The organism is Streptomyces sp. NPDC027672, from assembly GCF_055566335.1.
This window is the reverse complement of sequence record NZ_JBVHSO010000009.1, coordinates 1-55,366: the sequence shown is the minus strand read 5'-3', so window position 1 is coordinate 55,366 and position 55,366 is coordinate 1. Positions and strand designations below refer to the sequence as shown.

54 protein-coding genes and 1 tRNA gene (1 of these 55 cut by a window edge) are annotated in these 55,366 nt (G+C 72.8%); 29 read left to right on the top strand and 26 right to left on the bottom strand.

Annotated features, from left to right (window positions below; translation table 11 throughout):
• On the top strand, nt 1-2,214 hold the 3' portion of the coding sequence (locus ACZ4SV_RS22160) for a beta-glucosidase H (protein ID WP_468006095.1). It extends 228 nt beyond the left edge of the window; 2,214 of the gene's 2,442 nt are visible here — the last part of the coding sequence; its start codon lies off the left edge, out of view; it ends in the stop codon at nt 2,212-2,214.
• Nucleotides 2,215-2,284: 70 nt separating this feature from the next.
• Here ACZ4SV_RS22160 and ACZ4SV_RS22155 read toward each other — a convergent pair whose 3' ends face one another.
• Both ACZ4SV_RS22155 and ACZ4SV_RS22150 read right to left on the bottom strand, forming a co-directional pair.
• Nucleotides 2,285-3,283: an aldose epimerase family protein gene (locus tag ACZ4SV_RS22155; RefSeq protein ID WP_468006094.1), complete on the bottom strand. Its 999-nt coding sequence runs from the start codon at nt 3,281-3,283 to the stop codon at nt 2,285-2,287.
• Between the two features lie 15 nt (nt 3,284-3,298).
• The gene (locus ACZ4SV_RS22150; RefSeq protein WP_468006093.1) at nt 3,299-4,183 is read right to left on the bottom strand and encodes an SGNH/GDSL hydrolase family protein; all 885 of its coding nucleotides are present in this window, start codon (nt 4,181-4,183) and stop codon (nt 3,299-3,301) included.
• Nucleotides 4,184-4,456: 273 nt separating this feature from the next.
• On the opposite strand from ACZ4SV_RS22150, the gene ACZ4SV_RS22145 reads away from it, so the two are divergent.
• The gene (locus ACZ4SV_RS22145; RefSeq protein ID WP_365874269.1) at nt 4,457-4,951 is read left to right on the top strand and encodes a DUF3145 domain-containing protein; all 495 of its coding nucleotides are present in this window, start codon (nt 4,457-4,459) and stop codon (nt 4,949-4,951) included.
• A 63-nt stretch (nt 4,952-5,014) separates the two neighbouring features.
• On the opposite strand, the gene fabF is transcribed toward ACZ4SV_RS22145, so the two are convergent.
• From fabF to ACZ4SV_RS22120, 5 genes are all read right to left on the bottom strand, one after another.
• Nucleotides 5,015-6,277 carry a beta-ketoacyl-ACP synthase II gene (fabF, locus tag ACZ4SV_RS22140; protein ID WP_397942353.1) on the bottom strand — a complete coding sequence of 421 codons (1,263 nt, stop codon included), beginning with the start codon at nt 6,275-6,277 and terminating at the stop codon, nt 5,015-5,017.
• A gap of 107 nt (nt 6,278-6,384) precedes the next feature.
• A complete protein-coding gene (locus tag ACZ4SV_RS22135; RefSeq protein ID WP_365874265.1) occupies nt 6,385-6,633 on the bottom strand; it encodes an acyl carrier protein in 249 nt (82 codons plus the stop codon).
• Between the two features lie 81 nt (nt 6,634-6,714).
• Nucleotides 6,715-7,773, bottom strand: coding sequence for a beta-ketoacyl-ACP synthase 3 (locus ACZ4SV_RS22130; RefSeq protein WP_468006092.1), 1,059 nt, complete (start codon nt 7,771-7,773; stop codon nt 6,715-6,717).
• Between the two features lie 10 nt (nt 7,774-7,783).
• Entirely contained in the window at nt 7,784-8,710 is a 927-nt protein-coding gene (locus ACZ4SV_RS22125; RefSeq protein WP_365874262.1) for an ACP S-malonyltransferase, read from the bottom strand.
• Between the two features lie 89 nt (nt 8,711-8,799).
• Nucleotides 8,800-10,005: a PucR family transcriptional regulator gene (locus ACZ4SV_RS22120; protein WP_365874260.1), complete on the bottom strand. Its 1,206-nt coding sequence runs from the start codon at nt 10,003-10,005 to the stop codon at nt 8,800-8,802.
• 126 nt (nt 10,006-10,131) lie between these two features.
• Between ACZ4SV_RS22120 and ACZ4SV_RS22115 the strand changes: the two genes are divergently transcribed.
• Nucleotides 10,132-10,785 carry a pirin family protein gene (locus tag ACZ4SV_RS22115; RefSeq protein ID WP_468006282.1) on the top strand — a complete coding sequence of 218 codons (654 nt, stop codon included), beginning with the start codon at nt 10,132-10,134 and terminating at the stop codon, nt 10,783-10,785.
• A 98-nt stretch (nt 10,786-10,883) separates the two neighbouring features.
• On the opposite strand, the gene ACZ4SV_RS22110 is transcribed toward ACZ4SV_RS22115, so the two are convergent.
• Complete coding sequence (locus ACZ4SV_RS22110; RefSeq protein WP_397942362.1) at nt 10,884-11,705, bottom strand: serine hydrolase domain-containing protein; 822 nt, start codon at nt 11,703-11,705, stop codon at nt 10,884-10,886.
• Between the two features lie 137 nt (nt 11,706-11,842).
• Here ACZ4SV_RS22110 and ACZ4SV_RS22105 point away from each other — a divergent pair, with 137 nt between their 5' ends.
• Together ACZ4SV_RS22105 and ACZ4SV_RS22100 are read left to right on the top strand one after the other, a co-directional pair.
• A complete protein-coding gene (locus ACZ4SV_RS22105; protein WP_365879458.1) occupies nt 11,843-12,304 on the top strand; it encodes a MerR family transcriptional regulator in 462 nt (153 codons plus the stop codon).
• A complete protein-coding gene (locus ACZ4SV_RS22100; RefSeq protein WP_468006091.1) occupies nt 12,301-13,317 on the top strand; it encodes an aldo/keto reductase in 1,017 nt (338 codons plus the stop codon). Before ACZ4SV_RS22105 ends, ACZ4SV_RS22100 begins: the two co-directional genes overlap by 4 nt.
• 1 nt (nt 13,318) lies before the next feature.
• On the opposite strand, the gene ACZ4SV_RS22095 is transcribed toward ACZ4SV_RS22100, so the two are convergent.
• The 3 genes from ACZ4SV_RS22095 to ACZ4SV_RS22085 all read right to left on the bottom strand — a co-directional run bounded on the left by ACZ4SV_RS22095 (nt 13,319) and on the right by ACZ4SV_RS22085 (nt 16,180).
• Nucleotides 13,319-14,167, bottom strand: a complete 849-nt coding sequence (locus ACZ4SV_RS22095) for a DUF4429 domain-containing protein (RefSeq protein WP_468006090.1) — start codon at nt 14,165-14,167, stop codon at nt 13,319-13,321.
• 66 nt (nt 14,168-14,233) lie between these two features.
• Nucleotides 14,234-15,451, bottom strand: coding sequence for an alpha/beta hydrolase (locus ACZ4SV_RS22090; RefSeq protein ID WP_468006089.1), 1,218 nt, complete (start codon nt 15,449-15,451; stop codon nt 14,234-14,236).
• Nucleotides 15,452-15,553: 102 nt separating this feature from the next.
• Complete coding sequence (locus tag ACZ4SV_RS22085) at nt 15,554-16,180, bottom strand: TetR family transcriptional regulator (protein WP_397942371.1); 627 nt, start codon at nt 16,178-16,180, stop codon at nt 15,554-15,556.
• A gap of 84 nt (nt 16,181-16,264) precedes the next feature.
• Between ACZ4SV_RS22085 and ACZ4SV_RS22080 the strand changes: the two genes are divergently transcribed.
• Complete coding sequence (locus tag ACZ4SV_RS22080) at nt 16,265-17,884, top strand: MFS transporter (RefSeq protein WP_468006088.1); 1,620 nt, start codon at nt 16,265-16,267, stop codon at nt 17,882-17,884.
• A 247-nt stretch (nt 17,885-18,131) separates the two neighbouring features.
• Nucleotides 18,132-18,437: a small hydrophobic protein gene (locus ACZ4SV_RS22075; RefSeq protein WP_365879470.1), complete on the top strand. Its 306-nt coding sequence runs from the start codon at nt 18,132-18,134 to the stop codon at nt 18,435-18,437.
• Between the two features lie 145 nt (nt 18,438-18,582).
• On the opposite strand, the gene ACZ4SV_RS22070 is transcribed toward ACZ4SV_RS22075, so the two are convergent.
• Together ACZ4SV_RS22070 and aceE are read right to left on the bottom strand one after the other, a co-directional pair.
• Nucleotides 18,583-19,326, bottom strand: a complete 744-nt coding sequence (locus ACZ4SV_RS22070; protein WP_468006087.1) for a potassium channel family protein — start codon at nt 19,324-19,326, stop codon at nt 18,583-18,585.
• A 115-nt stretch (nt 19,327-19,441) separates the two neighbouring features.
• A complete protein-coding gene (gene aceE / locus ACZ4SV_RS22065; RefSeq protein ID WP_468006086.1) occupies nt 19,442-22,189 on the bottom strand; it encodes a pyruvate dehydrogenase (acetyl-transferring), homodimeric type in 2,748 nt (915 codons plus the stop codon).
• Nucleotides 22,190-22,597: 408 nt separating this feature from the next.
• Between aceE and ACZ4SV_RS22060 the strand changes: the two genes are divergently transcribed.
• The 6 genes from ACZ4SV_RS22060 to ACZ4SV_RS22035 all read left to right on the top strand — a co-directional run bounded on the left by ACZ4SV_RS22060 (nt 22,598) and on the right by ACZ4SV_RS22035 (nt 27,068).
• On the top strand, nt 22,598-23,035 hold the full coding sequence (locus ACZ4SV_RS22060) for a DUF3052 domain-containing protein (protein ID WP_365879476.1): 438 nt from the start codon (nt 22,598-22,600) through the stop codon (nt 23,033-23,035).
• A gap of 146 nt (nt 23,036-23,181) precedes the next feature.
• A complete protein-coding gene (locus tag ACZ4SV_RS22055) occupies nt 23,182-23,640 on the top strand; it encodes a peroxiredoxin (RefSeq protein ID WP_468006085.1) in 459 nt (152 codons plus the stop codon).
• Nucleotides 23,641-23,779: 139 nt separating this feature from the next.
• Complete coding sequence (locus ACZ4SV_RS22050) at nt 23,780-24,355, top strand: TerD family protein (RefSeq protein ID WP_365878991.1); 576 nt, start codon at nt 23,780-23,782, stop codon at nt 24,353-24,355.
• A gap of 99 nt (nt 24,356-24,454) precedes the next feature.
• Entirely contained in the window at nt 24,455-25,033 is a 579-nt protein-coding gene (locus tag ACZ4SV_RS22045) for a TerD family protein (RefSeq protein WP_397942377.1), read from the top strand.
• Nucleotides 25,034-25,105: 72 nt separating this feature from the next.
• Nucleotides 25,106-26,245, top strand: coding sequence for a DUF475 domain-containing protein (locus ACZ4SV_RS22040; RefSeq protein ID WP_468006084.1), 1,140 nt, complete (start codon nt 25,106-25,108; stop codon nt 26,243-26,245).
• A gap of 88 nt (nt 26,246-26,333) precedes the next feature.
• The gene (locus tag ACZ4SV_RS22035) at nt 26,334-27,068 is read left to right on the top strand and encodes a TerD family protein (RefSeq protein ID WP_468006083.1); all 735 of its coding nucleotides are present in this window, start codon (nt 26,334-26,336) and stop codon (nt 27,066-27,068) included.
• 45 nt (nt 27,069-27,113) lie between these two features.
• On the opposite strand, the gene ACZ4SV_RS22030 is transcribed toward ACZ4SV_RS22035, so the two are convergent.
• Complete coding sequence (locus ACZ4SV_RS22030; protein ID WP_468006082.1) at nt 27,114-27,854, bottom strand: TerD family protein; 741 nt, start codon at nt 27,852-27,854, stop codon at nt 27,114-27,116.
• Nucleotides 27,855-28,028: 174 nt separating this feature from the next.
• Here ACZ4SV_RS22030 and ACZ4SV_RS22025 point away from each other — a divergent pair, with 174 nt between their 5' ends.
• From ACZ4SV_RS22025 to ACZ4SV_RS22015, 3 genes are read left to right on the top strand one after another with little or no spacing between them, the layout of a single operon-like run.
• Complete coding sequence (locus ACZ4SV_RS22025; RefSeq protein WP_468006081.1) at nt 28,029-29,195, top strand: HpcH/HpaI aldolase/citrate lyase family protein; 1,167 nt, start codon at nt 28,029-28,031, stop codon at nt 29,193-29,195.
• Between the two features lie 27 nt (nt 29,196-29,222).
• Nucleotides 29,223-31,697, top strand: a complete 2,475-nt coding sequence (locus tag ACZ4SV_RS22020) for a phosphoribosyltransferase (protein ID WP_468006080.1) — start codon at nt 29,223-29,225, stop codon at nt 31,695-31,697.
• Nucleotides 31,697-32,509: an HAD family hydrolase gene (locus tag ACZ4SV_RS22015; protein WP_468006079.1), complete on the top strand. Its 813-nt coding sequence runs from the start codon at nt 31,697-31,699 to the stop codon at nt 32,507-32,509. Before ACZ4SV_RS22020 ends, ACZ4SV_RS22015 begins: the two co-directional genes overlap by 1 nt.
• A gap of 12 nt (nt 32,510-32,521) precedes the next feature.
• Here ACZ4SV_RS22015 and ACZ4SV_RS22010 read toward each other — a convergent pair whose 3' ends face one another.
• Entirely contained in the window at nt 32,522-32,737 is a 216-nt protein-coding gene (locus ACZ4SV_RS22010; RefSeq protein WP_365879008.1) for an FmdB family zinc ribbon protein, read from the bottom strand.
• 177 nt (nt 32,738-32,914) lie between these two features.
• Between ACZ4SV_RS22010 and ACZ4SV_RS22005 the strand changes: the two genes are divergently transcribed.
• The 3 genes from ACZ4SV_RS22005 (at nt 32,915) to ACZ4SV_RS21995 (ending at nt 37,796) form a co-directional block, all read left to right on the top strand.
• Nucleotides 32,915-35,158 (top strand): transglycosylase domain-containing protein, encoded by a 2,244-nt coding sequence (locus tag ACZ4SV_RS22005; RefSeq protein WP_468006078.1) that lies wholly within the window; start codon nt 32,915-32,917, stop codon nt 35,156-35,158.
• Between the two features lie 42 nt (nt 35,159-35,200).
• Complete coding sequence (locus tag ACZ4SV_RS22000) at nt 35,201-36,505, top strand: polysaccharide deacetylase family protein (RefSeq protein WP_468006077.1); 1,305 nt, start codon at nt 35,201-35,203, stop codon at nt 36,503-36,505.
• Between the two features lie 154 nt (nt 36,506-36,659).
• Nucleotides 36,660-37,796 (top strand): amidase domain-containing protein, encoded by a 1,137-nt coding sequence (locus ACZ4SV_RS21995; protein WP_468006076.1) that lies wholly within the window; start codon nt 36,660-36,662, stop codon nt 37,794-37,796.
• A 7-nt stretch (nt 37,797-37,803) separates the two neighbouring features.
• Here ACZ4SV_RS21995 and ACZ4SV_RS21990 read toward each other — a convergent pair whose 3' ends face one another.
• Both ACZ4SV_RS21990 and ACZ4SV_RS21985 read right to left on the bottom strand, forming a co-directional pair.
• Nucleotides 37,804-38,394 carry a DUF4383 domain-containing protein gene (locus ACZ4SV_RS21990; RefSeq protein WP_468006075.1) on the bottom strand — a complete coding sequence of 197 codons (591 nt, stop codon included), beginning with the start codon at nt 38,392-38,394 and terminating at the stop codon, nt 37,804-37,806.
• A gap of 123 nt (nt 38,395-38,517) precedes the next feature.
• Complete coding sequence (locus ACZ4SV_RS21985) at nt 38,518-39,912, bottom strand: hypothetical protein (RefSeq protein WP_468006074.1); 1,395 nt, start codon at nt 39,910-39,912, stop codon at nt 38,518-38,520.
• Nucleotides 39,913-40,076: 164 nt separating this feature from the next.
• Between ACZ4SV_RS21985 and ACZ4SV_RS21980 the strand changes: the two genes are divergently transcribed.
• A tRNA-Val gene (locus tag ACZ4SV_RS21980) sits at nt 40,077-40,148 on the top strand.
• Nucleotides 40,149-40,222: 74 nt separating this feature from the next.
• Here the strand turns inward: ACZ4SV_RS21980 and ACZ4SV_RS21975 are convergent.
• Nucleotides 40,223-40,564, bottom strand: coding sequence for a hypothetical protein (locus tag ACZ4SV_RS21975; RefSeq protein WP_397967391.1), 342 nt, complete (start codon nt 40,562-40,564; stop codon nt 40,223-40,225).
• A 173-nt stretch (nt 40,565-40,737) separates the two neighbouring features.
• A complete protein-coding gene (locus ACZ4SV_RS21970; RefSeq protein WP_365941825.1) occupies nt 40,738-41,637 on the bottom strand; it encodes a ketopantoate reductase family protein in 900 nt (299 codons plus the stop codon).
• Between the two features lie 93 nt (nt 41,638-41,730).
• On the opposite strand from ACZ4SV_RS21970, the gene ACZ4SV_RS21965 reads away from it, so the two are divergent.
• The 3 genes from ACZ4SV_RS21965 (at nt 41,731) to ACZ4SV_RS21955 (ending at nt 43,289) form a co-directional block, all read left to right on the top strand.
• Entirely contained in the window at nt 41,731-41,967 is a 237-nt protein-coding gene (locus ACZ4SV_RS21965) for a DUF2277 domain-containing protein (RefSeq protein ID WP_468006073.1), read from the top strand.
• Nucleotides 41,968-42,139: 172 nt separating this feature from the next.
• Complete coding sequence (locus ACZ4SV_RS21960; protein WP_365881529.1) at nt 42,140-42,592, top strand: DoxX family protein; 453 nt, start codon at nt 42,140-42,142, stop codon at nt 42,590-42,592.
• Between the two features lie 85 nt (nt 42,593-42,677).
• Entirely contained in the window at nt 42,678-43,289 is a 612-nt protein-coding gene (locus ACZ4SV_RS21955) for a DedA family protein (protein WP_397942429.1), read from the top strand.
• 14 nt (nt 43,290-43,303) lie between these two features.
• Here the strand turns inward: ACZ4SV_RS21955 and ACZ4SV_RS21950 are convergent, their stop codons facing one another.
• On the bottom strand, nt 43,304-43,948 hold the full coding sequence (locus tag ACZ4SV_RS21950) for an HNH endonuclease family protein (protein ID WP_365881531.1): 645 nt from the start codon (nt 43,946-43,948) through the stop codon (nt 43,304-43,306).
• Nucleotides 43,949-44,337: 389 nt separating this feature from the next.
• Between ACZ4SV_RS21950 and ACZ4SV_RS21945 the strand changes: the two genes are divergently transcribed.
• Both ACZ4SV_RS21945 and ACZ4SV_RS21940 read left to right on the top strand, forming a co-directional pair.
• Nucleotides 44,338-44,919, top strand: a complete 582-nt coding sequence (locus ACZ4SV_RS21945) for a TMEM165/GDT1 family protein (protein ID WP_365881533.1) — start codon at nt 44,338-44,340, stop codon at nt 44,917-44,919.
• 197 nt (nt 44,920-45,116) lie between these two features.
• Complete coding sequence (locus tag ACZ4SV_RS21940; protein WP_397967389.1) at nt 45,117-45,785, top strand: HAD-IA family hydrolase; 669 nt, start codon at nt 45,117-45,119, stop codon at nt 45,783-45,785.
• A 359-nt stretch (nt 45,786-46,144) separates the two neighbouring features.
• Here ACZ4SV_RS21940 and ACZ4SV_RS21935 read toward each other — a convergent pair whose 3' ends face one another.
• Entirely contained in the window at nt 46,145-47,029 is an 885-nt protein-coding gene (locus ACZ4SV_RS21935) for a peptidoglycan-binding domain-containing protein (protein WP_468006072.1), read from the bottom strand.
• A gap of 151 nt (nt 47,030-47,180) precedes the next feature.
• On the opposite strand from ACZ4SV_RS21935, the gene ACZ4SV_RS21930 reads away from it, so the two are divergent.
• A complete protein-coding gene (locus tag ACZ4SV_RS21930) occupies nt 47,181-49,220 on the top strand; it encodes an MDR family MFS transporter (RefSeq protein ID WP_365881547.1) in 2,040 nt (679 codons plus the stop codon).
• Here ACZ4SV_RS21930 and ACZ4SV_RS21925 read toward each other — a convergent pair.
• Nucleotides 49,213-49,746: a GNAT family N-acetyltransferase gene (locus ACZ4SV_RS21925; protein ID WP_365881539.1), complete on the bottom strand. Its 534-nt coding sequence runs from the start codon at nt 49,744-49,746 to the stop codon at nt 49,213-49,215. The two genes, ACZ4SV_RS21930 and ACZ4SV_RS21925, sit on opposite strands and share 8 nt — an antisense overlap.
• 143 nt (nt 49,747-49,889) lie before the next feature.
• Here ACZ4SV_RS21925 and ACZ4SV_RS21920 point away from each other — a divergent pair, with 143 nt between their 5' ends.
• Nucleotides 49,890-50,546 carry a hypothetical protein gene (locus ACZ4SV_RS21920; protein ID WP_468006071.1) on the top strand — a complete coding sequence of 219 codons (657 nt, stop codon included), beginning with the start codon at nt 49,890-49,892 and terminating at the stop codon, nt 50,544-50,546.
• Between the two features lie 5 nt (nt 50,547-50,551).
• Complete coding sequence (locus ACZ4SV_RS21915; protein WP_468006070.1) at nt 50,552-51,916, top strand: DNA polymerase III subunit gamma/tau domain-containing protein; 1,365 nt, start codon at nt 50,552-50,554, stop codon at nt 51,914-51,916.
• Here ACZ4SV_RS21915 and ACZ4SV_RS21910 read toward each other — a convergent pair.
• A complete protein-coding gene (locus tag ACZ4SV_RS21910) occupies nt 51,905-52,345 on the bottom strand; it encodes a DnaJ family domain-containing protein (RefSeq protein ID WP_468006069.1) in 441 nt (146 codons plus the stop codon). The genes ACZ4SV_RS21915 and ACZ4SV_RS21910 overlap by 12 nt on opposite strands.
• A gap of 98 nt (nt 52,346-52,443) precedes the next feature.
• On the opposite strand from ACZ4SV_RS21910, the gene ACZ4SV_RS21905 reads away from it, so the two are divergent.
• On the top strand, nt 52,444-52,872 hold the full coding sequence (locus tag ACZ4SV_RS21905) for an FHA domain-containing protein (RefSeq protein WP_468006068.1): 429 nt from the start codon (nt 52,444-52,446) through the stop codon (nt 52,870-52,872).
• Here ACZ4SV_RS21905 and ACZ4SV_RS21900 read toward each other — a convergent pair.
• The 3 genes from ACZ4SV_RS21900 to ACZ4SV_RS21890 all read right to left on the bottom strand — a co-directional run.
• Nucleotides 52,836-53,507 (bottom strand): O-methyltransferase, encoded by a 672-nt coding sequence (locus ACZ4SV_RS21900; protein ID WP_468006067.1) that lies wholly within the window; start codon nt 53,505-53,507, stop codon nt 52,836-52,838. The two genes, ACZ4SV_RS21905 and ACZ4SV_RS21900, sit on opposite strands and share 37 nt — an antisense overlap.
• Before the next feature lie 129 nt (nt 53,508-53,636).
• Entirely contained in the window at nt 53,637-55,010 is a 1,374-nt protein-coding gene (gene proP / locus ACZ4SV_RS21895) for a glycine betaine/L-proline transporter ProP (protein WP_397942425.1), read from the bottom strand.
• Nucleotides 55,011-55,275: 265 nt separating this feature from the next.
• On the bottom strand, nt 55,276-55,366 hold a 91-nt coding region (locus ACZ4SV_RS21890), incomplete at its 5' end, for an aggregation-promoting factor C-terminal-like domain-containing protein (RefSeq protein ID WP_468006281.1).

The following is a 55,366-nucleotide window of genomic DNA, read 5'->3' as shown; positions in this document are numbered from 1 at the left end:
TCGCCGACCGCGCTCGCCGCCACCTGGGACCCGGGCCTCGCCCGCCGCGCCGGTGTGCTGCTGGCCCAGGAGGCCCGCCGCAAGGGCGTCCACGTCCTGCTCGCGCCCACGGTCAACCTGCACCGCTCCCCGCTCGGCGGCCGCCACTTCGAGTGCTACAGCGAGGACCCGTACCTGACCGGAGCCATCGGCACCGGCTATGTGACCGGTGTCCAGTCCGGCGGGGTCGGCACCACGGTCAAGCACTTCGTCGCCAACGACGCCGAGACCGACCGCCTCACCGTGAACAACGTGATCTCCGAACGGGCCCTGCGCGAGCTGTACCTGGCCCCGTTCGAGACCATCGTGGCGCAGGCCCGCCCGTGGGGCGTCATGACCGCCTACAACTCCGTCAACGGCACCACGATGACCGAGCACCACCACCTGGTGAACGAAGTGCTGCGCGGCGAATGGGGCTTCGACGGCTGCAACGTCTCCGACTGGACGGCCGCCCGGGACACCGTGGGGGCCGCCCGCGGCGGCCTGGACCTCGCCATGCCCGGCCCGCGCACCGTCTACGGCCCCGCGCTCGCCCGGGCCGTGCGGGAGGGCGCGGTCCCCGAGGCCACCGTCGACGCGGCCGTCCGCCGGGTGCTGCGCCTGGCCGCCCGCGTCGGCGCCCTGGCCGGCGCCGAACCGGCCGTCACCGAGCCGCCCGCACCGGTCGACGGCCGGGAGCTGGCCCGCGAGATCGCCCGCCGCTCCTTCGTCCTGGTCCGCAACGAGAACCGGGTCCTGCCGCTGAAGCCGCACGGCACCGTGGCCCTGATCGGCGCCGCCGCCCGTGACGCCCGCGTCCTCGGCGGCGGCTCCGCCACCGTCTTCCCGGCCCGGACCGTCTCCCCGCTCGACGGTCTCACCGCCGCCCTGCCCGAGGGCGCCCTCACCTACGCCGTCGGCGCCGACCCGGCCACCGAACTGGCCGTCGACGGCCGGGGCCTCACCCTGCGGGCCGTCTGCCGCGACGCCGCCGGTGACATCATCGGCACCCGCTCCGCGCCCGGCGGCCTCGTCCAGTGGATGGGCTCCGACCTGCCCGACGGCGTCACCCACGACACCCTGCACAGCGTGGAGCTGACAGGCACCTTCACCCCGCGCGAGTCCGGCCCGCACACCTTCGGCATCAAGGGCGTCGGCGCCTTCACCCTCACCGTCGACGGCACGACGTACTACGACGACGTCCAGCTCCCCGCCGAGGGCGACCCCTTCGCGGCGTTCTTCGGCGCCCCCGTCGCCCGCGCCGAGCCCGGACTCACCGCGGGGAAACCGGTGGAGATCTCCCTCACCCACGTCGTCCGGCTCCCCGAGGACCTGGCCATGAAGGTCGTCACCTTCGCGCTCGCCCACCGCGGGCCGCGGCGCGACCCGGACGAGCTGATCGCCGAGGCCGTCGAGGCCGCGCGGAACGCCGACACCGCCGTCGTCGTGGTCGCCACCACCGACCGCGTGGAGTCCGAGGGCTTCGACCGCCGTGACCTGCGGCTGCCCGGCCGTCAGGACGACCTGGTGCACGCGGTCGCCGCCGTCAACCCGCGCACCGTCGTGGTCGTCAACGCCGGTTCCCCGGTGGAACTGCCCTGGCGCGACGAGGTCGCGGCGGTCCTGCTCACCTGGTTCCCGGGCCAGGAGGGCGGAGCCGCCCTCGCCGACGTCCTCACCGGCGCCCACGAGCCCGGCGGCCGGCTGCCCACCACCTGGGGCGCCCTGACCGACGCCCCGGTCACCCAGGTCGTCCCGGTCGACGGCGAACTGCCGTACAGCGAGGACCTGTTCATCGGCTACTCCGCCTGGGAGCGGGCCGGCCGCACCCCGGCCTACCCGTTCGGCCACGGCCTCGGCTACACCGACTGGGCCTACGAGTCCCTGACCGCCGACGGCACCACCGCCCGCGTCCGCGTCCGCAACACCGGCGAGCGCCCCGGCCGCGAGACCGTCCAGCTCTACGTCTCCCCGGCCGGCCCCGGCCCCGCCCGCCCGGCCCGCCGCCTGGCCGCCTTCGCGACCGTCGAGGCCGGTCCCGGCGAGAGCGCCGAGGTCACCGTCGCACTGCCCCGCCGGGCCTTCGAGATCTGGGAGGAGACGGCGAAGACGTGGACATGTGTGAAGGGTTCGTACGACATCACGGCCGCCCGCTCGATCGGCGACCGCGGACTGACCGCGGAGATTAACGTCTGACCGGGCCCCCGCAAACGGCCCCGGTCCGGGACCTGACCCCCGGACCGGGGCAATCACCCTTCACCCGGCGTCAGCCCGCTGAAATGTCTCCGTCCCGCACCCCGAACCCGTACACCGTGCGGGAGCGGTAGGTCTCGCCGGGGCGGAGTGCCGGGCTGGGGAAGTCCGGGCGGTTGGGGGAGTCCGGGAAGTGCTGGGTCTCCAGGGCCAGGCCGGCGCACGGGGCGAACGGGGCGGGGAGGTGGTCGCCGGTGTAGAGCTGGAGGCCCGGCTCGGTCGTGGCCACCGTCAGGGTGCGGCCGGAGACCGGGTCGTGCAGCTCGGCCACCTCCTCGGCCGCCTCGGTCCGCCCCTTGTCCAGCACGAAGTTGTGGTCGTACCCGGAGCCGGTCCGGCGGGCCGTGCGGAAGTCGAGGCGGGAGCCGGTCACGTCCGCCGGCGGGCCGGCCGGGATCAGGTCCGCGTCCACCGGTGTGTACCGGGACGCCGCCAGCCGCAGCTCGTGCCCGCCCGCCGTACCGGAACCGGCGCCGCCCAGGTTCCAGTACGTGTGGTTGGTCAGGTTCACGATCGTCGGCGCGTCGGTGACCGCCTCGTAGGCGATCTCCAGCGCCCCGGACGCCGACAGCGTGTACGTCACCGTCACCGCCAGCCGCCCCGGGAACCCCTCCTCGCCGTGCGGGCTGACCCGGCTCAGCCGCAGCCCGTGCTCCACCGGCGTCACGTCCCACACCCGCCGGTCGAAACCGCGCTCGCCGCCGTGCAGCGAGTTGCGGCCTTCGTTGCGCGCCAGCGCGTACGTGCGGCCGTCCAGCGTGAACCGGCCGCCCGCGATCCGGTTCGCGTACCGGCCGATCACGGCGCCCAAGTACGGCTCCGGGTGCTTCAGATAGCCGTCCAGGTCCGGGAACCCCAGCACCACGTCCGCCGTCCGCCCGGCCCGGTCCGGGACCTCGGCCGACTGCACGATCCCGCCGTACGACAGCACCCGCACCCGCACCCCGGCGCGCTCCAGCGTCCAGCGGTGCACCGGGGTTCCGTCGGAAAGTGTGCCGAAAAGTTCGTTCATGCGGGAAACCCTAGGTCACGGGGTGCGCGCCGTGACCCTCCGGTACGCGATCTCCGCCAGCCGCGCCTGACCGTCCTTGCTGGGGTGGAACCAGTCCCACTGGCTGAGCTGACCGGTGCCGAAGCGGTAGTCGTACACCTCGTTGCCGTCGAAGCGGCAGCGGCGGTCCTCGGCGCAGACCTGTGCCAGCACCTTGTTGTACTCCACCACCCGCCGCTGCACCGTGTCCCGGCGCAGCGTCGCCGCGGTGGTCAGATCGTCCGCGTCGGCCAGCATCGACGGGCAGATGCCCAGCTTCCACACCTGCCGGCCCAGCGCGTTCGTCCGGCCCTCGGCCCACAGCCGCTTCAGGTTCGGCACGCTCGCCACGTACACCTGCGTCTTCGGCAGCTTCGCGCGCAGCGTGCGCATCGCCTTCCCGAAGTCCGCGCGGAAGTCGGCCACCGGCGTCATCGCCGCCGCCGAGGACCGGCAGGCGTCGTTCCCGCCGACCATCACCGTCACCAGCTCCGGGCGCCGGGCCGCCGCCCGCTCCAACTGCGCCGGCAGGTCGGCCACGCGGGCGCCGGTCACCGCGTAGTTCCAGCTGCGCTCCGCCGCGCCCGGCGCGCCGAGCAGCCGCACCGCCAGGCTGTCGACCGCCGCGTCGCCGCCCGTCGCCCAGGACGCCTCCGGGCAGTCCGACAGCACCGTGCAGGCGTCGAAACCGCGCGTGATGGAGTCGCCCACCGCGGCGATCGAGTCGGGGCTGACGTCCCACAGCGGGGCCCGGGCCGCGCCCGCCGCCGTGCCCGCCGGCCGCGGCGCGCCGCCGGCCCCGGCCTGGCATCCGGCCACGGCCAGCACCCCGGCCGTCACGGCCCCGAGAGCGGCCCGCACACGGCTGCTTCGCTTCCGCATCCCTGCTGTTCCCCTCGCTCGACGGCCGGCACTCCCGCGCACGACGCACTCCCTCACCCGAGACAACGCGCGAGGGTTCCCGCCCGGGCGTCCGGGAACGGCAGACCCCCGCACAAGCGTCCCCCCGGGTGAATGGCGGCGGTTTCCTGGCACCGGGACCGACGGTACGTCACACTCCTTGCCCCGCCGCAAGGTAGCCTCGCCATCAGCGCGGCCGTCGTGCCACTGCCGCCAGTCAGTCCGCAAGATGTCCCGCTCTGCCCGGAGGTTCCGGTGACGACACGTGGAGTTCTGTACGTGCACTCCGCGCCGCGCGCGCTGTGCCCGCACGTCGAGTGGGCCGTCGCCGGGGTGCTCGGCACGCGCGTCGGCCTCGACTGGATCCGGCAGCCCGCGGCCCCCGGCACCTGGCGCTCGGAGTTCTCCTGGCAGGGCGCGGCCGGCATCGCCTCCCAGCTCGCCTCCGCCCTGCGCGGCTGGAAGCTGCTGCGCTTCGAGGTCACCGCCGAGCCGTGCCCGACCGCCGAGGGCGAGCGCTATAGCTGCACGCCCGACCTCGGCATCTTCCACGCCGTCACCGGCCTGCACGGCGACATCCTGATCCCGGAGGACCGCCTCCGCGCGGCCCTGGCCCGTGCCCGGCACGGCGAGACCGACCTGGCGGCGGAGATCGCCAAGCTGCTGGGCAAGCCCTGGGACGACGAACTGGAGCCGTTCCGGTACGCCGGCGAGGGCGCCCCGGTGCGCTGGCTGCACCAGGTGGTGTGAGCCGGCGCGCTCCCGGCACGCCGAAGGGCCCTCACCCGCGGGTGAGGGCCCTTCACACGTCGCTCAGAAGGTCCGGAAGGCCAGCACCACGTTGTGCCCGCCGAAGCCGAACGAGTCGTTCAGCGCGGCGATCCGGCCCTCGGGCAGCGCCCGCGCCGCGCCGCGCACGACGTCCGCGTTGACCTCGGGGTCCAGCTCGTCGATGTTGATGGTCGGCGGAGCCGTGCGGTTCACCAGCGCCAGGATCGACGCGACGGTCTCCACCCCGCCGGCGCCGCCGAGCAGGTGCCCGGTCATCGACTTCGTCGCGGAGATCGCCATGTGGTCGACGTCGTCTCCGAAGACCTTCCGCAGCGCCTTGACCTCGGCCACGTCGCCCTGCGGCGTGGACGTGGCGTGCGCGTTGACGTGCAGGATCTCGGCCGGCTTCAGATCCGTGTTGTCCAGCAGGTTCTGCAGCGCGTGCGCGATGCCGTTGCCGGACGGCTCCGGCTGCGTGATGTGGTGGGCGTCGGCGGAGATGCCCTGCCCGACCGCCTCCACGTAGATCCGGGCGCCGCGGGCCTTCGCGTGCTCCTCGGACTCCAGGACGATCACACCGGCGCCCTCGCCGAGCACGAAGCCGTCCCGGCCCGCGTCGTAGGGCCGCGAGGCGCCCTGCGGGTCGTCGTTGTTCTTGGACATCGCCATCATGTTGCCGAACGCGGCGATCGGCAGCGGGTGGATGGCGGCCTCGGTGCCACCGGCCACGACCACGTCCGCACGCCCGGTGCGGATCATCTCGATCGCGTACCCGATGGCCTCCGCGCCCGAGGCGCAGGCCGAGACCGGGGTGTGCACACCGGCGCGGGCACCCAGCTCGATCCCGACGTTGGCCGCCGGGGAGTTGGGCATCAGCATCGGCACGGTGTGCGGGGAGACGCGGCGTACGCCCTTCTCCTTGAGTACGTCGTACTGGTCCAGCAGGGTCGTCACACCGCCGATGCCGGAGGCGATGACCGCACCGAGCCGGTCGGGGTTCACGGACGCGTCCACACCGGCCTTGGCGGTGAAACCGGCGTCCTTCCAGGCCTCCTGAGCGGCGATCAGCGCGAACTGCGCGGACCGGTCCAGCTTGCGGGCCTGCGGCCGGGGGATGATCTCGCCCGGCTCCACGGCGATCTGCGCGGCGATCCGGACCGGCAGCTGAGCCGCCCACTCCTGCTCCAGCAGGCTGACACCGGACTGTCCGGCGACGAGGGCCTCCCAGGTCGAGGCTGCGTCGCCACCCAGCGGTGTGGTTGCGCCGATACCGGTGACGACCACGGTGCGATTGGTCGGGCTCACGGGAATTCTTTCTCCAACGGATACAGGAGGACTACCCCGTGTTCACGGGGATCTACGGCGCCACCGCCGGGTGGCGGGGCCTTGCAGCCTCGGGCCTAGCGCTCGGCTCAGCCCTGGTGCTTGAGGATGTACGAGGTCGCGTCGCCGACGGTCTTGAGGTTCTTGACGTCGTCGTCCGGGATCTTCACGTCGAAGCGCTCCTCGGCGGCGACGACGACCTCGACCATGGACAGCGAGTCGACGTCCAGGTCGTCGGTGAAGGACTTGTCCAGCTGGACGTCCTCGGTGGGGATCCCGGCGATCTCGTTCACGATCTCGGCGAGACCGGCGACGATCTCTTCCTGAGTGGCGGCCATGTCAGGCGCTCCTTCTTCGATATACCAGACGGTTTGTGGCATTTGTATCCGTCCCGGACCGCATGATCCGGCACGGAGTGCCTAGGGGAGGGTAACGACCGTGGCGGCGTAGACGAGACCCGCCCCGAATCCGATGACGAGCGCGGTGTCGCCGCTCTTCGCCTCCCCGGTCGCCAGGAGCCGCTCCATCGCGAGCGGGATCGAGGCGGCCGAGGTGTTGCCGGTGGTGCGGATGTCACGGGCGACCGTGACGTGCTCCGGCAGCTTCAGTGTCTTCACCATCGAGTCGATGATCCGCACATTGGCCTGGTGCGGGATGAAGACGTCCAGGTCGTCCGCGGTGATTCCGGCCGCGTCCAGCGCCTGCTGGGCGACCTTCGCCATCTCGAACACGGCCCAGCGGAACACCGCCTGGCCCTCCTGCGTGATCGCAGGGAACTTGACCGTGCCCGCGCTGTCGACGGGCAGCTCCACCGGGTCGCCGACGGCCCCCGACTGGAGCCGGGACTGCGGGAAGAAACGGTCCCAGGAGACGGTCTGCTTGATCGTCTCCGACTTGTCGCCCTCGGAGCCCCACACGGTCGGACCGATCGCCGGCTCGGCCGAGGGGCCGACGACGACCGCGCCGGCGCCGTCGCCGAACAGGAAGGCCGTGGCCCGGTCCTCCAGGTCGGTGAGGTCGCTCAGCCGCTCCACGCCGATGACGAGCACGTACTCGGCGGAACCTTCCACCACCATGCCCTTGGCCAGGGTGAGGCCGTAGCCGAAGCCCGCGCAGCCGGCCGAGATGTCGAAGGCGGCGGCCTTGTCGGTGCCCAGCTTGTCGGCGATCTCGGTGGCGACGGCCGGGGTCTGGCTGAAGTGCGAGACGGTGGAGACGACCACCGCGCCGATCCGCTCGGCGTCGATTCCGGCGTCCGCGATCGCCTTGCCGGAGGCCTCGATCGCCATCGCGGCCACGGTCTCGTCCGGACCCGCCCAGTGCCGGGTCTCGATGCCGGAACGGGAGCGGATCCACTCGTCGGAGGAGTCGATCTTCTCCAGGATCACCTCGTTGGGCACCACCCGGATCGGCCGGTAGCCGCCGACACCGAGGATGCGTGCGTACGGGGCGCCCTTGCTGGGCTTGATCTTCGCCATGTGCGGCTCCTTAGGCGCCGGCGTGCTCTGCGAGCAGAGCGCGGGCCGCGTCGAGGTCGTCGGGGGTCTTCAGCGCCAGCGTGGCGACGCCGCGCAGGGCCCGCTTGGCCAGGCCGGTCAGGGTGCCGCCCGGGCACACCTCGATGAGCGCGGTGGCGCCCAGCTCCTTGAACGTCTCCATGCACAGGTCCCAGCGGACCGGGCTGGCGACCTGGCCGACCAGCCGCTGCAGCACCTCGGCGCCGGACGCGACGACCGCGCCGTCCTTGTTGGAGACGTACGGCACCTTCGGGTCGGCCGGCGACAGGTCCGCCGCCGCCTTGGCCAGGGTCTCCACCGCGGGCGCCATGTGGGAGGTGTGGAAGGCGCCGGCCACCTTCAGCGCGACGACCTTGCGGACGCCCTCGGGCTTGTCGGCGTCCAGCGCGGCCAGCTGCTCCAGCGTGCCCGCGGCGACGACCTGGCCCGCGCCGTTGATGTTCGCCGGGGTCAGGCCCAGCTTCTGAAGGTGCTCCACGGTGACGTCGGGGTCGCCGCCGAGCAGCGCCGCCATACCGGTCTCGGTGACCGCCGCGGCGTCCGCCATCGCCAGGCCGCGCTTGCGGACCAGGCCGAGGGCGTCCCCGTCGTCCAGGACGCCGGCGAAGGCGGCGGCGGTGATCTCGCCCACACTGTGGCCCGCGACCGCGCCCGGCGCGATCTCGGAGATGTCACCGAGTGCCGCGGCCGACAGCAGTCCGGCGGCGACCAGCAGCGGCTGGGCCACCGCGGTGTCCCGGATGGCGTCGGCGTCGGCCTTGGTGCCGTAGTGGACGAGGTCCAGTCCGATGGCGTCGGACCACGCGGCGACGCGGTCCGCGGCACCGGGGAGGTCGAGCCAGGGAGTCAGGAAGCCGGGCGTCTGGGCGCCCTGGCCGGGAGCGACGAGTACGAGCACTCTCACACTCTCTCTTGGGGACGGCCGGGGCCGCCCGTGGGGACAGGGACGAAGAACACGTAGGGCTTTTGTGGGCCCCCGACAAAACCTTATGTCTGGGGGTCACCGTCGGCCAGACGCCCCAGGATGAGCGCGATCCGCAGTGTGAACGCGGATCTTACATCCGAGGGCGACCAGCCGGTGACGTCAGTCACACGTCGCAGCCGGTAGCGCACGGTGTTCGGGTGAACGAAGAGCATCCTCGCCGCGCCTTCCAGACTGCTGGCCTGCTCCAGGTACACACTCAGGGTTTCCAGCAGCGCCGAGCCGGCCTCCTCCAGCGGTCTGTAGATCTCCTCCACCAACTGCTCGCGCGCGCCGGGATCGCCCGCCATGGCCCGCTCCGGCAGCAGATCGTCCGCGAGCACCGGCCGCGGCGCGTCCGGCCAGGCGGAACACGCCTTCAGCCCGGCGGCGGCGGCCTGCGCGGACCGGGTGGCGGCCAGCAGGTCGGGTACGACGGGACCCGCGACGACCGGACCGGCGGCGAACGGCCCGATCAGCGACCGGGCGACGGCCAGCGGGTTGTCGCTGCCGCCCGCGATGACCACCAGCCGGTCCCCGAGCACCCCGGTCAGCACCTGGACCTTGGCGTGCCGGGAGGCCCGCCGGATCGCCTCCACGGTCAGCTCGCTGTCGCCGTCGGGCGCGGTGCCGAGCACGACGCACACGTGCTCGGGAGAGTTCCAGCCGAGCGCGGCGGCCCGGCTGACCGCGCCCTCGTCGGCCTCCCCGCTCAGCACGGCGTTCACCACCAGCGACTCCAGCCGCGCGTCCCAGGCCCCGCGTGCCTCGGCGGCCTGGGCGTACACCTGGGCGGTGGCGAAGGCGATCTCCCGGGCGTACACCAGCAGCGCCTCGCGCAGCACGCTCTCGTCGCCCGGGGCCGCCACCTCGTCGATGGCCGACTCCATGACCTCGATCGTGGTGCGCACCATCTCCACGGTCTGCCGCAGCGTGATGGCCCGGGTCAGCTCGCGCGGCGCGGTCCCGAAGACGTCCGTGGAGATCGCCTGGGGCGCGTCCGGGCGCCGGAACCACTCGGTGAAGGCCGCGATGCCCGCCTGGGCGACCAGTCCGATCCAGGAACGGTTCTCCGGGGGCATGGCCCGGTACCACGGCAGGGTCTCGTCCATGCGCGCGATGGCCTGCGCGGCGAGGCTCCCGGAGGACTTCTCCAGCCGCTTCAGGGTCGCGGAGTGCGAGTGGACGTCGTGGACTGCGGGGTCGCCGCTGTGGGATTCGGGTTCGGGCACGGGACAAGACTGCCTTATCCGGACGCGGGCCCGCGTCGGCGGGGGGCGGCTTCCCGGTCCGCCCGCCTCCGGTCCCCCGCGGCCCCGCCACCCCGGACGGCCGGTCCGGTTACCGTGGTGCCCGTGATCGACGTACGGCGCGCCGGTGAGCGCTATCGCGGCGGGGACCCGGAGGCCGGGATCGACACCCGGCACTCCTTCTCCTTCGGGCCGCACTACGACCCGGACAACCTCCGCTTCGGCGCGCTGATCGCCTGCAACGAGGAACGGCTCGCCCCCGGCGCCGGTTTCGACGAGCACCCGCACAGCCACACCGAGATCGTCACCTGGGTGACCGAGGGCGAGCTGACCCACCGCGACTCGGCCGGCCACGAGACCCGGGTGCGGGCCGGCGGCCTCCAGCACCTCGGCGCGGGGGCGGGCGTCCGGCACGTCGAGCGCAACGACGGGGACGTCCCGCTGGCCTTCGTCCAGATGTGGCTGACGCCACGTGTGCCGGGCGGCGAGCCCGCCTACACCCTCGTCCCCGGCCTCGCGGACGGCACGGCGTACGCCGTCCCGGCGGCGGGCGCGGTGCTGCGGGTGCGGCGGCTGGGCCCCGGGGAGCGCGCGGCGGTCCCGGCCGCCGCGTACGTGTACGCGCACGTGGTGCGCGGCGAGGTGCTGCTGGCCGGCGAGCGGCTCGGGCCCGGCGACGCGGCGCGGATCACCTCCGCCCAGGGGCTGGCGGCGGTGGGCGTGACCCCGGCCGAGCTGCTGCTGTGGGAGATGGAGCCGTAACCGCCGGCGCCGGCCGCTGCTTCAGCCGAGCGCCTCCGTAACCGCCCCGGCCGCTCCTTCAGCCGCACGCCTCCGCAACCGCGGCCGGGGCCGCTTCTTCAGCCCCGCGCCTCCGCGAGCACCGCGTCCGTGAACGCCGGCCACGCCTCGACGGCCCACGGTCCGAACGCGCGGTCCGTCAGGGCGACCGCCGCCAGCCCGGCGTCCGGGTCGGCCCACAGGAACGTGCCGGACTGCCCGAAGTGCCCGAACGTGCGCGGCGAGGACGAACCGCCCGTCCAGTGCGGGGACTTGCCGTCGCGGATCTCGAAGCCCAGGCCCCAGTCGTTCGGGTTCTGGTGCCCGTACCCCGGCAGCACGCCCTTCGTGCCCGGGTACTGCACGGTCATCGCCGCCGCCACCGTCCGCGGGTCCAGCAGCCGCGGCGCCTGCACCTCCGCCGCGAACCGCAGCAGGTCCGCCACCGTCGACACCCCGTCCTTGGCCGGCGAGCCCTGGAGCGACGTCGACGTCATGCCCAGCGGCTCCAGCACGGCCTGGCGCAGATACTCCGCGAACGGGATGTCCGTGGCCCGGGCGACATGGTCGCCGAGCTGCTCGAACCCGGCGTTGGAGTACAGCCGCCGCTCCCCGGGCGCGGCCGTCACCCGGTGCTCGTCGAAGGCCAGCCCCGAGGTGTGCGCGAGGAGGTGACGGACCGTCGCACCGGGCGGACCGGCCGGCTCGTCCAGCTCGACCGCGCCCTCCTCGTACGCGACGAGCACCGCGTAGGCGGCCAGGGGCTTGGTGACGGAGGCCAGCGGGAAGCGGTGCCCGACCGGGCCGTGCGTCCCGAGGACGCTCCCGTCGGCTCGTACGACACCCGCCGCGGCGGTGGGGACGGGCCAGTTCTCGATCAGCGCCAGGCTCTGCAACGACATGCGTCCGAGCCTATGCGGCGCGCGGCGACGGCCGCACCGACGGGTCCCGGTCCGCCGCCCGCACTCCGGCCGCCCCCGGGGACGTTCTCGCCGGACCGGCTTGCCTGGAGTGCACTCCAACGTCCTAGCGTGGGGGCATGACGGTGATGCAGACCACGCCAGCGGCCACCGAGGCCACACCCGCCGACCTCTGCTCCGCCCCGCCCCGGCGCCCGCCCCGGCCCGACGGCCAGGACCGCTACACCATCAGCGAGGTCGTCGCGTTCACCGGTCTGACCGCGCACACCCTGCGCTGGTACGAGCGGATCGGCCTGATGCCGCACGTCGACCGCTCGCACACCGGGCAGCGCCGCTACAGCAACCGCGACCTGGACTGGCTGGACTTCGTGACCAAGCTCCGGCTGACCGGGATGCCGGTGGCGGACATGGTCCGCTACGCGGAACTGGTGCGGGAGGGCGAGAACACCTACGGGGAGCGGCGGGCCCTGCTGGAGTCGACCCGCCGGGACGTCCTGGACCGGATCGCCGAACTGCGCGACACGCTCGCCGTACTCGACCGCAAGATCAGTTTTTACGCCACGGAGGGGACCACTCGATGACCGACGCCAGGATTCCGACGGCACGGCTCGGCACGGACGGGCCGGAGGTCGGTGTGCAGGGCCTCGGCTGCATGGCCATGAACTTCGGCTACGGCCCGACGGACGCCGGCCAGGCCCGCGCCGCGCTGGACCGGGCGCTGGAGCTGGGCGTGACGCTGTACGACACGGCCGACGCCTACGGCGAGGGGGAGAACGAACGGTTCCTGTCCCCGTTCTTCAAGGCGCACCGGGACGAGGTGGTCATCGCCACCAAGTTCGCCCTGTCCATCCCGCCGGACGACCCGACGCAGCGGATCATCCGCAACGACCCGCCCTACATCCGCGCGGCCGTCGAGGCCAGCCTGAAGCGGCTCGACGTCGACGTGATCGACCTCTACTACATGCACCGCCGCGATGTGAACGTCCCCATCGAGGAGACCGTCGGCACGATGGCCGAGCTGGTCCGCGAGGGCAAGGTCAAGCACCTCGGCCTCAGCGAGGTCACCGCGGACGAACTGCGCGCCGCGCACGCCGTGCACCCGATCGCGGCCGTGCAGTCCGAGTGGTCCCTGTTCAGCCGGGACATCGAGGCGCGGGTCGTACCGGCCGCGCGGGACCTGGGCGTCGCCCTGGTGCCGTACTCGCCGCTCGGCCGCGGCTTCCTCACCGGCTCGTTCACCGACGCCGAACGGGACCTGACCGCCGACGACTTCCGCCGTAGGCACCCGCGCTTCACCGGCGGCAACGCGGCCGCCAACGCGGCGCTGCTGGAGCCGGTCCGCGCCATCGCCGAGGCCCGGGGCGCCGGCCTCGCCCAGATCGCCCTGGCCTGGGTGCAGCAGCGGGCGGCGGTCGACGGCCTGACGGTGGTCCCGATCCCGGGCACCCGCAAGCCGGGCCGGGTGGAGGAGAACGTGGCGGCGACGCGCATCACGCTGACGCAGGAGGAGCTGGACCGGCTGGAGCCGATCGCCGCCCGGGTGGCCGGCGACCGCTACCCGGACATGCGCTTCGCCTCGGCGGGCCGGGAGTAGCTCACAGCTCCGCCAGGAGCTCGGCCTTCTTGCCGGCGAACTCCTCGTCGGTGACGAGCCCGGCCCGGTGCAGGTCCCCGAGGTGCCGGATCCGTTCGGCGATGTCGGCGGGATCGCGCCGGGCCGGGGCCGGTGCCACGGGCACCGGCCCCCGGGTGCGCAGGGCCGCCAGCACCGCCGCGGCGAACGGCAGCGACTCGTGCACCGGCCCGTAGCCCAGCCCGAACACCACCGCCGCCGGATCCTGGTCGGGCGGCACGGGCGCCGCCGCGTCGGCCGACCGCCGGATCAGCCGCAGGTGCCCCTCGAACACCTCCGGCGAGCGCCACTCCACCCCGCCCAGCTCGGCCACCGCGAAGCTCTGGTCGCCGGCCTTCCACTTCGCCGAGGACGCGCCCGTCCAGGACCAGCGGAACTGCACGGCCGTCCCGTCGAAGGACGCCTTCCCGTCGTACGCCTTGAAGTGCAGCGGCGCCCCGGGGGCCGCGACCAGGTGCCGGTCGGCGGGGCCGGACTCGGTGAGCAGCCCGGTCAGCTCCTCGGCGTAGTACTCGGCGAGGGTCTCCCGCTCGGCCGGCAGCACCAGCCGGTACGGGTCGGAGCCCTCCTTAAGCTGGCCGTCGGCCGCCTCCATCAGCGGATCGGCGCCGGGGCGGGGCCGCAGCCGCAGGACGACCGTGCCGCGTCTGCCCGGGGCGAGGGTCACGCCCTCCACCGCGGCCAGCGGGATCCGGCGCTCGCCGAGCGCCTGGAACAGCTTCGGTGTTCGAATCCCCCGTTCGTAACGGATGAGCACGGAGTCGGACTCGAACTCCCATACGGCATGAAAACCCGCCAGTACGTCACCCATGCGGCTCATCGTATGCGGCACGTGCTCCTCCGTCGCCACCCGCGCAGACCGCACTTCCCGCTGTTTCTACGCGCGTCCGGCCGCCGTCGCGCCGGACAGACCGGACCGGCACGCGTCGTCCTCCCGTGCGCACGTCACCTCGTCGTAGGCGCCGACGCCGATCCCGGCGAGGTTGCGCAGGCTGTCCGTGCCGGGCTGGAAGTAACCGCTGTGCCCCTCGGCGTCCCGCGCCGACAGCACCCGCGCCCCGAACCCGGAGGACACCGGGTCGGCGCCGTGGCCGAGGCCGCCCAGCTCCAGGTACGGCACGTCGCGCACCCAGTCGCTGGCGTCCCGCATCGCCCACACCCGGGCCGCCGTGCCCAGCCGGGCGGCGCTGGTGACGCGCATCCCGGGGCTCGCGGCCACCGCTATGTCGGCGACCCGGCGGGGCATATCGCGCGCGGCGACCCCGCAGAGCACCGAGCCGTAGCTGTGGCAGAACATCGACACCGGGGCCCGGCCGGGCAGCGCGCGCAGCAGCGCGTTCAGCCGTACGGCGCCCTCGGCGGCGCGCAGTCCGGTGGCCGCGTCCACGCCCAGCCCGTCGGGGGAGGTGTAGTCGGCCCAGGCGATCACGGCCGTACGGGTCGCGGGGCGTGCCGCGCGCTCGGCGGCGTACAGGGCCTTGGCCATGCCGACCGGGGCGCTGTACGGGCGGTGGGTGCGCTGGAAGGTGAGCAGGTCGGTGTCGACGCCGGGGACGACGACCGAGATCCGCTCCGCCGAGGGCAGCGCGCCGAACACCTCGGCGATCCGGCCCGGGCCCGCGGGATCGAAGGCCAGGATCTGCCGGCCGCGGCCGAGCAGCGACTCGTAGCGGTGCATCCGGCGGCCCGCGTCCTGCTGGCCCGCCGCGCTGAGCCGGCTGTCGTGCATGCGCCCGCGCTCCGCCTTGCGGGCCTGCTCCAGCGCGATGTGGTTGGCCCGGTAGCGCAGCGCGACCGGGGCGCCGTTCATATTGCCCACCGCCAGCGGGAAACGGTGGGCGAGGCGGTCGCGCTCGTGCGGGGCGAGCGCGGCGAAGAAGCGGCCCAGGCGCGCCGGGGCGGCCCCGGGGTCCGGCAGCGGGTGCCCGTGCAGGCGGCCGTGCTGCCACTTGGCGAGCGAGGCCTGGAGCGCCGACGTCTCCCGATGGGCGCGCAGGGCGGTCCAGCCGGTGGTGGCGAGCATCACGAACACCACGGCCAGCGCCAGCAGGGCGCGCCAGATGTTCAGTTGCGGGGAGGTGTCGAAGGAAGTCACTGGGAGGACACACTAGGAGAACGAGCGGGTCGCGGGGTAACGGAGTGACAGGGATCACGGTTTCGACGGCCGCGTGCGGTTGTCGGCGGTCTGCCAACGATCTCAGACGGCCCGCCAGTTCCCCGTGAGCGCCGAACCCACCTGATCGAGGTACGACGCGCTGAGCGCCCGGATCGATTCCAGGCTGAACTCCTCGCTCAGGCACCACTGCCGCTCGCTGACCCGCAGCACCCCGCCGAACACGGCCACCGCCAGCCGGGGCCGCGGATCGGTGTCCACGTCCACGCCCTCCCGCTCGGCCAGCAGCCGCGCGATGGTCTCCTCCGTCGCCGCGGACCGGCGCAGATGGGCGGCGAGCAGCGCGGGCGTGGCCTCGACCGTCCGGCACATGCGCAGGTGCAGTCCGACCGGCACGACCTCCTCGACCGTGTCGCGGATCGCGTCGAAGCTCTCCAGGAACGCCTGCCGCAGGGCCTCCATCGGCGTCTCGTGCGGCGGGCGCCCGCGGACGGCCGCCACGAAGGCCGCCTCCGTCATCTCCTGCACCGCGAAGGCCGCGTCCTCCTTGCCGGCGAAGTAACGGAAGAAGGTGCGCTGCGAGACGTCGACGGCCTCGGCTATCTCGTCGATGGTCGTCCGCTCGTACCCCTGGGTGGTGAACAGTTCGAGAGCGGCCCGCAGCAGCGATTCCCGTGTACGCCGCTTCTTGCGCTCGCGCAGCGTCTCCATGGCCTCTCTCCCGCCGCTTTCGTGTCAGTCACCGACTTCTGAATCCGTTTGTCAACTGTCAGTGGCTGTCATTAACCTGAGTGTATGACTAGTCAGACCACCGTCAATGCGACGGGGCCGGAGGGCAAGGCGTCGGCGGAACCGTCGGGGCCGCGGCCGGCCCCGGGCCTGCGCGGCCACCCGTGGCTCACCCTCGTCACCGTCGCCGTGGGCGTCATGATGGTGGCCCTGGACGGCACCATCGTGGCCATCGCCAACCCGGCCATCGGCAAGGACCTGCACGCAAGCTGGGCCCAGCTCCAGTGGATCACCAACGCCTACTTCCTGGCCCTCGCCGTGTCCCTGATCACCGCGGGCAAGCTGGGCGACCGCTTCGGCCACCGGCAGACCTTCCTGATCGGCGTCACCGGCTTCGCCGCCGCCTCCGGCGCCATCGGCCTGTCCGACAGCATCGCCGCGGTCGTCGCCTTCCGCGTGCTCCAGGGTCTGTTCGGCGCGCTGCTGATGCCGGCCGCGCTCGGGCTGCTGCGGGCCACCTTCCCGGCCGAGAAGCTGAACATGGCGATCGGCATCTGGGGCATGGTGATCGGCGCGTCCACCGCGGGCGGTCCGATCCTCGGCGGCGTCCTCGTCGAGCACGTCAACTGGCAGTCGGTGTTCTTCATCAACGTGCCGGTCGGCGCGCTCGCCCTGCTGCTCGGCTCGCTGATCCTGCTCGACCACCGCGCCGCGAACGCCCCGCGCTCCTTCGACGTGCTCGGCATCGCCCTGCTCTCGGGCGCGATGTTCTGCCTGGTCTGGGCCCTCATCAAGGCGCCCGCGTGGGGCTGGGGCGACGGCAAGACGTGGCTGTTCATCATCGCCTCGGTCGTCGGCTTCGCGCTCTTCTCCTTCTGGGAGACGAAGGTCCGCGAACCGCTGATCCCGCTGGCGCTGTTCCGCTCGGTGGCCCTGTCCGCGGGTGTCGTCCTGATGGTGCTCATGGCCATCGCGTTCATGGGCGGCCTGTTCTTCGTCACCTTCTACCTCCAGAACGTCCACGGCATGAGCCCGATCGACGCCGGCCTGCACCTGCTGCCGCTGACCGGCATGATGATCGTGGGCTCCCCGCTGGCCGGCGCGGTGATCACCAAGCTGGGCCCGCGCATCCCGCTGGCGAGCGGCATGGCCGTCACCGCGATCGCCATGTACGGCATGTCCACGCTGAAGGAGGGCACCGGCAGCGGCACGATGTCCGTCTGGTTCGCCCTGCTCGGCCTCGGCCTCGCCCCCGTCATGGTCGGCGCCACCGAGGTCATCGTCGGCAACGCGCCCATGGAGCTGTCCGGGGTCGCCGGCGGTCTCCAGCAGGCGGCGATGCAGATCGGCGGCAGCCTCGGCACGGCCGTCCTCGGCGCGGTGATGGCCTCCAAGGTCGACCACACCCTGGCGGGCAACTGGGCCGACGCCGGCCTGCCGAAGCTGCCCGAGCAGCAACTGCACCAGGCGGCCGAGGCGGTCCAGCAGGGTGTCGCCCCGGTGACCGCGAACACCCCGGCGCCGATCGCCGAGAAGATCACCGAGGTGGCCCACCACACCTTCATCAGCGGCATGAGCCTCGCCTCCCTCGTGGCGGCGGGCGTGGCGGCGGTCGCCGTCCTGGTCGCGCTGCTCACCAAGCGGGGCGTCAACGCGGAGGCGGGCGCGGGCGTGGGCCACATCTGACGGGCGGCGGGCCGTCACCGGCGGCCCCTCCCGGCGGAGTTCGCCTATCAGGGTGACTCCCCTCAAGATCGCTGGATCCCGGCGCGCGCCGCAGGTCACAGTGGGTCATGCCCTGCGCAGGGCATGGCGGACCACCGGGCCGCGGCGCGCGCTGTCGGAGGGGGACAGCGCGCGCAGGTCTGCCCCGACGGAACCGGGGTACCCGCACCGTGAAGCCGAACTGTCCATATGCCTCAGGGAGTTGATGATGGCAGGCTTCGGAAACGGAACACGCGGATACCCCCGGTCGCGTAGCCGGACGTGGCAACGGACCGGGCCGGACCGCGCGACACTCGGGATCATCGGTGCCGTCTGCGCGGTGGCGGGCTTCTTCGCGCTGGGGATTGTCCTCGGCCCCGTCGCGATGTTCTGCGGCTGGCAGTCGATGGGCCGCAGCTGGGCGGGCGAACGCAACGTGCCGGCGCTGGTGGCCCTGATCCTGGGCGCCATCGACACCTTGCTGGCCGTCATCGCCCTGGCGGGCGCGGCCACCTGGGGCAACGGGCTCCTCTAGGCCGGACACGACCCAGAGGCCGTCCTGGCCGTCGACGCAGGCGGCGCCGGGCGTGGGGAACCGGGTCACCCGGTTCCCCACGCCCCTTCCTTTTCCCGCGTCCCTTCTTCTCCTCACGCCGGCGGGCGCGCCCGGACCGCCGGGTTCAGCGCCGCTGCTCCTCCCGGTCCGCGGTCAGCCGCGCCACCTCCGCGCGCAGCAGCCGGACCTCCTCCGTCAGCGCGGTGAGCGCCTCCGTCTGCCGCCGCTCCTCCACGTCGTCCTTCTCGAAGCGCGCGATGAACCACGCGGCGATGTTCGCGGTGACGACACCGAGCAGCGCGATCCCGGACAGCATCAGCCCGACCGCGATCATCCGGCCGAGCCCGGTCGTGGGCGCGTGATCGCCGTACCCGACGGTCGTCATCGTGGTGAACGACCACCACACCGCGTCACCCAGCGTCCGGATGTTCCCGTGCGGCGACTCCCGCTCCACGGAGAGCACCGCGAGCGAGCCGAACATCAGCAGCCCGATCACCGACCCGACGACATACGTGGTCAGGCGGATCTGCGGGGCCATCCTGGCCCGCCGGCCCACCAGCATCAGCGTCGAGACCAGCCGCAGCAGCCGCAGCGGCTGGAGCATCGGCAGGACGACCGCGCACAGGTCCGGCCAGTGCCGCCGGACGAACTCGACGCGCAGCGGCGCGAGCGCCAGCCGGACCAGGTAGTCGAGGGCGAACGCGCCCCAGACCACCCACTCCACCCCCGTGCACAGGTCCGTCAGGGACCGGCCGGCGGAGGCGTCCACGATGGGCACCGCGTACGCGACGGCGAAGGCCACCGCGAGTGCCAGCAGCGGCCGCTGGCTGTGCCGCTCCCACCGCGCCTGCGCCGACAGCTCCTCCATGACGGCAATCGTAAAGAAAGCGTAAGGCGCGCGCTCCCACAGGGGCACGGGAACCGCGCGCCTGTGGGAGCGCAGCCGGCTCCCCCGCCCTTTCGCGGGGGAGCCGAGCCGGCGGTTACGCGTCGCCGCCCGCCGCCCCCGGGTCCGCCGCCGAGACGTCCAGCAGCCGGTACCGGTCGATGGCCTGCTTCAGCGCGGACCGGTCCACCTTGCCCTCGCGCGCCAGCTCGGTCAGCACCGCCACCACGATCGACTGGGCGTCGATGTGGAAGAAGCGGCGCGCGGCGCCCCGGGTGTCGGCGAAGCCGAAGCCGTCGGCGCCGAGGGACTGGTACGGGCCCGGCACCCAGCGCGCGATCTGGTCCGGGACCGACCGCATCCAGTCGGACACGGCCACGAACGGACCCTCGGCACCGCTGAGCTTCCGGGTCACGAACGGCACCCGCTGCTCCTCCTCCGGGTGCAGCAGGTTGTGCTCCTCGCACGCCACGGCCTCGCGGCGCAGCTCGTTCCAGGAGGTCGCCGACCACACGTCCGCCCGGACGTTCCACTCCTCGGCGAGGATGCGCTGCGCCTCCAGCGCCCACGGCACCGCGACACCGGACGCCATGATCTGCGCCGGGATCGCGCCGCCGGTGCCCGCGCTCAGCCTGTGGACGCCCTTGACGATGCCCTCCACGTCCACGTCCGCCGGCTCGGCCGGGTGCCGGATGGGCTCGTTGTAGACGGTGAGGTAGTAGAAGACGTCCTCGCCGTGCGGGTGCTCGGGCGAGCTGCCGTACATCCGGCGCAGGCCGTCGTGCACGATGTGCGCGATCTCGTAGGCGTACGCCGGGTCGTAGGCCACGCACGCCGGGTTGGTGGACGCCAGGAGCTGGGAGTGGCCGTCCGCGTGCTGCAGACCCTCACCGGTCAGGGTCGTACGGCCGGCGGTCGCGCCCAGGACGAATCCGCGCGCGAGCTGGTCGGCCATCTGCCAGAACTGGTCGCCGGTGCGCTGGAAACCGAACATCGAGTAGAAGACGTACACCGGGATCAGCGGCTCGCCGTGCGTGGCGTAGGCCGAGCCCGCCGCGATCAGCGAGGCCGTACAGCCCGCCTCGGAGATGCCGTCGTGCAGCATCTGGCCGGTCGGCGACTCCTTGTAGGCCAGGAGCAGCTCCCGGTCCACGGACTCGTACTGCTGGCCGAGCGGGTTGTAGATCTTCGCGCTCGGGAAGAAGGAGTCCATGCCGAACGTGCGGTACTCGTCCGGCGCGATCAGCACGAACCGCTTGCCGATCTCCTTGTCCCGCATGAGGTCCTTCAGCAGGCGCACAAAGGCCATGGTCGTCGCGATGGACTGCTGGCCCGTGCCCTTCTTCACGGTCGCGTACGCCTTGTCGTCCGGCAGGGCGAGCGGCTTGGAGCGGACGACGCGGGTCGGGACGTAGCCGCCGAGCCCCTTGCGCCGGTCGTGCATGTACTGGATCTCCTCCGAGGCCGGGCCCGGGTGGTAGTACGGCGGCACGCCGGACTCCAGCTCCCGGTCGGAGATCGGCAGGTGCAGCCGGTCCCGGAAGCGCTTGAGGTCGTCGACCGTCAGCTTCTTCATCTGGTGCGTGGCGTTGCGGCCCTCGAAGTTGGGGCCCAGCGTCCAGCCCTTGATCGTCTTGGCCAGGATGACCGTCGGCTGGCCCCGGTGCTCCTTGGCCGCCTTGAACGCCGCGTAGATCTTGCGGTGGTCGTGACCGCCGCGGCCCAGATGCAGGATCTGGTCGTCGGTCATGTTCTCCACCATCGCGCGCAGCCGGTGGTCCTCGCCGAAGAAGTGCTCGCGGATGTAGGCGCCGGACTCGGTGGCGTAGGTCTGGAACTGGCCGTCCGGCGTCGTGTTCATCTTGTTGACGAGGACGCCGTCCCGGTCCTGCGCGAGCAGCGGGTCCCAGGTGCGGTCCCAGATGAGCTTGATCACGTTCCAGCCGGCGCCCCGGAAGACCGACTCCAGCTCCTGGATGATCTTCCCGTTGCCGCGCACCGGGCCGTCCAGCCGCTGGAGGTTGCAGTTGACCACGAAGGTCAGGTTGTCCAGGCCCTCGCGGGCGGCCAGGGTGAGCTGGCCGAGCGACTCGGGCTCGTCCATCTCGCCGTCGCCGAGGAAGGCCCACACGTGCGAGCGGGAGGTGTCGGCGATGCCGCGGGCCTCCATATAGCGGTTCATCCGCGCCTGGTAGATCGCGCCGAGCGGGCCGAGGCCCATGGAGACCGTCGGGAACTCCCAGAAGTCCGGCATCGAGCGCGGGTGCGGGTAGCTGGACAGCGCGTGCGGGGCCTTCGACTTCTCCTGGCGGAAGCCGTCGAGCTGCTCCTGGGTGAGCCGGTCGAGCAGATACGCGCGGGCGTAGATGCCCGGGGAGGCGTGGCCCTGGAAGAAGACCTGGTCGCCGCCGTCGCCCTCGTCCTTGCCGCGGAAGAAGTGGTTGAAGCCGACGTCGTACAGCGAGGCCGAGGAGGCGAAGGTGGCGATGTGGCCGCCGACGCCGATGCCCGGGCGCTGGGCCCGCGAGACCATCACGGCGGCGTTCCAGCGGGTCGCGTTGAGGATCCTGCGCTCGATCTCCTCGTTACCCGGGAAGAACGGCTCGCTCTTGGTGGGGATCGTGTTGACGTAGTCCGTGCTGCGCATCTCGGGCACGGCCACGCGCCTCTCGCGGGCCCGCTCGATCAGGCGCAGCATGAGATAGCGGGCCCGCTCCCGGCCGCGCTCGTCGACGGCGGCGTCCAGGGAGTCGAGCCACTCCTGGGTCTCTTCGGGATCGAAGTCAGGAACCTGACTCGGAAGGCCGCCAATGATGATCGGATTGCGATCAGATCCGGAAGCCACGCTGTTCCTTACCTGTCAGAGGGCCAGTTGTTTTTGCACCTGCTTACACCGTTCCCCATCGTGTACCTGGGGAAGGCGTACGTCATCCCCGCTGTTCTCCCGACCGGCGCATGACCGGTCAAAACGCAACGATACGCCCGGGGTGTGACGTGTTTGGCAAAGTTGTTCGAGCGGCGTGACCGTGGATGATTCCGACCGGGGCAAACCGGGCACATCCGTGTGATGTGGGTCTCGTGAAAGCGAGATACGGTGCCAGGAGTTGCGGCGGCAGCGCCGGGATCGTCACCGTTTCGGCGGTCCCGGCGGCCGGGTACTTGCGCGATCCGCCCCGCCCGTGTGGACTACGGCCAATGCTTCGCGCACGCGCGTGGCTGAGATACTTACCAAGACATGATCAGGAGGCAACCCGTGAGCGCGACCGCGGACCACGCGGAGGAGCGGACGAACCCTGCCGCCAGGCTGGGGTTCCAGCCCGGGCAGGTGGTCCAGGAGATCGGCTACGACGACGACGTCGATCAGGAGCTCCGCGACACCATCGAGGAAGCCATCCAGGGCGACCTGATGGACGAGGACTACGACGACGTGGCCGACGCCGTCGTGCTGTGGTTCCGTGACGACGACGGCGACCTGACGGATGCGCTGGTGGATGCCACCACGTACATCGAAGAGGGCGGCACCATCCTGCTCCTCACGCCGAAGACCGGCCGTCCGGGGTACGTCGAGCCGAGCGACATCCAGGACGCCGCCACGACGGCCGGCCTGACGGCGACGAAGAGCGTCAGCGTGGGCAAGGACTGGAGTGGCTCCCGGCTGGTGACGCCCAAGGCCGCCAAGTCCAAGAAGTGACCCCGCACAGGTGACGGCCGGGCCGGGGCCGGATGGCCCCGGCCCGGCCGCCGTCATGCCCCCGGTGACCGCTGCGTAGGGTGGACCCGAGCGCGTACCGCGCGCTTCCCGCTCACCCGAACAGCCCACCGAAGGGATGCACGACGATGGCGATCCAGGTCGGCGACAAGGCACCCGACTTCGAGCTCAAGGACAACCACGGCCGCACCGTGAGGCTCTCCGGCTTCCGCGGCGAGAAGAATGTGGTCCTGCTCTTCTACCCCTTCGCCTTCACGGGCGTGTGCACCGGCGAGCTGTGCGAGCTGCGCGACAACCTGCCGAAGTTCGCCGACCGCGACACCCAGCTCCTCGCCGTCTCCAACGACTCCATCCACACCCTGCGCGTCTTCGCCGAGCAGGAGGGCCTGGAGTACCCGCTGCTGAGCGATTTCTGGCCGCACGGCGAGGTCTCGCGCGCGTACGGCGTCTTCGACGAGGACAAGGGCTGCGCCGTCCGGGGCACCTTCGTCATCAACAAGGAGGGCGTCGTGCGGTGGACCGTGGTCAACGGCCTGCCGGACGCCCGTGACCTGAACGAGTACGTGAAGGCGCTCGACTCCCTGTGAACGGGCCGCCCGCCCGACACCTGCGATTCTCCGGGTCCAAGGTCTGCGGGCGCGGGAACCCGTCACTAGGATCGGCACGTTGATCCCATATCCGAAGCACGACGGGGCTTCCCGCCCCTGGACACCACATGGAGGACCCGTGGGAGTCAGCCTCAGCAAGGGCGGCAACGTATCGCTGACGAAGGAGGCCCCGGGCCTGACCGCGGTCATCGTCGGTCTGGGGTGGGACGTGCGCACCACGACCGGCACGGACTTCGACCTCGACGCCAGCGCGCTGCTGCTGAACAACGCCGGCAAGGTCATCAGCGACCAGCACTTCGTCTTCTTCAACAACCTCAAGAGCCCCGACGGCTCGGTCGAGCACACCGGCGACAACATCACCGGTGAGGGCGAGGGCGACGACGAGCAGATCAAGGTGGACCTGGCCGGCGTCCCGGCCGACGTCGACAAGATCGTGTTCCCGGTGTCGATCTACGACGCCGAGAACCGCCAGCAGTCCTTCGGCCAGGTCCGCAACGCCTTCATCCGCGTCGTGAACCAGGCCGGCGGCCAGGAGATCGCTCGCTACGACCTCAGCGAGGACGCCTCCACCGAGACGGCCATGGTCTTCGGCGAGCTGTACCGCAACGGCGCGGAGTGGAAGTTCCGCGCCATCGGGCAGGGTTACGCCTCCGGGCTGCGCGGCATCGCGCAGGACTTCGGCGTGAACGTCTGATCCGGAGCGAACGACATCCCTGTGTCCGGCGCCGCACCGTTTACGGGCGGCGCCGGACGCGCAGGAGAACCAGGCAGGCACCACCAGGGGAGGACCAGCATGGGTGTCACGCTCGCCAAGGGGGGCAACGTCTCCCTGTCCAAGGCGGCACCGAACCTCACCAACGTCATGATCGGGCTCGGCTGGGACGCGCGCTCGACCACCGGCGCCCCCTTCGACCTGGACGCCAGCGCCCTGCTGTGCGGCGCCGGGAGCCGGGTGCTGGGCGACGAGTGGTTCGTCTTCTACAACCAGCTCACCAGCCCGGACGGCTCGGTGGAGCACACCGGTGACAACCTCACCGGTGAGGGCGAGGGGGACGACGAGTCGATCCTGGTGGACCTCGTCAAGGTCCCGCCGCAGTGCGAGAAGATCATCTTTCCGGTCTCCATCCATATGGCGGACGAGCGCGGCCAGACCTTCGGGCAGGTCTCCAACGCCTTCATCCGGGTCGTCGACCAGGCCGACGGCCGGGAACTGGCGCGCTACGACCTCAGCGAGGACGCCTCCACCGAGACCGCGATGATCTTCGGCGAGCTGTACCGGCACCAGGGGGAGTGGAAGTTCCGTGCGGTCGGTCAGGGGTACGCGTCGGGTCTGCGGGGCATCGCTCTAGACTTCGGAGTCAACGTTTCGTAAAGCCGCGTACGGCACGGGGGAGACCCTCCCCCAGATCGGGGAGGGACCCCGCAACAGATGATGGGGTAGCCAGTGCTTCTGAAAACCTTCGGCTGGTCGTTCGCGGTCACCGCGCTCGGTCTGGTGGCGGCGGTGTTCTACGGGGGGTGGACCGCCTTCGGCGTCGTGGCGATCCTGGCCATCCTGGAGATCTCGCTGTCCTTCGACAACGCGGTGGTCAACGCCGGGATCCTGAAGAAGATGAGCCCCTTCTGGCAGAAGATCTTCCTCACGGTCGGCGTGCTGATCGCCGTGTTCGGCATGCGGCTGGTCTTCCCCGTCGTCATCGTCGCGATCAGCGCCAAGATGGGCCCGATCGAAGCGGTCGACCTGGCGCTGAACAACAAGGACCGCTACCAGCAGCTCGTCACCGACGCCCACCCGGCGATCGCCGCCTTCGGTGGCATGTTCCTGCTGATGATCTTCCTCGACTTCATCTTCGAGGACCGGGACATCCAGTGGCTGCGCTGGATCGAGCGGCCCCTGGCCAAGCTGGGCAAGGTCGACATGCTGTCGGTCTGCATCGCCCTGGTCGTCCTGCTGATCACTGCCTTCACCTTCGCCACCCACGCCCACCAGCACGGCGGCGTCCATGCGGACAAGGCACAGACCGTCCTGATCGCCGGCATCGCCGGTCTGATCACCTACATGGTCGTCGGCGGCCTGTCCGGCTACTTCGAGGACAAGCTGGAGGAAGAGGAGGAGCGCGAGCACGAGGAGGAGGAAGAGGCCGGCCGCAGCGGCAAGCGGAAGCCCGCGGTCGTCCTGGCCGGCCAGGCCGCCTTCTTCATGTTCCTCTACCTGGAGGTCCTGGACGCGTCCTTCTCCTTCGACGGCGTGATCGGCGCCTTCGCCGTCACCAACGACATCGTCCTGATGGCCCTCGGCCTCGGCATCGGCGCGATGTACGTCCGTTCGCTGACGGTCTACCTCGTCCGCCAGGGCACCCTGGACGACTACGTCTACCTGGAGCACGGCGCCCACTACGCGATCGGCGCGCTCGCCGTGGTCCTCATGATCACCATCCAGTACGAGATCCACGAGATCATCACCGGTCTCATCGGTGTGGTCCTGATCGCCTGGTCCTTCTTCTCCTCGGTCCGCCGCAACCACGCGCTGGCCGCGGCGGGCGAGGGAACCGGCGAGAAGACCGAGGTCTCCTCCGGGGTGTGACGGCGCGGCCGGTGAGGAACGCTCTGAGCGGGGCGGCCGACGCGGTCGGCCGCCCCGCCGGCGTCACGATCAGTACCTGGGGGCGGGAATGGGTTTCTTCGACGGACTGCGGGGCGGCCGCGCCGCCGACTTCGACTCGGGCAACGCGTCCAGCAACGCCATCGAGCTGACCAGGCGGCACCCGACGGTGTCGCTCACCAAGCAGGGCGCGGCCACCGGCCACCTGCGGGTCAACCTCTCCTGGCGGATGCGGACCTCCGACTTCGGCGCCCGGCGGCCGGGCCTGCTGCGGCATCCGCTGCGGGCGCTGAAGCCGCCGGAGATCCTCGGCCACGGCCAGAGCATGGTCAACGTCGACCTCGACCTCGGCTGTCTGTACGAGCTGGCCGACGGCACCAAGGGCGTCGTCCAGCCGCTGGGCGGCTACCTCGGCGACGTCAACGCGCCGCCGTACATCAAACTCGACGGCGACGACCGGTTCGGCTCGGGGTCCGGCGAGACGATGTACGTGAACCTCGACCACCGGGAAGCCCTGAAGCGGCTGCTGGTCTTCGTCTACATCTACGACCAGACGCCCGCCTTCGACCGCACCCACGCCGTCGTCACCCTCTACCCCGGCAACGGCCCGCGCATAGAGATCGCCCTGGACGAACGCCACCCGCAGGCCCGCTCCTGCGCGGTGGTGCTGATCGAGAACGTCAAGGACGAACTGCTGGTCCGCCGCGAGGTCAAGTTCGTCTACGGCTTCCAGGGCGAACTGGACCGCCTCTACGGCTGGGGCCTGCAGTGGGGCCGGGGCTACAAGGCCAAGGCGGACCGGTAACGGCCCGCAGGGACCGCGAAGCCGCCCGCGCCCGCCCTGGCCGGACTACCGGCGGGCGAGGAACTGCGGGCCCTGCGGCGGCAGCCGGAAGTAGCCGTCCGGTCCGGGCGGGAGCGGCGGCTGCATGGGCTGCGGGTAGCCGTAGGCGGGCGGCTGCGCCGGCACGGCGGCCGTCGGCTGCTCCGGCGGCAGCGGCTGGGCCGGCGCCGGGTCGAACGCGGGCCGCTCCTCCTCCGCCTCGTCCGGCTCGTCCACCGAGATGCCGAAGTCCGTGGCCAGCCCCTCCAGCCCGTTGGAGTAGCCCTCGCCCAGCGCCCGGAACTTCCAGCCCTCGCCGCGCCGGTACAGCTCGCCGCAGATCAGCGCCGTCTCCGCGCCGGTCTCCGGGGTGATCTCGAACCGGGCCAGCGGCTCCCCGCCGGCGACCGAGGCGTCGTACAGCAGGACGCACAGCGCCGGCACCCGGTCGAAGGCGACCCCGTCCGCGGAGGCGACCAGCACGATGCGGGAGACGCCCGGCTCGACACCGGAGAGGTCTGTCCGGATCGTGTCGGTGAGCCCTTCGGCGACCTGTTTCTTGCCCAGCCGCCACACCGTTCCGGAAGGATGGCGGGGCTGGTTGTAGAAGACGAAGTCCTCGTCGGAGCGCACCCGGCCGTCGGGGCCCAGCAGCAGCGCCGACACGTCCACGTCCGGGACCGACCGCCCGGGTGTCCAGCGCAGCACGGCGCGTACCGTGGTGGCCTCCAGCGGGACGTTCGACCCCTTCAGCATGGCGTGCGTCATGCGGCCATCCTGCCCTCTCGGTCCTGCTCACGACAACGCGGTGCGGTGCCGCCGACATGGGCGGGTTACCGGGAATTCACGCCCACGGGGAACCCTCGACACGGGTCCCTACGTACTATTACCGGCCACCCTTTACCGAATCCAAAGGCTTGGCTCGTACCGCAAGGGAGTCCTATGCGTCATTTCGGGCACATCGCCCCCGGGGTGCGGCAGCGCCTCTTCCATCAGGAGCCGTGCGCGTTCACCGCCGACTCCCCGGCCCGGCTGCTCTCCGCGGCCCTGGGCGCCACGCTGTACAGCCCGGCCACCCGGCCGCGGCTCGCCGACGACATCGTCAGACAGGCGGGCAACGGCGTGGTCTCGATGGTGCTGTGCCTGGAGGACTCGATCGGGGACGCGGACGTCGCGGCGGGGGAGGAGAACCTCGTCCGGCAGTTCGCCGACCTCGCCGCCCGGCCCGCAGTGGAGCCGCCGCTGCTGTTCATCCGGGTGCGCACCCCCGAGCAGATACCCGACCTGGTGCACCGCCTCGGCCCGGCCGCGCGCCTGCTGTCCGGGTTCGTGCTGCCCAAGTTCACCGGGGAACGCGGCATGCCGTTCCTGGAGGCGCTGGCCGGGGCCGAGCGGTCCTGCGGCCGGCGGCTGTACGCCATGCCGGTGCTGGAGTCCCCCGAGCTGCTCTACCGCGAGTCACGCGTGGAGACCCTGGAAGGCATCTTCCGCGCGGTGGACAAGTACCGCGACCGGGTCCTCGCGCTCCGCCTCGGCGTCACCGACTTCTGCTCCTCCTACGGCCTGCGCCGCGCCCCCGACATGACCGCCTACGACGTCCAGGTGGTCGCCTCCGTGATCGCCGACGTGGTGAACATGCTGGGCCGCGCCGACGGCACCGGCTTCACGGTCACGGGCCCGGTCTGGGAGTACTTCCGCGCCTCCGAACGCATGTTCAAGCCGCAGCTCAGGCAGAGCCCCTTCCTCCAGGTGCAGGCCGCCGAACTGCGGCAGAAGCTCATCGCGCACGCCATGGACGGGCTGCTCCGGGAGATCACCCTCGACCAGGCCAACGGCCTGCTCGGCAAGACCTGCATCCACCCCTCCCACGTGCTGCCCGTGCACGCGCTCTCCGTGGTCAGCCACGAGGAGTTCAGCGACGCGCAGGACATCCTGCGGCCGGAACGCGGCGGCGGGGGTGTACTCCGGTCGGCCTACACGAACAAGATGAACGAGGTGAAGCCGCACCGCGCCTGGGCCGAGCGGACCCTGCTGCGCGCCGAGGTCTTCGGCGTCGCGCACGAGGACGTCGGCTTCGTGGAACTGCTCGCCGCCGGCATACCCGGCTGAACCGTCCGCACCTCTTCCAAGGAACGCATGAACAACGCAGTCAACGACGAGGTCTGGTCCGGCACCTGGGTCGCCGAGCGGCTCGGGATCGGGCTCGCGGGCGACGAGGAGCTGCGCGCCCTGGTCGGGCTCGCCCTGCGCCGCAACCCCAAGCGGGCCCACCTGCTGGTCTCGAACGTCCTCGGCAAGCACGTCCCGCAGTCGCCGGCCGTGGTCTACGACCATGGTGTCCGGCTGGGCCGGCGGGTCGCCGCGCTGCTCGGCGACGAGGCACAGGGCGCGGTCGTCCTCGGGTACGCGGAGACCGCGACGGGACTCGGGCACGCCGTCGCCGACGGGCTCGGCGCGGTGCCGTACCTGCACTCCACGCGGCGGCCGGTGGCCGGGGTCGCCCGGGCGGGCGGGTTCGAGGAGTCGCACTCCCACGCCACGTCGCACCTGCTGCTCCCGGAGGACCCCGGGCTGCTGTCCGGCCCGGGTCCGCTGGTGCTGGTGGACGACGAGTTCTCCACCGGCAACACCGTGCTGAACACCCTCCGCGACCTGCACGGCCGGTATCCGCGCCGCCGGTACGTGGTGGTGGCGCTGGTCGACCTGCGCGCCGCCGGGGACGCCGCCCGCCTGGACCGGTTCGCCGAGGAGACCGGCACACGGGTGGACCTGGTCGCCACGGCGTCCGGGACGGTGCTCCTGCCGGACGGCGTGCTGGACAAGGGCCGGGAGCTGGTGGCCCGCCACGAGGGCACCGGGTCCGCTCCGGGCGGGTCCGCCGCCGCGGTGCCTCCCGCCGACACCGCGGCGCCGCGGCCGGGCCGTGTCACCGAGGTCGGCCTCGGCTGGCCCGCCGGTCTCCCCGACGGCGGCCGGCACGGCTTCACCCCCGCCCACCGGGCCCGGCTCGACGCGGCGCTGCCCGCCATGGCCGGCCGGATCCGCGCCGCCCTGCCCGCCGGGGCGCGCCGCGTGCTCGTGCTCGGCTCCGAGGAGCTGATGTACGCGCCGCTGCGGCTCGCCCGTGAGCTGGAGCGGGCCACGGACGCCGAGGTGCGCTTCTCCACCACCACCCGCTCGCCCGTCCTCGCCGTGGACGACCCCGGCTACGCGATCCGCACCCGCCTGGTCTTCCCGGCCCACGACGACCCGGCGGACGGCCCCGGCGAGCGCTACGCGTACAACGTGGCCGGCGGCGGCTTCGACGCCGTCGTCGCCGTGGTCGACTCCGTCGCCGACACGCCCGCCCTGCGCGCGCCCGGCGGCCTGCTGGACCGCCTCGCCGCGCACGTCCCGCACGTCCTGCTCGCGGTCGTACCGTCGTACGTCCCGCACCCTGGTGAAAGGCCGGCCATGCTGCCCGAGCCCCTGCGCGGCCCCGCGTTCTCCTCCTACGCGCCCCAGGAGGTCGGCTGGCTGCTCCAGGACCTCTCCGCGGTCGCCCTGGAGGCGCCGACCGAGGAGCGCGAGGAGGCCGTGCAGAGCGGCGGCGCGCACTACGCCGAGTCGCTGCCGGTGGAGTACCAGCCCAGCGAGCAGTACCAGGAGCTGTTCCACGCCGCCCTGGAGACGTCGGCGGCCCGGATCGCGCGGGCGGTCGGCGCGGTCACCGAGACGGTGCTCGCCGAGCGGTCGCCGCGCCCGGTGCTGGTCTCCCTGGCCCGCGCGGGCACCCCGGTCGGCATCCTGATGCGCCGCTGGGCCGGGTTCCGGCACGGTCTGGACCTGCCGCACTACGCCGTGTCGATCGTGCGCGGCCGGGGCATCGACGCCAACGCGCTGCGCTGGCTCGCCGCCCACCACGACCCGCGGGACGTCGTCTTCGTCGACGGCTGGACCGGCAAGGGCGCCATCACCCGCGAACTGGCCGAGGCGATAGCGCGGTTCCAGGAGCAGGAGGGCGTCACCGGCTTCGACCCGGAGATCGCCGTCCTCGCCGACCCCGGCTCCTGCGTGCGCACCTACGGCACCCGCGAGGACTTCCTCATCCCCTCCGCCTGCCTCAACTCCACCGTGTCCGGGCTGGTCTCGCGCACGGTCCTGCGCGCCGACCTGGTCGGCCCGCACGACTACCACGGCGCGAAGTTCTACCGCGAACTGGCCGGCGCCGACCTCTCCGCGGCCTTCCTCGACGCCGTCTCCGCCCGCTTCCCGGAGGTCGCCGGCGCCGTCGACGAGGCGGCCAGGGAACTCCTGGCGGCGGACCGCACCCCGACCTGGGCGGGCTGGTGCGCGGTCGAGCGGATCAGCGAGGAGTACGGCATCCACGACGTGAACCTCGTCAAGCCGGGCGTCGGCGAGACCACCCGGGTGCTGCTGCGCCGGGTGCCGTGGAAGATCCTCGCCCGGGCGGGCGCGGGCGCCGACCTGGACCATGTGCGGCTGCTCGCCGCGCAGCGCGGGGTGCCGGTGGAGGAGACCGGCGAACTGCCGTACTCCTGTGTCGGGCTGATCCACCCCCGGTACACGCGGGGCGCCACCGGCGCCGACGGCAGGGCGGTGACCGTCTGATGCCGGTGCTGGTGGCGAGCGACCTCGACCGTACGCTGATCTACTCCTCGGCGGCCCTCGCGCTGACCATGCCGGACGCGCGGGCGCCCCGGCTGCTGTGCGTGGAGGTGCACGAGGCCAGGCCGCTGTCCTTCATGACGGAGACCGCGGCCGGGCTTCTGGCCGACCTCGGGGACGCGGCCGTCTTCGTGCCGGCCACCACCCGCACCCGCGCCCAGTACCAGCGCATCAGCCTGCCCGGACCGCCGCCGAAGTACGCGATCTGCGCCAACGGCGGGCACCTGCTGGTCGACGGCGTCACCGACGCCGGCTGGCACGCGCGGGTGCTGGCCCGGCTCGCCGGCGAGTGCGCGCCGCTGGCGGAGGTCCGGGAGCACCTGCTGCGCTCCGCCGACCCGGTGTGGGTGCGCAAGCACCGGGCCGCCGAGGACCTGTTCGCCTATCTGGTGGTGGAGCGCGAACTGCTCCCCGCGGACTGGGTGGAGGAGCTGGCGGCGTGGGCGGACGGCCGGGGCTGGACGGTGTCCCTCCAGGGCCGCAAGATCTACGCGGTGCCGAAGCCGCTCACCAAGGGCGCGGCCGTCCGCGAGGTCGCCCGGCGCACCGGCGCGGAACCGACGCTGGCCGCCGGGGACTCCCTGCTCGACACCGACCTGCTGCTGGCCGCCGACCGCGCCTGGCGCCCGGGCCACGGCGAACTCGCCGACAGCGGCTGGACCGCGCCCCAGGTCAGCGCCCTGCCCGAACGGGGCGTGGCGGCAGGGGAGCGGATCCTGCGGGAGTTCCTGACAGCGGCCCGGCAGCCGGCCTGACGGGGCGCGGCCCTACCCGCAGCACCCCCCGCCGCAGCAGCCGCCGCCCCCGCCCCCGGGCGCGGGCGCCGGTGTGCCGGCCACACCGCCCACGGCCACCGTCGACAGCAGCTTCACCGTGTCGTCGTGGCCCGCGGGGCAGCTCGCGGGGGCGGCGGACTCCGCCATCGGACGGTTGAGTTCGAACGTGTCGCCGCAGCTCCGGCAGCGGTACTCGTAGCGAGGCATGGGCCCAGGTTAACCGTCGCGGGGGGACCAGCGGCATCTCAATGTTTCATGAGTGTTGCTTTCCCTCCGGCATATGTGTAGGGCATTCGAAAACGTTACTGATAATTTGTGAACGCCGTTGCGAGGATGCTCAGCTCACCCGCGCGAGCAAGACCGAGTGCGGAGGGAGACGCAGGCGTGACCGATGCGTCGCAGGGGGAGGACGGCCCGGTGGCCGGTGGCCGGGGCGAGGAGCCGTCGAGTGCCGACGAGACCCTGCACCTGAGAGTCGACGCCCTCCGGGCGGACGAGACCATGCAGCTGCGCGTGCCCGCGCCGCCCGAGCCGCCCGCCCCGGGCGGCGGCCGGGCCGAGCGCCGGCGCGGCGCGCGCGCCGGCGGCCGGGAGCGGACCCGGGCCGCGGCCGCCGGCGCGGCCGGGCGGCTGCTCGGCCCGCTGGCCCCGTACGCGCGCCGCGTGGCCCCGTACGCCCGCCGCACAGCCGTCCTCGCGCGCCGTCTGAAGCCCGTCTACCCGCGCCCCGGCCGCACCGGCTGGCGGCGCTGGATGCCCTCCTGGCGCCAGTGGATCGGCGTGGTGCTGTCCTCCTGCGGCCTGCTCGGCGCGTTCCTCGTCACCGCGTACGCGATGACGGACATACCGAGCAACCTGAACGCGTACGCGACCCAGCAGGACAACGTCTACTTCTGGTCCGACGGCACGCCCATGGCCCGCACGGGCTGGGTGCAGCGGCAGGCGATGCCGCTGAAGGACATCCCGCCGGACGTGCGCTGGGCGGTGCTCGCGGCGGAGAACGAGAGCTTCTACTCGGACCCGGGCATATCCGTCAAAGGCATCAGCCGGGCGCTGTTCCGCACGGTGGGCGAGGGGGACACCGAAGGCGGATCCACTATTACCCAGCAGTACGTCAAAAACGTTTATCTCACGCAGAACCAGACGATAAGCCGTAAATTCACCGAGGCGATGATCGCCCTCAAGCTGGACAACAAGATGAGCAAGGACGAGATCCTGGAGGGCTATCTCAACACCAGCTGGTTCGGCCGCGGCACCTACGGCATCCAGCGCGCCGCCCAGGCCTACTACGGCAAGGACGTCGGCAAGCTCAACGCCTCCGAGGCGGCCATGCTCGCCTCGCTGCTCAAGGGCGCCGGCCTGTACGACCCGACCCTCGGCAAGGCCAACCACGCACGGGCCGTGGAGCGCTGGTCGTGGATCCTGGACCGCATGGTCAAGATCGGCAAGCTGTCACCGGAGGAACGGGCCACGTACCGCCACTTCCCCGAGCCGCTGCGGACAAACCCGCTGTACGACACCGGCGAGCAGAGCGACTACCTGGTGGAACTGGCCTCGCAGTACGCCAAGAAGGCCGGGCACCTGACGGCCAAGCAGTTCGACCTGGGCGGCTACCAGATCTACACGACCTTCGACCGCAAGCGGGAGCAGGCCGTCACCGGCGCCGTCACCAAGGCCCGCGAGGCGGCCCGGCAGAACGATCCCAAGGTGGCGGAGAACGGCCACTACGGCGCCGCCTCGGTGGCCGCCGACGGCCGCATCCTCGCCGTCTACGGCGGCCCGGACCACCGCAGGCAGGGCTACAACGAGTCCAACGCGACCACGGTCCCGGCGGGCAGCGCCTTCCTGCCGTTCGTCTACGCCGCCGGACTCGAACACGGCGTGCGCAAGACCCGCGGCGGACCCGCCACTCCCGTCACCCCGGACAGCGTCTACGACGGCGACGACGGCGTGCCCGTCACCACGCCCGAGGGGCCGTACTGGGACCGCAGCGGCAAGAAGGTCGCCGCGCACAACGACGACGGGAGGTCCTACGGGCCCCTCACGCTGCGCGAGGCCCTGGCGAAGTCGGTGAACACGCCGTTCATGCAGCTCGGCATGGACACCGGCCTGGACAAGGTGCGCCAGACCGCAGAGGCGTCCGGACTGCTGTCCTCCAGCATGGGCCCCCAGGTGCCCGCCCTGTCGCTGGGCAACTCCACGCCCAGCGCCATCCGGATGGCCAGCGGCTACGCCACCTTCGCCGCCCAGGGCGACCACACCGAGCCGTACTCGGTGCGCCTGATCACCCGCAACGGCTCCCCGGTCCCGCTGGCCACCCCGCACCCGAAGCGGGCGGTCGGCGCCGGGACGGCCCAGGCGGTCACGGACGCGCTCACCGACTCCTTCCGCGCCGCCCACCCCGAGGCGGCGGCCGGCCGCTCCGGGGTGTCCGGGAAGGCCGGCACCACCGACAAGGACACGGCCGCCTGGTACGTCGGCACCGCCGACTCCGTCTCCACCGCGGTCGTCGTCTACCGGATCGACCTGGCCGAGTCCCTGGAGCCGCTGCCGCTCAAGGGCCTGGCCGGCACCTCCGCCCACAGCGTCCCGTATGCCCTCTGGTCGGCCGCGACGGGCCTCGGCTGAGCCGTGGCCCGCCCACCCTCCCTCCCGCAGAATGAGCCGCGCATGCCTCGCAAGATGTCGTCGTCAGGCCGCCGTCGAGCCCCCCGCCGCCGCGCTGCGCCCCGCGCCACCCGCCCCCAGGTCCTGACCCTGGCCGCCCTCCTCGTCGTGGCCTCGCTGGTGGCCGGCTTCCTCGCGCTGTCCGGCTCGGACGGCAGCGGCACGCCGGCCGCCGCGGCCGGCAAGAAGCCCAGAGCCGTGCCGCCGAAGCCCAGCCCGACGCCCGAGTGGGACGGCAGGACCAAGGTCCTCGGCGACGGTTCCACCTCCTACACCGGCCCGCAGAAAGGGCAGTTGAAGGCCGTACCGCTCAAGCCCGGCGAGAAGCCGCCCCAGTTCGTGGTCTTCTCCTGGGACGGCGCGCTGGAGGGCGGCGACCACCTGTTCTCGCACTACCGGGAGCTGGCCGAGGAGTACAACGCGCACATGACCTTCTTCCTCACCGGCATCTACCTGCTGCCCAAGAGCAAGAAGGCGCTGTACCACGGCCCGATGCACTCCGCGGGCGACGCCGCGATCGACTACGCCACCGACGACCACATCCGCACCACGCTGGAGCAGTTGGGCAAGGCGTACGAGGACGGCAACGAGATCGGCACCCACTTCAACGGCCACTTCTGCGAGGCCAAGGGCGGCGGCGACTGGAGCGTGCAGGAGTGGAAGAGCGAGATCGACCAGTTCTTCGACTTCACGGAGCACTGGAAGACCAACACCGGCTGGACGGACGTGCCGCCGCTGCCGTTCGACTTCAAGAAGGAGGTCGTCGGCGGCCGGGCGCCCTGCCTCGAGGGCCAGCCGAACCTGCTGAAGGCCCTCAAGCGCTACGGCTACGGCTGGCGCTACGACGCCAGTTCGCCCGGCGACTTCCAGATATGGCCCTCGAAGAAGCAGGGCGTATGGGACTTCCCGCTCCAGATGCTGCCGTACGAGGACGGCAAGTACCAGGGACTGTCCATGGACTTCAACTTCCTGTACAACCAGTCCGGTGGTGAGACCCAGGGCGATCCCGCCAAGTTCCCGGGCTGGGAGCAGGCGACCGTCGACTCCTACATGGCGGGCTTCAACCGGGTCTACTACGGCAGCCGGGCACCGCTGTTCGTGGGCAACCACTTCGAGGACTGGAACGGCGGCATCTACATGAAGGCCATCGACCAGGTGGTCAAGAACGTCTGCACCAAGAAGGGCGTCAAGTGCGTGTCCTTCAAGGAGCTGGCCGACTGGCTCGACGCGCAGAAACCGCAGACGCTGGCCGCGCTGCGCAGCCTCGATCCGGCCCAGGCGCCGGACTGGTCGGCGGTCGTCAAGTAACAAGTCAGCAGCGCTGGTTCCACTTGTGCAACCCTCTTCACAACCGGCGTCCGCGTCATGCGAAGATGCCCCTCGCCCGGTAGGTGTACCGGCGTAGAGGGGAACATCATTGAGATCAAGAAAACTGAGCCGTAAGGGGCGCCGTACCGCCATAGTGACCGCCGCGGCCGCCTCGGTGGTCGCCGGTGTGGCCCTGGTGCCCAACTGGAGCGCCGGCGCGGCGGTGACCGACGACCCGACGGTGGACGCGGCCACCAAGGCGACCTTCCAGCGGCTGGCCGACGCGGTCTTCACCGACCGCACGCAGGCTCTCGTGGACGGCGCCGCGAAGACGGAGACCCGGCACACGGCCGGCTTCTCCGGGACCGTGCGCCTGTCCGGCGGGCAGGACCGGCAGCAGCGGACGGCGCTGGACGAGCTGCGCGAGCGCCGCGGCCGGCTGGCCCGGCTGGGCGAGACCTACCGCGCCGGCAGCACCAAGGTGACGCTCGACGCCACCCGGGTGACGGGCCGCCACGCCAAGGTCGCCGTCACCGAGACCACGACGCTGACGTACGACAAGGCCGCCGCCGCCGGCGCGCGGACGACCGGCTTCCAGGCGCACCACGAGCTGACCTTCACGGCCGGCCGGCACGGCGGCTGGCAGCTCACCGGCATCCGCGACACCGACGACGGCTACCTCGCCGTGAACCAGGTCGCCACACCGTCCGTGGCCAAGGCCGGGACCACCGCCGAGGACGACGGCCCGCCGAGCGCGGCCCGCGCGGCCACCGGTTGGCCGGCCCCCGCCAACCGCAAGAACTTCTCCGCGACCGGCTACGACTACAAGGCGATGGTCGCCTACGCGCAGAAGTACTGGAAGAACTACAACCCCGCCTACCCGGACTTCAACGGGCAGGGCGCCGGCGGCGACTGCACCAACTTCGTCAGCCAGGCCCTGAAGGCGGGCGGCTGGAAGCACGCGCCGGGTTACACGAACGACTTCCACAAGTGGTTCGGCAACTCCGACATCCAGTCGGACTCCTTCGTCGGCGTCAACGAGTTCTCCTGGTTCGCCCTGTCCTCCAAGCGGGCCACCAGCCTCGCCAACGTCTACCAGCTGGACCTCGGCGACGTGCTCCAGATGGACTTCAACCGGGACGGTTCGAAGGACCACTCGATGATCGTCACCTACCGGGACAGCCGGGGCGTGCCGTACGTGAGCTACCACTCGACCAACACCTACAACCGGTCGGTGGCCAGCCTCGTCGCCTCGTACCCGAAGGCGGCGTTCTACGCCTACCGCACCTGACGGACCCCTACCGGGCCCGGCCCGGGTCCGGCCGCGGGCCCCGCCACTCCTGGACGTCCTCCCGCTCGTGCCGCCGCTCCGGCGGGGAGGACTCCGGGTGGCGGGCCCGCCAGTACGGATTGTCGTGCGGCAGGGCGTGGCCGACCCGGCCGTACATGCCGAAGGTCATCAGCAGCAGGCCCACGATGAAGCTGAAGAACACGTTCTGGATCTTGAACGCCAGGAAGTTGCTCGTGGTGTCCAGCAGGCCGAGGAACAGGAAGCCGTTCAGCAGGAACAGCACGCCGAGGACCATGTTCAGGGTCGACGCGAAGTTCCCGCCGATCACCATGCCGGCCAGCAGCACGGCACCGATGCAGATCGACAGCACGCTGAGCGCGCCGTTGCTGTTCAGGCCGGCGACCGTGTTGCCGCCCGTGCTGAAGAAACCGATCTGGTCGATCAGGCCCAGGATGCCGAAGGCCACCAGGAACGCGCCGATCAGTCCCGCGCCGATCCGGTAGACCCGGTTGAGCTTGTGGTCGACGGGCAGGTGGTCGTCCAGTCGCGTCCGCCGGCTCTCCCCGGCGTTCCTCGTGCGGACCGCGTGTGTGGCCATCTCCGTCTCCCTCGGGCGCTAGCGGAGGCCATCCGTCCGTTTTCAATATCCGACAGACCCGGCCCCCCGGCAACACGCGCGGCCGGCCCCGGTCCCGGGCCGGCGCCACGCCCGGGACCCTGCTCAGGACGCGTGCCCGCGCTCCTCGCGGATGCCCGTGACCACCCGCGCCACCGCCCGCCGCACCTCTTCCGTCTCGGCCAGGAAGTGCCAGTAGTCCGGGTGCCGGCCCTCCAGCGTGCCGACCGCCCGCTCCAGCCGGGCCACCGCGTCGTCCAGCGGCCGGGCATGCCGCGGGTCGGGCGTGGTCCGGCCCGCCATGGCCAGCCGCTGCGCGTCGCGGATCGCGAACCGGGTCCGCTCGATCTCCGCCTGCGGGTCCTTCTGCACGGCGTTCAGCCGGGCCAGCCGGTCGCCGGCGGCCGAGACGGCCTCGTCGGTGGCGTTCAGCAGCGCCCGCGCGGTGGCCAGCAGCGCGGTGGCGTCCGCCCACCGCTGGGCGTCCCGCGCCGCCTGGGCCTCCTGGAGCTTCCGCTCGGCCTGCCGGACGTTCTCTCCGGCCTGGCCGGGCACCTGCTGGAGGTCCTGCCAGCAGGCGGCCGTGAACCGGCGCCGCAGCTCGCTCAGCACCGGCTCCACCTGTCCGGCCCGGGTGGTCAGCGCCTGGGCGCGGGTGCGCAGCGACACCAGCCGGTGGTCGGTCTCGGCCGCCCGCTGCGGCAGCCGCTCGGCCTCGGCCCGGATCGCCCCGGCCTCCCGCTGCACCCGCTCGGCCCGCTCCAGCGTCGCCGGCACCCCGTGCTGTCCCGCGCCCTGGTTCAGCCGGGTCAGCTCGGGCGCCAGGGCCGCCAGCCGCGCGGCCAGCTCGTCGGCCCGCAGGTTCTGCTGCCGTACCGCGTCCAGGGCGTTGCTCGCGGCCAGCAGCGACTGCCGGGCCCGCTCCACGGCGGGCGCGAGCCGGGCCAGCCTGGTCTCCGCCTTGTCCAGCAGCGACCCGAGCGAGCCGCCGAACCGGTCCAGCTCCTGCCGGGTCCGCAGCAGCTCGTCCCGGGCCGCGGTCAGCTCCGTCCGCGCCCGCGCCGCCGTACCGGGCTCCAGGTCGTGCCGGTCCAGATCATGGGCGTCGACGGCCTCGATGTACTGCCGGCTGGCCTCGTCGATGCGCTGCCCGAGGGCCTCGAAACCGGAGACGGCGCGCCGGGCGGCCGGGGAGTCGTCGACGGCGGCGATGGTCTCCACGGAGATCCGCAGGTCCCGCTGGGCGGTGTCCAGTTCGTAGAAGGCGGCCGCGGCGGCGTCCTTCGCGGCCTGCGCCTCGGCCCGCTGGCTCTCCGCCCGCCCGCCGAACCAGCGCCGGGTGCCGCCGCCGGCGAACGCGGCGGCCAGCACGGGCGCGGCCAGCAGCGGCAGCCCGAGCAGGGCGAGGGCGTCACGGAGCGCCGAGCGGCTCCGCCGGGTCCGGGCGGCGGGCGGCGGCGGGTACGACGGTGCCGCTGACCTGCCCGGTGTCACCGTCACAACCCTCTCCCGTGGTGGTCCGCCCTGGGTGGTGCCATTCTCCCACCTCCCCCACCCGGGGAAGACGAACACCCAGGCCGGTCAGTTCGCTCCCGGGCGCCCCGGTCTTCCGTCCGCTGTGTGCGGTGCGGCCCGTGCGGCCATGTAGGCTGTCGACCTGTCCCGGGTGCGTAGCTCAGGGGTAGAGCGCCTGCCTTACAAGCAGGATGTCGGCGGTTCGAAACCGTCCGCGCCCACCGGCCGGCAAGGCCCAGCTCAGGGACATCACGACGGCCCCCCGGAGTCTCCGGGGGGCCGTCGTCGTGTCCCGCTACTTCCGCTCCGCCGGCTCCTCGTGGGCGTGTTTCAGGCGGCTGCGGACCTCCACGCGGTCCGCTGCCGCGACCTCGGCCCAGAAGCGGTGGGTGCTGACGAACACCGCCAGCTCGTGTTCGCGCCGCCGCAGCTTCTCCACCTCGGCCTGCTCGTCCTCCGTCCAGCCGGGGGACGCGGGCCGCTCCGTCCTGCGCCAGCCGGTGTCGTCGCTGAAGCCGTCCAGGGGCTCGACCGACCAGGGCAGCCGCTTGAGCAGGGCCGACAGCTCGGCCCGGACCTGATGCAGCTCCTCCTGGCCGGCGAGGAGGTCACTGGGGAATTCATAGGTCGTAGCCACACGACAATGCTACGCCTGTTCGATTTACGGGAGCGAGGACCGGCGGCTCCGAGGGGCGAGGTTCAGCCGGACGGGTGAGGCGGCGACGCCCCCGGACGCCAGGCGGCCCCGGCCCCTCGCACGCAGGCGGCCCCGGCCTCCGTACGGAGGGGGCCGGGGCCGGAGGCGGCGGGTCAGTGGCCGGCTGCTCGCAGCTCCCGCACCAGCCGGTCCGTCACCGGTGCCGGCACGCCGTGCCGGGCGGCCGCGCGCAGCAGGGCACCGCCGATCGCGTCGAGTTCCAGCGGACGGCCGGCCTCGGCGTCGCGCTGCATGGAGGACTTGGCGGCGGGCGGGAAGGCGGCGTACCGGGCGAGGGTCCGGTCCGGGTCGGCGGGGGCGCCGCAGGCGCGGCTGACGGCGGTGGCCTCGGCGACCAGCGCCTGGAGCTCCTCCCGGTGACGGGTGCGGGCCGTGCCGAGCGGGACGCCGTACCGGGTGGTGAGCAGGGCGAACGGGGCGAGGAAGGCCAGCTTGGCCCAGAGCGCCGCCGTCTCGTCCCCGGCCACGCGGGCGGTCGTGCCGCACTCCGCGAGCGCGCCGGCCAGCGCCTCCAGCCGGTCCCGGGGCACGGTGTCCCCGGCGAGGTCGATCTCCGTGAACGGGCTGCCGTGTTCGATCACACCCGGCGCGACCCGGGTGGACTCCACGCGGATCACGGCCGGGGCGACCCGGTCGGGGCGGTAGCGCGCGCGGAGGGCCGCCGGGTGTTCGACGCCGTTCAGGAGCGGTACGGCCAGGGCGTCGCCGAGGACCGCGGGCGGCACCCGGGTGAGGGCGGCGTCCAGGGCGGTGTGCTTGACGGTGATCAGGCAGGCGTGCACCGGCTCGCGCAGCTCGGTGTCCGCCTCGACGCGGGCGGTGAAGTCGCCGTACTGCGCGCTGCGGACCGTGATGCCGGTGCGGCGCAGGGTGGCGGCGGTGCTGTTTCCGGCCAGGCACAGCACGCGGTGGCCGGCGCGGGAGAGCAGGGCGGCGAGCAGGCCGCCGGTGCCGCCGGGGCCGAGGACGGCCACGGTGAGCGGGTGCGTCATGGAGGGGTTCCCTTCGACGGTCGGCCCCGGGGATCGGTGGCCGCCTTCGCGGGGATCATCCCAGGAAGACGGGGTGCGCGGGAGACTTGGGGCATGTGCCGGAGCATCAAGACACTGCGTCCGCCCGCCCTGCCCGGCGAGGCCACGGACGAGGAGATCCGCGCGGCCGCGCTGCAGTACGTGCGGAAGGTCTCGGGTTTCCGGGCCCCCGCCGCCCACAACCGCGAGGTCTTCGACGCGGCGGTGGACGCCGTCGCCCGCGCCACGGCGGAGCTGCTGGGCGGCCTGGAGGTGCGGGGACGTGTCGACCGTTCAGGAAGTGTTCCCTAGCGGCGCGGGCGTCCCGCCGGCCCCTGGGGGCGACACGTTATGGCCAAATGTTGAACTTGCAAGCACTCTTTAGGTTCGCCTAACCTGTGGCTCCATTCGGTACCGCCGTCCCCATGACCGGTTTTCGTACGTCCCCAGCCGGTCTGACAGACACCGAACAGGAGTCATCCTCATGTCCGCACGCCTCAATTCCGCTCAGCCGTATGCGATCGGGCTCTTCCGCATCGTCTTCGGCCTGCTCTTCGCCGTGCACGGCGCCGCCTCGCTCTTCGGCGTCCTCGGCGGCGCCGCCGGCACCAACGGCGGCACCATCGCGACCGGCACCTGGCCCGGCTGGTACGCGGCCGTGATCCAGCTCGTCGCCGGCGCCCTGGTGCTGCTCGGCCTCGGCACGCGCGGCGCCGCGCTGATCGCCTCCGGCTCGATGGCCTACGCCTACTTCGACGTGCACCAGCAGGCCGCCCTGTGGCCGATACAGAACGGCGGCGAGCTGTCGGTGCTGTTCTGCTGGGCGTTCCTGCTGCTGGTCTTCACCGGCTCCGGCGCCTTCGGCGTGGACCGGCTCCTCGGCCGGCGTCCGGCCGCCGGCGCCGCCACGGCGGAACAGACCCCGGTCGCGGTCTGACCGTCCCGCGAACCCCGCCCGGAACTCCCGTCACACCCCCGCGTACGCTGTACAGCCGTCAAACGGGGGAGTGACGGGAGTCGTGGTGTTCGAAAGCGTGGGGTCGCTCGCGGCCGGTCCATGGATCTATGCCGTGGTGGCCGTGTCGGTGCTCCTCGACGTGTTCCTGCCGGTCCTGCCGAGCGGGGTGCTCGTCATCACGGCCGGCACGGCCGCCGCGGCCGGCTCCGGCGCGGCGGGCAAGGTGCCGCACGACGTGCCGGACATCCTGGCCCTGATCCTCTCCGCCGCGACCGCCTCGGTCCTCGGCGACCTGGTCGCCTACCGGCTGGCCTGGCGCGGCGGTGCGCGGCTGGACCGGGCGATAGCCCGCTCCCGGCGGCTGACCAGCGCCCAGGAACGGCTGGGCGACGCCCTCGCCCGGGGCGGCGGCGCGCTGGTCGTCCTCGCCCGCTTCGCCCCGGCCGGCCGCTCGGTCGTCTCCTTCTGCGCGGGCGCCGCGCACCGCCGCGCCCGCGACTTCCTGCCCTGGTCCGCCCTGGCCGGCCTGTCCTGGGCCGCCTACAGCGTGGCCCTCGGCTACTACGGCGCCCAGTGGCTGGGCGCGACCTGGCTGGCGACCGGGGTGTCGGTGGCCGCGCTGTTCGCCGCCGGCGCGGCGGCGGGCTGTCTGATGCGCCGCCGCCCGGCTTCCTGAGGACCCGGCCGGGCTCAGCAGCTCGCCAGGTAGTTCGTCAGCGCGCTCTTCTCGGCGGAGTCCACCGAGAGGTCGTAGTAGTACTTCACCTGCACCCAGGCGCGTACGTACGTGCACAGGTACGCCGACTGCGACGGCACCCAGGTGGCCGGGTCCTGGTCGCCCTTGGCCTGGTTGACGTTGTCGGTCACGGCGATCAACTGCGGCCGGGTCAGGTCGTTGGCGAACGCCTGCCGCTGCGCGGTGGTCCACTTGCCCGCGCCGGAGTCCCAGGCCTCGGCCAGCGGGACGAGGTGGTCGATGTCGAGGTCGGAGGCGGCGGTCCAGGTGGCGCCGTCGTACGGGGAGTACCAGCTACCGCTGGTGGCGGCGCACGCGGAGTCGGTGACGACGTTCGTGCCGTCCCGCTTCAGGACCGTCTCGCGGGTGTTGCAGGCGCCGCTGATGGTGATCCAGTGCGGGAAGAGGTCGCGGCTGTAGCCGGTGCGGTTCTCGGTGGCCACGGTGAGCTGGGAGAGGTAGGTCCGCGCGGTGGCGGCGCTGACCGGCGTGGGCAGGGCGGCGGAGGCGCTCGGCGCGTTGAGCAGGGCGACGGAGGCGAGCAGGGCGGTGAGGGCCGCGAGGATGCCCGTCCGTCGACGCGCGTAGAATCCGGACATGCGTGAACTCCCTTGAGGGGTGGGGGTGTTGGAGTGCGGGCGAGGGAATGCTTCAGGTGCGGTGTTGCCGGAGGGTGAGCGCCCGGTGAGAATCTAGTGACGTGTTCATGTCATGACAAGGTTGACGACCGAACTTTCACATCCCGTACGATGGGGAGCGCAGAAGGGGAGTAGCTCTTCGCCGGACCGTCGACATACTGCTCAGCGAGCCTGAGCCGGCGCCCGGAGGCGGATCGCCACGCGTCGCGCGCGGCTCCGCCAGCGAGACCTTCGGCAAGCAGTGCACGCCCGTGTCCCACCGGCACGGGCGCCGAGTGCGCTGCCGTGCCGAGGTGTCATCGCGTGACGTACCGCACTCTCGGCGGGGCAGCCCGACCGATTGAGGACCCTTGATCAGCATCACCGTGACGGCGCTCGTCTTCGGCGTCATCTTCCTCGCCGAACTGCCGGACAAGACCGCGCTCGCCGGTCTCGTCCTCGGCACCCGCTACCGCGCCTCGTACGTCTTCGCGGGCGTCGCCGCCGCCTTCCTGCTGCACGTCGTGCTCGCCGTGGCCGCCGGCAGCGTGCTCACCCTGCTGCCGCAGCAGATCGTGCACGCCCTCACCGGCGTCCTCTTCCTCGGCGGGGCCGCGGTGCTCCTGCTGAAGAAGGGCGAGGAGGAGGAAGAGGTCAAGAAGCCCGCCGACCAGTCCTTCTGGAAGGTCGCGGGCACGGGCTTCATGCTCATCCTGGTCGCCGAGTTCGGCGACCTCACCCAGATCATGACCGCCAACCTCGCCGCGCGCTACGACGACCCGATCTCGGTCGGTCTCGGCGCGGTGCTCGGCCTGTGGGCCGTCGCCGGGCTCGGCATCGTCGGCGGCAAGGCGCTGATGAAGCGGGTGCCGCTGCGGCTGATCACGCAGATCGCGGCGGTGCTGATGCTGGCGCTCGGCGTGTGGAGCCTGTGGGAGGCGGTGCGCGGCTGAGTCCGCCGCGGGGGAAACGGACGGCTGCCCGGGCGAACGGCGCGTGAACCCTCGCCGGTGGTGGTGGCGGGAACCGGCCCGGTTTTGTACCGTGGAGGAACAAAGTGGCTCCGCCCGTTTACCCTGACCGGCGGGCGGAGCCGCCTTGTTCCTCCCGCCGTCGCTCCCGACCCGGGCCCTCCTCCCTGGAGCTGCCGATGCCCGCCACCGCCACGCCCACCGTCCTCACCGCCCGTGCCCTCCTGCTCGACATGGACGGCACCCTCGTCAACTCGGACGCCGTGGTCGAGCGCGTCTGGCGGCGCTGGGCCTCGCGGCACGGACTGGACGGCGACGAGGTGCTCAAGGTCATCCACGGCCGGCAGGGGCACGCGTCCATGGCCCTGCTCCTGCCCGGCCGGCCGGTGGAGCAGAACGTCGCCGAGAACGCCCGCATGCTCGCCGAGGAGACCGCCGACACCGACGGCGTGGTCGAGGTGCCCGGCGCCGGGGCGTTCCTCGCGTCCCTGGCCGGGCTGCCGCACGCGCTGGTGACCTCCGCGGACCTCGCCCTGGCGACGGTGCGCATGACCGCCGCCGGGCTGCCCCTGCCGGAGGTCCGGGTCACCGCGGAGTCGGTCGGCGCCAGCAAGCCCGACCCCGAGGGATTCCTCAAGGGCGCGGCCGAGCTGGGCGTCGACCCGGCGGACTGCGTCGTCTTCGAGGACTCCGGCGCGGGGATCGCAGCGGGACGCGCCGCGGGGATGCGCGTGGTGGGCATCGGCCCGCGAGCGGTCCCCCACGACCCGGACGCGGCGGTACGGGACCTCACGGGGGTACGGGTGGAAACGGGCACCGACGGGACACTGCGGCTGCGTATCGGGTGAGGGGTCGGGGGCCGCGGGCCGGGGGCAGGCGGACCGGTCGCTGGCCGCTGGTCGTTGGTTGCCGGGTGCGGGCCGGGTGCGGGTGGAGACGGCGTCGACGGGACGCTGCGGCTGCGTGTCGGCTGACCGGTCGCGGGCCGGCGGCAGGTGGGGACCGGTCGTTGGTCGCGGGGTGGGCGGCCGGGTGCGGGCGTCGGCGGGCTGCTGTGGTTGTGTGTCGGCTGACGGCCCGCAGGGTCGGGGGACAGGCGGAGCGGCCGCCGGTCGCCGGGCGAGCGGGCCCGCCGTCGGTCGTGCGTGCGGGGCCGGGCGCCGGGTGCGGGGTCGTTGCGGGCCCGCTGGTGGTTTCGCGGGACCGGTCAGGGCGCGGTCGTTTCCGACTCCAGGCTTTTTCTCGTCGCCGGGCCGTACTCGCCCAGGGTGTCGCCCCTGATGCCCCGGGCTAGCTGGTAGTTGCGCACGGCGTCCTCCACGGGCCGGGTGTAGGTGCCGTCGATCCGGTCGCCGTAGAGGTTCAGCTCACGCAGGCGCTGCTGGAGTTCGGTGACCTCCGGGCCGGTGTCGCCGGGGCGCAGGACCGGTGCCGCGGCGGGGGTGGGTTCCGGGGTGCCGGAGGCCGGGGCGGACGACGCGGACGGCGAGGCGGTGGGGGAGGGCGTGGGGCTGGGCGACGGGGAGGCCGCCGGGGACGACGGGTCCGGGCCGGGTGTCGCCGGGGCGGACGAGAGCGGGGCGCGCGGCGGCGCGGCGGGCGGTGCCGTCGGCGGGGGCGGTGGCGAGGAGGGGGTCCGTGTGGGCGCGTCCGGGATGCTCTCCCTGACCTCCTGGGCCGCCCGGCCCCGGTCCGGCGCGTGGTAGGAGGAGAGCGCGAGCCCGGCCGCGACGGCCAGTGCCGCGCCCAGGCCGCCGGCCGCGAGCAGCACGGTACGACGGCGGCAGCGGCGCCGGGGCCGGGGCGTCCCGGGCGCGTCCGGCGGGGGCCCGGGGCTCCGGGGAGTGACGACCGCGGCCGGGGGCGGGTACGCGGGCGGGATCGCCGGGGGCGGCTCCGCGGCCGGCGGCGCGACCACGTCGACGTACGGGCGTATCCGCAGCGGGTCGAAGTCCTCCGCCGCCGCGGCCTGGGCTGTACGCGTCTCGCGCAGCGCCTCGGCCGCCCGCTCGGTGCAGTCGCACGACGGCGTGCGGTCCGCCTCCCTGGGCGCCCCGCACTCCGGGCACGTGCTGCCCTGCCTCCCGGTCACGCGTACGGCCCCCTCCCCTCGGGAACTCCAGAGAATAGGCGGACCGGCGCCGCCCGCGCAGGGACTCGGCGCGGATCCGCAGGACTCGACAGGCCATAAGTGGTGACCCCGATCACGATGGAAGGTGCACCCGAGCCCCCGGGAGGTCTGCATGGCCCTGGACACGCACGGCACGGCACGGAAGACCGGCGGCGGCGAACACGTGCCGGGCAGCGTGCTCGTCCCGATCGGCGCGCTGCTGCTCGGGCTGCTGCTCGCCGCGCTCGACCAGACGATCGTGTCGACCGCGCTGCCCACGATCGTGAGCGACCTCGGCGGCCTGGAACACCTCTCCTGGGTCGTCACCGCCTATCTGCTGGCGTCGACCGCCGCGACGCCGCTGTGGGGCAAACTGGGCGACCAGTACGGCCGCAAGCGGCTGTTCCAGGCCGCCATCGTCCTCTTCCTGATCGGCTCCGCGCTGTGCGGCACCGCCCAGGACATGCCCCAGCTCATCGGCTTCCGGGCGTTGCAGGGACTGGGCGGCGGCGGGCTGATGGTGCTGTCCATGGCGATCGTCGGCGACCTCGTGCCGCCGCGTGAACGCGGGCGCTACCAGGGCCTGTTCGGTGCCGTGTTCGGTGCGACCAGCGTGCTCGGGCCGCTGCTCGGCGGGCTGCTCACCCAGCACCTGAGCTGGCGGTGGGTGTTCTACGTCAATCTGCCCGTGGGCCTGGTCGCGCTCGCCGTGATCGCCGTGGCACTGCGCATCCCGCACCGCACCGCCCGCCACACCATCGACTACGCGGGCACCTTCCTGATCGCCGCCGTCGCCACCTGCCTGGTGCTGGTCGCCTCGCTCGGCGGGACGACCTGGGCCTGGGACTCGGCGCGGATCATCGGACTCGCGGTGCTGGGCGTCCTGCTCGCCGTGGCGTTCGTCGCCGTGGAGCGCCGGGCCGCCGAACCGGTGCTGCCGCTGAAGCTGTTCCGCGTCCGCACCTTCACCCTGGCGTCCGTGATCAGCTTCATCGTGGGCTTCGCCATGTTCGGCGCGATGACCTATCTGCCGACCTTCCTCCAGGTCGTGCACGGCGTCTCCCCGACCCTGTCCGGCGTGTACATGCTGCCCATGGTGTTCGGTCTGCTGCTGTCGTCCACGGTGTCCGGGCAGATCGTCAGCCGCACCGGCCGCTGGAAGGTGTTCCCGGTCACCGGCACCGCCGTCACCACCCTCGGCCTGCTGCTCCTGCACCGGCTCGACGAGCACCGCTCCACCGCCGCGATGAGCGTCTACTTCTTCGTCTTCGGCCTCGGACTCGGCCTGGTCATGCAGGTCCTGGTGCTGATCGTGCAGAACGCCGTCTCCTACGAGGACCTCGGCGTCGCCACCTCGGGCGCCACCTTCTTCCGCTCCATCGGCGCCTCCTTCGGCGTGGCCGTCTTCGGCACGGTCTTCGCGAGCCGCCTCGGCGACAAGCTGGCCGACGCCTTCCGGGGCGTACGCCTGCCGCCCGGCGTCAGCGCCGGCGCGCTGGAGTCGGACCCGCGGGGCATCGCCGCCCTGCCGCCCGCGCTGCGCCCCGCGGCCCTGCACGCGTACGCGTCCGCCATCACCGACGTCTTCCTCTACGCCGCGCCCGTCGCCCTGCTCGCCTTCGTGCTGGCCTGGTTCCTGAAGGAGGACCGGCTGCGCGGCTCGGTCACCGCGCCCGACGTCTCCGAGACGATTCCGCCCAACCCGGTCGAACGCTCCTCCTACGACGAGTGCTGCCGGGCCCTGTCCCTGCTCGGCACCCGGGAGGGCCGCCGCGAGGTCTACCGGACGATCACCGAACGGGCCGGGTACGACCTGCTGCCCGCCGCCGGCTGGCTGCTGCTGCGCATCCGCCGCTACGGCTCCGTCGAACCCGGCATGCTGGCCGAGCGCAGCTCCGTCCCGCTCCAGGCGGTCATGGCCGCCGCCCGCCAGGTCGAGGAACGGCGGCTGGCCGAGCGGCGCGGCCCCGACCTTGTGCTGACCGACACCGGCCGGGAGACCGCCGAGCGGCTCGCCGCGGCCCGCGAGGAGTCCCTGGCCGAACTGCTCGGCGACTGGTGGCGGCCCGGCCGCTCCGACGACCTGGGCCGGCTGGTCCACGACCTCACCGGCGAACTGTGCGGCGCGGAACGCGAGCGCCCGCACAACGGCACGGTGGCGAAGGTCAGCTGACAACCTCCGCGCGGCCGGGCCGCCCGGCCGCGTCCGTCCCCAGCTCCTTGCGGAACCAGTGGTCGGCGTACGGGGCGGAGTTGTGCGGGGCGGTCTCGGTGTAGCCGAGGCGGGCGTACAGGGCGCGGGCCTCGGTCAGGTCGGCGCGGGTGTCCAGGACGATCCGCCGGGCACCCAGCTCGCGGGCGCGCAGCTCGGCGGCGGACACGAGCAGCGCGGCCCCGTTCCGGCCGCGCAGGCCCGGCAGCACGAACACCCGGGTCAGCTCGGCCGTGTCCGCGTCCAGCAGCCGCACGCCCGCCGTCCCGGCCGGTGCGCCGGCGTACCGGCCGACGAGCAGGCACCCGGCCGGCGGGGCGAGGTCCGCGCCCGTCGCGGCCGCGATCTCCCGCTCCAGCTCGTCCGGGTCGGTGCGGCGCCCCTCGTGCAGCAGGTACCAGCGGTCGCTGACCTCCGTGTAGTACGCCCGCCACAGTGCGGCGGCGGCCGGTGAGTCGTACGGCTCCGGGCTGATCGTCCACGTCATGCCGGCCATTGTCGGGAGCCGCCGGGTGCCGTCCGCAACCGGATATCCCGTGCCGTGCGGGCGCGGACACCGTTTGTGGGCCGGGTTCCGGGTCACCCGACAGGAGTACCGGCCGGCGGGGCCGGTCCGACCGGAAGGCAACCATGTCCACAGGGCTGATCATTCTTTTGATCGTGATCGCGGCGGTCGTGGTCCTCGGCGCGGCCACCCTCCTCGTCCTGCGCGGCCGCGGGCGGCGCGGCGGGCCCGGCCTGAAGCGCCGCTTCGGGCCCGAGTACGAGCGGACCGTGGCCTTGCACGACGGCGACACCAAGGCCGCCGAGCGGGAGCTGGCCGAGCGGGTCGAGCGCCACGGCGACCTGCGCGAACGGCCGCTGGACCGTGCCGAGCGGCAGCGCTACGCGGACCGCTGGACGGCCGTCCAGGAACGCTTCGTCGACTCCCCGCGGGAGGCGGTGGCCGAGGCCGACCGGCTGCTCGCGGAACTCGCCGCGACGCGCGGCTACCCGGACGGCGGGCGGTACGAGGAGCAGCTCGCCGCGCTGTCCGTGCACCACGCCGAGCACGTCGACGGCTACCGGCAGGTCCACCGGGCCGCCCACGGCACCGGAAGCGGCACCGAGGAACTGCGCGCGGCGCTGCTCGGCGCGCGCGCCCTCTTCGACGAGCTGACCAGCGCGGAGTCCGGCCGCCATCGCGCGCGGGGCGGCGCCGGCCGGCCCGCCGCCACCCCGGCCCGTTCCCACGGCCGCTCCCACACCCCGTGGGCGGCCCACCACGGCCGGCCGAAGGAGAGCTGAGCGTCATGCCGGACAGAACGGACGACCCGTCCCACGACCGCCGCTCGGCCCGACGAGCGGAAGGCGCCGAGGACCGGACGCAGGCCGAGTGGGCGCCTGGACCCGGGGAACGCGCCACGCGGGAGGAGCGCGGACCCGGCAGCCCGGAGCGCGGCGGCTCCCGGGACGAGTGGGCGCCGGGGGACGCGGTGCCCGGACGGCGGACGCCGGACGCGCCCCGGGCCGGCGAACGGCTGCCCGGAGAGCCCGCTCCCGGAGAACACCGGGGCCGGCCGCCCGGCTCGGCCGGGCCCGGCCGGGAGGGACTGACGGGCGACGACCGCGCCCCGCAGGACGGCACACCACCACCGCCGCCGGGACCGGCGGGCGCGGCCGGGTCCGCGCGCACGGCACCGGGCGGCGGGCAGCGGCACGGTACGGAACGACTGAGTCCTGGTACGGAAGGCCCGGGCCCGGCTGCCGACGAGGGATTCACCGGCAGTCACCGGGCGGAGCGGGCGGCGATCTCGGAGGAGGACCGGATGCCTGAGAACGGCCTGGGAGCACCGTCTCCCGGCGAAACCAGCCAGCGCGAACGGAGCACGACGGAGTCCGCGGCCCCGGACGCCTGGCCGGCGGCCCCGGGCAGCCCGCAGTCCGCGGGCGGTGCGACGGGGGCCGGCGGCGCCCCGGCCCGCGGCGCCGAGGCGGCACCCGGCGGCACCCCGGCCACCGGCGGTGCCCAGGGATACGGCGAGGGCTCCGCGTCCGGGGGCGGCTTCGGACCGGACGGCACCTCCGCGTCCGGAGGCACCGCGGCCTCCGACGCCGCGATCGCCTTCGGCGGCACCCCGGCCCCCGACCAGGCGACGGCGTCCGGCGGCAGCTACGGGCAGGGCGCCGAGGGTTCCCCGGTCTCCGGCGGCAGCTACGAGCGCGGCGAGGGTTCCCCGGTTTCCGGCGGCAGCTACGGGCAGGGCGGCGAGGGCTCCTCGGTGCCCGGCGGTACCGCGGAGGCCGGTGGCACCCCCGGCCCCGGCGTCTCCCCGGACCAGGGCCGAGCCGCCGCCCCCGCCCCGGGCGGCACCGCGGGCCCGGCGTCCGCCGAGGCCGCGCCCCTGATGGCGCGCGAGGAAGCGGAGGAGTGGGAGCAGCGGATGCGGCATGTGGTCGGCGGGTTCGTGGACGAGCCGCGGGCCGCTGTCGAGGAGGCTGACCGCGCCCTGGAGGAGATCGCCGCGCGGTTCAGCGAGGCCGTGACGCGGCGGCGCCGCACGCTGCGGATGTCCTGGGAGGGCGGCGAGGAACGCGGGACGGGTGCCGACACCGAGCAGTTGCGGCTCGCCCTGCGCGACTACCGGGAACTGGCCGGCCGGCTGCTACACGGCTGAGTCCGGCCCGCCCGCGGCACCCCCGGCGGCAGCCCTGCGCTGCCGCCACTGCCGTACGACCTCCTCGACGTCGTACGGCTTCCGGCCCAGCGGCGGGCCGGGCGGCGGCTTGAACATCATGTCCCGGATCTTGACGTTGACGTCCTCGATCAGCTTGCGGACGATCCGTTCCGAGGGTGCCGCGTACGCCGCCGCGAGCGTGTCCTCCGCCTCCTTGCGCAGCGCCAGCGCGGGGGGCAGCACGGCCAGCCCTTCCCGGGCCAGTTTCCGCTTCACCCACCACAGTTCGTCGTAGGGGGAGTAGACGTCGGCCGGCAGCGGCGCGCCCGCGCCCGGCAGCCCGTCGAACTCCCCGCGCCGCTGCGCGTCACGGATCTGCTTGTCCACGAAGGAATCGAACGGCACGCCGGGTGGCTTTCGCTCGGTCATGGACCCATTGTGCCGGACGGGACCGCGCCGGGCGTTTTATCATGCGGCGGCGGTACGGCGATCCGCCCGCCGCACCAGGACGTTCAGGGGGAGCGCTCGTGCTCGAACTCACCATGGCCGCCGTCTCCGGCGCGGACGCGGGTGCCACGGCCGGCATGTCGATGGCCGAGGTGCCCAGCGAGCCCGGTGCGGTGCTGCGGGTCGGCCGGGACGCGGCGGTGTGCCGGCTGGTCACCCCCGAGGACTGGCTGTTCGTCTCCCGCGTCCACCTGGAGTTCCGGTGCGGCCAGGACGGCACCTGGCACCTGACCTGGCGGCGCGGTTCCCAGCCCGACCCGGCCTCCGAGGTCCGCCTCGCCCACGGTCCGCAGGCCCAGCCCCTCGGCTACGGCGCGACCGTGGCGCTGCCCCGCGGCGGGTCCGGCGAGATCGTGATCCAGGACCGCACCGCGCCGCGCAGCGTCAACGTCGGCTTCTTCCACGAGGTGGGTCAGTCCACGACCCGGGCCAGCACGAATCCGTCGTAGCCCTTGCTTCCCACCGTCTGGATCGCCGTGCCGCTCAGCCGCGGGTGGGCGGCGATCAGTTCGACGGCGGCGCGGGTGCCGAGCACGTCCGGCTCGGTGCTGGCGGGGTCCGTCACCCGGCCGCCGCGCACCACGTTGTCCAGCACGATCAGGCTGCCGCCCCGGGTCAGCTTCAGCGCCCACTCGAGGTAGTGGCGGTTGTTCGCCTTGTCCGCGTCGACGAAGACCAGGTCGAACGGGGCCGGGTTCTCGTCGGCCAGCTTGGGCAGCGACTCCAGGGCCGGGCCCACGCGCACCTCCACGATCCGCTCCAGACCGGCGCGGGAGATGTTGCGGACGGCCACGTCGGCGTGTTTGGCGCTGTACTCCAGCGAGATCAGCCTGCCGTCCTCGGGCAGGGCGCGGCCCAGCCAGATCGTGCTGTAGCCGCCGAGGGTGCCGATCTCCAGGATGTGCCGGGCGCCCTGGGTCTGGGCGAGAAGCTGGAGGAGCTTGCCCTGCGGGGGCGAGACCGCGATGGCGGGGAGCCCGGCGGCCTCGCTGTCCCGCAGGGCCGCGCGCAGCGCCTCGTCGTCCGGTGTGAGGTGGCGGGTGAAGTAGTCGTCTACGTCGTCCCAGAGCCGCGACCCGTTCATAGCGCCTGCCGCCTTTCCCGAGTGTCCTGCGGAGGCTGTTCCGCCCCGCCCACTTCGATGGTCTCAGCACAGCGGAGCGGGCGGGGACCCGAGGTCCCCGCCCGCTCCGGTGTTGCCCCGAAGTTCCGTCTAGCGGCCTTCGACGGCCGGTGCGGAGCCCGGCAGCGGGCGGCCCGCCGACTCGGACATGCGCCACACCGCGAAGCCGCCCACGACGGCCGCGGCCATCATGTAGTACGCGGGCATCATCATGTTCCCGGTCGCGCCGATCAGCGCGGTCACGACCAGCGGGGTCGTGCCGCCGAACAGGGACACGGACACGTTGAACCCGATGGACAGCGAGCCGTAGCGCACGCGCGTCGGGAACAGCGCGGGCAGCGCGGCCGGCATCGCGGCCGTGAAGCAGACCAGCAGCAGGCCCAGCGCGCCCATGCCCAGCGCGACGGCGACCAGGCTGCCGTCGCGGATCAGCAGCAGGGCGGGCACCGACAGGAACAGGAAGCCCGCGCAGCCCGCCGCGATCACCGGACGGCGGCCGACGCGGTCGGTCAGCGCGCCCGCGAACGGCTGGACGATCATCATCAGGGCCATCACACCGAGCACGACCAGCAGGCCGTGGGTCTCGTCGTACTTCAGCTCACTGGTGAGGTAGCTCGGCATGTACGACAGCAGCATGTAGTCGGTGACGTTGAAGACCAGCACCAGGCCCATGCACAGCAGCAGCGCCTTCCACTGGCCCGCGACCATCTCGCGCAGCGGCACCTTGGGCCGCGCGGCCTCCGCCTTCTCGACCTCGGCCGCGAACGCCGGGGTCTCCTCCAGGCGCATCCGCAGGTACAGGCCGATGATGCCCATCGGGCCCGCGATCAGGAACGGGATGCGCCAGCCCCAGGAGAGCAGGTCGTCGGTGGACAGCAGCGCGGTCATCAGCGTGACCAGGCCGGCGCCGCCGATGTAGCCGGCGAGCGTGCCGAACTCCAGCCAGCTCCCGAGGAAGCCGCGCTTCTTGTCGGGGGCGTACTCGGCGATGAAGGTGGTCGCGCCCGCGTACTCGCCGCCGGTGGAGAAGCCCTGCACCAGCCGGGCGGCCAGCAGGAGCAGCGGCGCGCCGACGCCGATCGTCGCGTAGGAGGGGATCAGGCCGATCGCGAACGTGCCGGCCGCCATCATGATCATGGTGACGGCGAGGACCTTCTGGCGGCCCACGCGGTCGCCCAGCGGCCCGAAGACCATGCCGCCCAGCGGACGGACCAGGAAGGCCGCCGCGAAGGCACCGAACGTGGACAGCAACTGCGCGGTGGGGTTGCCGGACGGGAAGAAGACCTTGCCCAGGGTGACCGCGATGTAGCTGTAGACACCGAAGTCGAACCATTCCATCGCGTTGCCGAGCGCGGCCGCCTTGACGGCGCGCTTGACCAGCGCCGGGTCGGTGACGGTGACATCGCGGGCCGTGGCGGCCCGCCGGGTCTTCAGGTGCGGGGTGACGGCAGTGACGGACGCCAAAACGGGGCTCGCCTACCTTTCGACGGGGACAGTGACAGGCCCGAGACGGCGGCGGTGACGTGCGCCGGGCCGGAAATCGACCATAGGCGGCAGATGCCCCCTACGCCCTGTACGCGCTTACGTGCGTACAGCAGCGAAAGCACGGCTACGCAGGTACGTCTGCCCGCTCACGCGCCGCCATGCCTGCCGGCCGGTGTGATCCTTGTCGCGCTCCCGGAGTGCAACCGCAGAGGCGAGGGGCGATTTTCGGTACGGCGGGTGCGGCTCAGTACCAGCCGTTGGCCTGCCAGAAGTTCCAGGCCTGGGCCGGGCTGCCGTAGCGGGAGTTCATGTAGTCCAGGCCCCACTTGATCTGG

Excerpts from the sequence above, each read along its gene's own strand:
- ACZ4SV_RS21930 (WP_365881547.1), top strand. The coding sequence starts at position 47,181 with ATGGCCCTGGACACGCACGGCACGGCACGGAAGACCGGCGGCGGCGAA.
- ACZ4SV_RS22070 (WP_468006087.1), bottom strand. The coding sequence starts at position 19,326 with ATGGAGGAGCTGTCGGCGCAGGCGCGGTGGGAGCGGCACAGCCAGCGG.
- ACZ4SV_RS22155 (WP_468006094.1), bottom strand. The coding sequence starts at position 3,283 with ATGAACGAACTTTTCGGCACACTTTCCGACGGAACCCCGGTGCACCGC.
- ACZ4SV_RS22010 (WP_365879008.1), bottom strand. The coding sequence starts at position 32,737 with ATGCCTCGCTACGAGTACCGCTGCCGGAGCTGCGGCGACACGTTCGAA.
- ACZ4SV_RS22075 (WP_365879470.1), top strand. The coding sequence starts at position 18,132 with ATGGCAGGCTTCGGAAACGGAACACGCGGATACCCCCGGTCGCGTAGC.
- ACZ4SV_RS21940 (WP_397967389.1), top strand. The coding sequence starts at position 45,117 with ATGCCCGCCACCGCCACGCCCACCGTCCTCACCGCCCGTGCCCTCCTG.
- ACZ4SV_RS22095 (WP_468006090.1), bottom strand. The coding sequence starts at position 14,167 with ATGGGTGACGTACTGGCGGGTTTTCATGCCGTATGGGAGTTCGAGTCC.
- ACZ4SV_RS22020 (WP_468006080.1), top strand. The coding sequence starts at position 29,223 with ATGAACAACGCAGTCAACGACGAGGTCTGGTCCGGCACCTGGGTCGCC.
- ACZ4SV_RS21910 (WP_468006069.1), bottom strand. The coding sequence starts at position 52,345 with ATGACCGAGCGAAAGCCACCCGGCGTGCCGTTCGATTCCTTCGTGGAC.
- ACZ4SV_RS21900 (WP_468006067.1), bottom strand. The coding sequence starts at position 53,507 with ATGAACGGGTCGCGGCTCTGGGACGACGTAGACGACTACTTCACCCGC.
- ACZ4SV_RS22000 (WP_468006077.1), top strand. The coding sequence starts at position 35,201 with ATGCCTCGCAAGATGTCGTCGTCAGGCCGCCGTCGAGCCCCCCGCCGC.
- ACZ4SV_RS22025 (WP_468006081.1), top strand. The coding sequence starts at position 28,029 with ATGCGTCATTTCGGGCACATCGCCCCCGGGGTGCGGCAGCGCCTCTTC.
- ACZ4SV_RS21920 (WP_468006071.1), top strand. The coding sequence starts at position 49,890 with ATGTCCACAGGGCTGATCATTCTTTTGATCGTGATCGCGGCGGTCGTG.
- ACZ4SV_RS21970 (WP_365941825.1), bottom strand. The coding sequence starts at position 41,637 with ATGACGCACCCGCTCACCGTGGCCGTCCTCGGCCCCGGCGGCACCGGC.
- ACZ4SV_RS22150 (WP_468006093.1), bottom strand. The coding sequence starts at position 4,183 with ATGCGGAAGCGAAGCAGCCGTGTGCGGGCCGCTCTCGGGGCCGTGACG.
- ACZ4SV_RS22085 (WP_397942371.1), bottom strand. The coding sequence starts at position 16,180 with ATGGAGACGCTGCGCGAGCGCAAGAAGCGGCGTACACGGGAATCGCTG.
- ACZ4SV_RS21990 (WP_468006075.1), bottom strand. The coding sequence starts at position 38,394 with ATGGCCACACACGCGGTCCGCACGAGGAACGCCGGGGAGAGCCGGCGG.
- ACZ4SV_RS21950 (WP_365881531.1), bottom strand. The coding sequence starts at position 43,948 with ATGTCCGGATTCTACGCGCGTCGACGGACGGGCATCCTCGCGGCCCTC.
- ACZ4SV_RS22055 (WP_468006085.1), top strand. The coding sequence starts at position 23,182 with ATGGCGATCCAGGTCGGCGACAAGGCACCCGACTTCGAGCTCAAGGAC.
- ACZ4SV_RS22045 (WP_397942377.1), top strand. The coding sequence starts at position 24,455 with ATGGGTGTCACGCTCGCCAAGGGGGGCAACGTCTCCCTGTCCAAGGCG.
- ACZ4SV_RS21925 (WP_365881539.1), bottom strand. The coding sequence starts at position 49,746 with ATGACGTGGACGATCAGCCCGGAGCCGTACGACTCACCGGCCGCCGCC.
- ACZ4SV_RS21915 (WP_468006070.1), top strand. The coding sequence starts at position 50,552 with ATGCCGGACAGAACGGACGACCCGTCCCACGACCGCCGCTCGGCCCGA.
- ACZ4SV_RS22110 (WP_397942362.1), bottom strand. The coding sequence starts at position 11,705 with ATGTCGTTGCAGAGCCTGGCGCTGATCGAGAACTGGCCCGTCCCCACC.
- ACZ4SV_RS22100 (WP_468006091.1), top strand. The coding sequence starts at position 12,301 with ATGACCGACGCCAGGATTCCGACGGCACGGCTCGGCACGGACGGGCCG.
- ACZ4SV_RS22130 (WP_468006092.1), bottom strand. The coding sequence starts at position 7,773 with ATGGCGAAGATCAAGCCCAGCAAGGGCGCCCCGTACGCACGCATCCTC.
- ACZ4SV_RS22105 (WP_365879458.1), top strand. The coding sequence starts at position 11,843 with ATGACGGTGATGCAGACCACGCCAGCGGCCACCGAGGCCACACCCGCC.
- ACZ4SV_RS22015 (WP_468006079.1), top strand. The coding sequence starts at position 31,697 with ATGCCGGTGCTGGTGGCGAGCGACCTCGACCGTACGCTGATCTACTCC.
- ACZ4SV_RS22030 (WP_468006082.1), bottom strand. The coding sequence starts at position 27,854 with ATGACGCACGCCATGCTGAAGGGGTCGAACGTCCCGCTGGAGGCCACC.
- ACZ4SV_RS22135 (WP_365874265.1), bottom strand. The coding sequence starts at position 6,633 with ATGGCCGCCACTCAGGAAGAGATCGTCGCCGGTCTCGCCGAGATCGTG.
- ACZ4SV_RS22035 (WP_468006083.1), top strand. The coding sequence starts at position 26,334 with ATGGGTTTCTTCGACGGACTGCGGGGCGGCCGCGCCGCCGACTTCGAC.
- ACZ4SV_RS21965 (WP_468006073.1), top strand. The coding sequence starts at position 41,731 with ATGTGCCGGAGCATCAAGACACTGCGTCCGCCCGCCCTGCCCGGCGAG.
- ACZ4SV_RS22080 (WP_468006088.1), top strand. The coding sequence starts at position 16,265 with ATGACTAGTCAGACCACCGTCAATGCGACGGGGCCGGAGGGCAAGGCG.
- ACZ4SV_RS21960 (WP_365881529.1), top strand. The coding sequence starts at position 42,140 with ATGTCCGCACGCCTCAATTCCGCTCAGCCGTATGCGATCGGGCTCTTC.